Source organism: Nitrosomonas ureae (assembly GCF_900108305.1).
Classification (GTDB): domain Bacteria; phylum Pseudomonadota; class Gammaproteobacteria; order Burkholderiales; family Nitrosomonadaceae; genus Nitrosomonas; species Nitrosomonas ureae_B.
The window spans coordinates 1-57,671 of the sequence record NZ_FNUX01000013.1 but is presented as its reverse complement, the minus strand read 5'-3'; the positions used below and the strand labels follow the sequence as shown (position 1 = coordinate 57,671).

At 46.6% G+C, this 57,671-nt stretch carries 45 protein-coding genes and 1 pseudogene (1 of these 46 running past the window's edge); 21 read left to right on the top strand and 25 right to left on the bottom strand.

Annotation, left to right across the window (positions count from 1 at the left end; translation table 11 throughout):
• Positions 1-169: the 3' portion of a methyl-accepting chemotaxis protein gene (locus C4S39_RS08730; RefSeq protein WP_103966637.1), read on the top strand. Its footprint begins 1,550 nt before the window's first position; only the last 169 of its 1,719 coding nucleotides appear in the window; its start codon lies off the left edge, out of view; its stop codon occupies positions 167-169.
• Between the two features lie 459 nt (positions 170-628).
• Here C4S39_RS08730 and C4S39_RS08725 read toward each other — a convergent pair whose 3' ends face one another.
• The 6 genes from C4S39_RS08725 to C4S39_RS08700 form a co-directional block, all read right to left on the bottom strand.
• The gene (locus C4S39_RS08725; protein WP_103966636.1) at positions 629-1,597 is read right to left on the bottom strand and encodes a septal ring lytic transglycosylase RlpA family protein; all 969 of its coding nucleotides are present in this window, start codon (positions 1,595-1,597) and stop codon (positions 629-631) included.
• Positions 1,594-2,694, bottom strand: a complete 1,101-nt coding sequence (gene rodA / locus C4S39_RS08720; RefSeq protein ID WP_103966635.1) for a rod shape-determining protein RodA — start codon at positions 2,692-2,694, stop codon at positions 1,594-1,596. The genes C4S39_RS08725 and rodA overlap by 4 nt, the downstream gene beginning before the upstream one ends.
• A 48-nt stretch (positions 2,695-2,742) precedes the next feature.
• Positions 2,743-4,656, bottom strand: a complete 1,914-nt coding sequence (gene mrdA / locus C4S39_RS08715; protein WP_103966634.1) for a penicillin-binding protein 2 — start codon at positions 4,654-4,656, stop codon at positions 2,743-2,745.
• The gene (gene mreD, locus C4S39_RS08710) at positions 4,653-5,144 is read right to left on the bottom strand and encodes a rod shape-determining protein MreD (protein WP_258039365.1); all 492 of its coding nucleotides are present in this window, start codon (positions 5,142-5,144) and stop codon (positions 4,653-4,655) included. Before mreD ends, mrdA begins: the two co-directional genes overlap by 4 nt.
• 40 nt (positions 5,145-5,184) lie before the next feature.
• On the bottom strand, positions 5,185-6,075 hold the full coding sequence (mreC, locus tag C4S39_RS08705) for a rod shape-determining protein MreC (RefSeq protein ID WP_103966632.1): 891 nt from the start codon (positions 6,073-6,075) through the stop codon (positions 5,185-5,187).
• 75 nt (positions 6,076-6,150) lie between these two features.
• Entirely contained in the window at positions 6,151-7,209 is a 1,059-nt protein-coding gene (locus C4S39_RS08700; protein ID WP_103966631.1) for a rod shape-determining protein, read from the bottom strand.
• Positions 7,210-7,339: 130 nt separating this feature from the next.
• Between C4S39_RS08700 and gatC the strand changes: the two genes are divergently transcribed.
• The 3 genes from gatC to gatB all read left to right on the top strand — a co-directional run bounded on the left by gatC (position 7,340) and on the right by gatB (position 10,652).
• Positions 7,340-7,627 carry an Asp-tRNA(Asn)/Glu-tRNA(Gln) amidotransferase subunit GatC gene (gene gatC, locus C4S39_RS08695; protein WP_103966630.1) on the top strand — a complete coding sequence of 96 codons (288 nt, stop codon included), beginning with the start codon at positions 7,340-7,342 and terminating at the stop codon, positions 7,625-7,627.
• A 91-nt stretch (positions 7,628-7,718) separates the two neighbouring features.
• The gene (gatA, locus tag C4S39_RS08690; protein ID WP_103966629.1) at positions 7,719-9,167 is read left to right on the top strand and encodes an Asp-tRNA(Asn)/Glu-tRNA(Gln) amidotransferase subunit GatA; all 1,449 of its coding nucleotides are present in this window, start codon (positions 7,719-7,721) and stop codon (positions 9,165-9,167) included.
• A 45-nt stretch (positions 9,168-9,212) separates the two neighbouring features.
• Entirely contained in the window at positions 9,213-10,652 is a 1,440-nt protein-coding gene (gene gatB / locus C4S39_RS08685) for an Asp-tRNA(Asn)/Glu-tRNA(Gln) amidotransferase subunit GatB (protein WP_103966628.1), read from the top strand.
• A 65-nt stretch (positions 10,653-10,717) separates the two neighbouring features.
• Here the strand turns inward: gatB and C4S39_RS08680 are convergent, their stop codons facing one another.
• Complete coding sequence (locus C4S39_RS08680) at positions 10,718-11,089, bottom strand: thiol-disulfide oxidoreductase DCC family protein (protein WP_103966627.1); 372 nt, start codon at positions 11,087-11,089, stop codon at positions 10,718-10,720.
• 475 nt (positions 11,090-11,564) lie between these two features.
• On the opposite strand from C4S39_RS08680, the gene C4S39_RS08675 reads away from it, so the two are divergent.
• The gene (locus tag C4S39_RS08675; protein WP_219817935.1) at positions 11,565-20,219 is read left to right on the top strand and encodes a GH36-type glycosyl hydrolase domain-containing protein; all 8,655 of its coding nucleotides are present in this window, start codon (positions 11,565-11,567) and stop codon (positions 20,217-20,219) included.
• A 140-nt stretch (positions 20,220-20,359) separates the two neighbouring features.
• Here the strand turns inward: C4S39_RS08675 and C4S39_RS08670 are convergent, their stop codons facing one another.
• The 3 genes from C4S39_RS08670 to C4S39_RS08660 all read right to left on the bottom strand — a co-directional run bounded on the left by C4S39_RS08670 (position 20,360) and on the right by C4S39_RS08660 (position 25,114).
• Positions 20,360-23,095 carry a multicopper oxidase domain-containing protein gene (locus tag C4S39_RS08670; RefSeq protein WP_103966665.1) on the bottom strand — a complete coding sequence of 912 codons (2,736 nt, stop codon included), beginning with the start codon at positions 23,093-23,095 and terminating at the stop codon, positions 20,360-20,362.
• Between the two features lie 50 nt (positions 23,096-23,145).
• Positions 23,146-24,150, bottom strand: a complete 1,005-nt coding sequence (locus tag C4S39_RS08665) for a multicopper oxidase domain-containing protein (protein WP_103966626.1) — start codon at positions 24,148-24,150, stop codon at positions 23,146-23,148.
• Between the two features lie 220 nt (positions 24,151-24,370).
• Entirely contained in the window at positions 24,371-25,114 is a 744-nt protein-coding gene (locus C4S39_RS08660; protein WP_103966625.1) for a response regulator, read from the bottom strand.
• A gap of 443 nt (positions 25,115-25,557) precedes the next feature.
• Here C4S39_RS08660 and C4S39_RS08655 point away from each other — a divergent pair, with 443 nt between their 5' ends.
• Positions 25,558-26,388, top strand: a complete 831-nt coding sequence (locus tag C4S39_RS08655) for an inositol monophosphatase family protein (protein WP_103966624.1) — start codon at positions 25,558-25,560, stop codon at positions 26,386-26,388.
• Positions 26,389-26,569: 181 nt separating this feature from the next.
• Complete coding sequence (locus C4S39_RS08650) at positions 26,570-27,853, top strand: dicarboxylate/amino acid:cation symporter (RefSeq protein WP_258039362.1); 1,284 nt, start codon at positions 26,570-26,572, stop codon at positions 27,851-27,853.
• Between the two features lie 95 nt (positions 27,854-27,948).
• Here C4S39_RS08650 and C4S39_RS08645 read toward each other — a convergent pair whose 3' ends face one another.
• Genes C4S39_RS08645 through C4S39_RS08610 form a run of 8 tightly spaced genes read right to left on the bottom strand, consistent with a single transcriptional unit; the run spans position 27,949 to position 35,171 of the window.
• Entirely contained in the window at positions 27,949-28,149 is a 201-nt protein-coding gene (locus C4S39_RS08645; RefSeq protein ID WP_103966622.1) for a YbdD/YjiX family protein, read from the bottom strand.
• Between the two features lie 18 nt (positions 28,150-28,167).
• Positions 28,168-30,240, bottom strand: coding sequence for a carbon starvation CstA family protein (locus tag C4S39_RS08640; protein WP_103966621.1), 2,073 nt, complete (start codon positions 30,238-30,240; stop codon positions 28,168-28,170).
• 54 nt (positions 30,241-30,294) lie between these two features.
• Positions 30,295-30,921 carry an SMC-Scp complex subunit ScpB gene (scpB, locus tag C4S39_RS08635; RefSeq protein WP_103966620.1) on the bottom strand — a complete coding sequence of 209 codons (627 nt, stop codon included), beginning with the start codon at positions 30,919-30,921 and terminating at the stop codon, positions 30,295-30,297.
• Positions 30,887-31,705 carry a segregation and condensation protein A gene (locus tag C4S39_RS08630; RefSeq protein WP_103966619.1) on the bottom strand — a complete coding sequence of 273 codons (819 nt, stop codon included), beginning with the start codon at positions 31,703-31,705 and terminating at the stop codon, positions 30,887-30,889. Before C4S39_RS08630 ends, scpB begins: the two co-directional genes overlap by 35 nt.
• Before the next feature lie 37 nt (positions 31,706-31,742).
• On the bottom strand, positions 31,743-32,945 hold the full coding sequence (locus tag C4S39_RS08625) for a tryptophan--tRNA ligase (RefSeq protein ID WP_103966618.1): 1,203 nt from the start codon (positions 32,943-32,945) through the stop codon (positions 31,743-31,745).
• Between the two features lie 26 nt (positions 32,946-32,971).
• Positions 32,972-33,637: a site-2 protease family protein gene (locus tag C4S39_RS08620; protein WP_103966617.1), complete on the bottom strand. Its 666-nt coding sequence runs from the start codon at positions 33,635-33,637 to the stop codon at positions 32,972-32,974.
• Entirely contained in the window at positions 33,630-34,262 is a 633-nt protein-coding gene (locus tag C4S39_RS08615) for an L-threonylcarbamoyladenylate synthase (RefSeq protein WP_103966616.1), read from the bottom strand. The genes C4S39_RS08620 and C4S39_RS08615 overlap by 8 nt, the downstream gene beginning before the upstream one ends.
• A gap of 18 nt (positions 34,263-34,280) precedes the next feature.
• Positions 34,281-35,171 (bottom strand): 3',5'-nucleoside bisphosphate phosphatase, encoded by an 891-nt coding sequence (locus C4S39_RS08610; RefSeq protein ID WP_103966615.1) that lies wholly within the window; start codon positions 35,169-35,171, stop codon positions 34,281-34,283.
• Between the two features lie 126 nt (positions 35,172-35,297).
• On the opposite strand from C4S39_RS08610, the gene C4S39_RS08605 reads away from it, so the two are divergent.
• Both C4S39_RS08605 and C4S39_RS08600 read left to right on the top strand, forming a co-directional pair.
• Complete coding sequence (locus C4S39_RS08605) at positions 35,298-36,521, top strand: NnrS family protein (protein ID WP_103966614.1); 1,224 nt, start codon at positions 35,298-35,300, stop codon at positions 36,519-36,521.
• Positions 36,522-36,616: 95 nt separating this feature from the next.
• Positions 36,617-37,489 carry a hypothetical protein gene (locus tag C4S39_RS08600; protein ID WP_103966613.1) on the top strand — a complete coding sequence of 291 codons (873 nt, stop codon included), beginning with the start codon at positions 36,617-36,619 and terminating at the stop codon, positions 37,487-37,489.
• Between the two features lie 36 nt (positions 37,490-37,525).
• Here the strand turns inward: C4S39_RS08600 and C4S39_RS08595 are convergent, their stop codons facing one another.
• The 4 genes from C4S39_RS08595 to C4S39_RS08580 form a co-directional block, all read right to left on the bottom strand.
• Positions 37,526-37,810, bottom strand: a complete 285-nt coding sequence (locus tag C4S39_RS08595; protein ID WP_103966612.1) for a type II toxin-antitoxin system RelE/ParE family toxin — start codon at positions 37,808-37,810, stop codon at positions 37,526-37,528.
• Complete coding sequence (locus tag C4S39_RS08590; RefSeq protein WP_103966611.1) at positions 37,807-38,055, bottom strand: prevent-host-death protein; 249 nt, start codon at positions 38,053-38,055, stop codon at positions 37,807-37,809. Before C4S39_RS08590 ends, C4S39_RS08595 begins: the two co-directional genes overlap by 4 nt.
• Before the next feature lie 234 nt (positions 38,056-38,289).
• A complete protein-coding gene (locus C4S39_RS08585; protein WP_103966610.1) occupies positions 38,290-39,432 on the bottom strand; it encodes an acyltransferase family protein in 1,143 nt (380 codons plus the stop codon).
• Positions 39,433-39,485: 53 nt separating this feature from the next.
• Entirely contained in the window at positions 39,486-40,022 is a 537-nt protein-coding gene (locus tag C4S39_RS08580; RefSeq protein WP_103966609.1) for a hypothetical protein, read from the bottom strand.
• 407 nt (positions 40,023-40,429) lie between these two features.
• Here C4S39_RS08580 and C4S39_RS08575 point away from each other — a divergent pair, with 407 nt between their 5' ends.
• From C4S39_RS08575 to C4S39_RS08565, 3 genes are all read left to right on the top strand, one after another.
• Positions 40,430-41,647 carry a pyridoxal-phosphate-dependent aminotransferase family protein gene (locus tag C4S39_RS08575; protein ID WP_103966608.1) on the top strand — a complete coding sequence of 406 codons (1,218 nt, stop codon included), beginning with the start codon at positions 40,430-40,432 and terminating at the stop codon, positions 41,645-41,647.
• Positions 41,648-41,738: 91 nt separating this feature from the next.
• Complete coding sequence (locus C4S39_RS08570; protein WP_103966607.1) at positions 41,739-42,734, top strand: MraY family glycosyltransferase; 996 nt, start codon at positions 41,739-41,741, stop codon at positions 42,732-42,734.
• 5 nt (positions 42,735-42,739) lie between these two features.
• Positions 42,740-44,629, top strand: coding sequence for a polysaccharide biosynthesis protein (locus C4S39_RS08565; RefSeq protein WP_103966606.1), 1,890 nt, complete (start codon positions 42,740-42,742; stop codon positions 44,627-44,629).
• A gap of 47 nt (positions 44,630-44,676) precedes the next feature.
• Here C4S39_RS08565 and C4S39_RS08560 read toward each other — a convergent pair whose 3' ends face one another.
• Positions 44,677-46,389, bottom strand: coding sequence for an ABC transporter transmembrane domain-containing protein (locus C4S39_RS08560; RefSeq protein WP_103966605.1), 1,713 nt, complete (start codon positions 46,387-46,389; stop codon positions 44,677-44,679).
• Between the two features lie 150 nt (positions 46,390-46,539).
• Between C4S39_RS08560 and rfbA the strand changes: the two genes are divergently transcribed.
• The 9 genes from rfbA to C4S39_RS08515 all read left to right on the top strand — a co-directional run bounded on the left by rfbA (position 46,540) and on the right by C4S39_RS08515 (position 55,877).
• Positions 46,540-47,472: a glucose-1-phosphate thymidylyltransferase RfbA gene (gene rfbA, locus C4S39_RS08555; protein ID WP_103966604.1), complete on the top strand. Its 933-nt coding sequence runs from the start codon at positions 46,540-46,542 to the stop codon at positions 47,470-47,472.
• A 16-nt stretch (positions 47,473-47,488) separates the two neighbouring features.
• Positions 47,489-48,034, top strand: coding sequence for a dTDP-4-dehydrorhamnose 3,5-epimerase (rfbC, locus tag C4S39_RS08550; RefSeq protein WP_103966664.1), 546 nt, complete (start codon positions 47,489-47,491; stop codon positions 48,032-48,034).
• A 50-nt stretch (positions 48,035-48,084) separates the two neighbouring features.
• Positions 48,085-49,434 (top strand): DNA repair protein RadA, encoded by a 1,350-nt coding sequence (gene radA / locus C4S39_RS08545; protein ID WP_103966603.1) that lies wholly within the window; start codon positions 48,085-48,087, stop codon positions 49,432-49,434.
• 183 nt (positions 49,435-49,617) lie between these two features.
• On the top strand, positions 49,618-50,370 hold the full coding sequence (locus tag C4S39_RS08540; protein ID WP_103966663.1) for an alkaline phytoceramidase: 753 nt from the start codon (positions 49,618-49,620) through the stop codon (positions 50,368-50,370).
• A gap of 497 nt (positions 50,371-50,867) precedes the next feature.
• Positions 50,868-52,697, top strand: a complete 1,830-nt coding sequence (locus C4S39_RS08535) for a fatty acyl-AMP ligase (protein WP_103966662.1) — start codon at positions 50,868-50,870, stop codon at positions 52,695-52,697.
• Between the two features lie 5 nt (positions 52,698-52,702).
• Positions 52,703-53,617, top strand: a complete 915-nt coding sequence (locus C4S39_RS08530) for an NAD-dependent epimerase/dehydratase family protein (RefSeq protein ID WP_103966602.1) — start codon at positions 52,703-52,705, stop codon at positions 53,615-53,617.
• Between the two features lie 30 nt (positions 53,618-53,647).
• Positions 53,648-53,905, top strand: coding sequence for an acyl carrier protein (locus C4S39_RS08525; protein ID WP_103966601.1), 258 nt, complete (start codon positions 53,648-53,650; stop codon positions 53,903-53,905).
• The gene (spt, locus tag C4S39_RS08520) at positions 53,905-55,098 is read left to right on the top strand and encodes a serine palmitoyltransferase (protein WP_103966600.1); all 1,194 of its coding nucleotides are present in this window, start codon (positions 53,905-53,907) and stop codon (positions 55,096-55,098) included. Before C4S39_RS08525 ends, spt begins: the two co-directional genes overlap by 1 nt.
• 128 nt (positions 55,099-55,226) lie before the next feature.
• Entirely contained in the window at positions 55,227-55,877 is a 651-nt protein-coding gene (locus C4S39_RS08515; protein WP_103966599.1) for a hypothetical protein, read from the top strand.
• A gap of 137 nt (positions 55,878-56,014) precedes the next feature.
• Here the strand turns inward: C4S39_RS08515 and C4S39_RS08510 are convergent, their stop codons facing one another.
• Together C4S39_RS08510 and C4S39_RS08505 are read right to left on the bottom strand one after the other, a co-directional pair.
• Positions 56,015-57,412 carry a PhoH family protein gene (locus tag C4S39_RS08510; protein WP_258039361.1) on the bottom strand — a complete coding sequence of 466 codons (1,398 nt, stop codon included), beginning with the start codon at positions 57,410-57,412 and terminating at the stop codon, positions 56,015-56,017.
• Positions 57,409-57,571, bottom strand: a pseudogene (locus C4S39_RS08505) (IS3 family transposase); the annotation flags it as partial. The gene C4S39_RS08510 and the pseudogene C4S39_RS08505, both read right to left, overlap by 4 nt.
• Positions 57,572-57,671 lie beyond the last annotated feature (100 nt).

Below are 57,671 nucleotides of genomic sequence, written 5' to 3'. Positions count from 1 at the left end.
CCATGCGCAGGGTATGCCAATTAAAAGAAGTAATCGTACTGCATCAATCGCCAAGTTGCCGAATCGAGGCTCTGCGAAGAAGGTGGCGGTTAAATCCAACGATGATTCCGCATCAACTCAGCCTCGCAAAGTGGCGTCTGGTGGTGGGGATGATTGGGAAGAGTTTTAGTGCAACTCATTGCACTAACATAAATTCAGCCGCTACGGCTGAGTAGCCGTACTAAAAGAATCTGGATATGGCGCCACTCAGTAATTGAGTGGCGCTTTTTTATTCAATCTGAGAACACAATATCGTACTCTCTTTCAAATTAAAATTTTGCTTGGCAATTACACCATCACTGTATTTTAAATTTGTGAGCGGGATTTAACCATATCGCTATTGGAATGTGGCAAAAGTCACAGTCATAGTTTGGATATAAGGGTAAATTCCTTCTCTGTTTTCATCTTCAAAAATACTCAGTAGGTATACACTTAAAATCAGTTATCGCAATATTGAAACCGGATGTAAAAATGTATCGATACCTGTACTGAGGAAGATGTTTTGCATCCGAATGTTGATTGCGATGGATGATTTTATGACGAGGCCCTTTAATCCCTATTGCTTGCAATAGGGATTTTTTTATCCGTTTTAGTCATTTACCAAGACAGGTGTTATTGCAAGCTGTTGACCAATCGTATTGGCTGCCAGCCTGGCAACGGTTGTACCCGGATAAGGGCCAACATGTATTTTGTATAATCCCTTATTCTTGGTAATACTCACGGTATCTTTGAGTGCTGGAAGTCTCTTATGTATTTGAGAAAGAAAATTCTGCGCATTATCTGATGAGCCGAATGCAGCCAGCTGCAAATAGACCATGCTCATTTCTGTATTACTATCGGCAACAGGCAGCGAGAGAGATGATTGAGAAGCTGTCAGTACATCTTGTGCACCATTCGGTATGATGCTCTCAACTTCAACCTGGCCGCTACCACCAGCTAATATTCCCAATTTATATGCAGCAGTATAAGAAAGATCGATAATACGGTCAGAAAGAAATGGACCGCGATCATTCAAACGCACAATCACCGACTTGCCACTCTCCAGATTGGTGACACGGGCATAGCTAGGCAGCGGCAATGTGGGGTGAGCTGCCGTCATTGCATACATGTCATAAACCTCTCCCACGGCTGTATTGTTGCCATGATAGCGACGTCCATACCATGAAGCAACTCCACGTTTCCTATAAGGCTCCAGGTTGGTCATGGGTTTAAAATGTTTTCCTAATGCGACATAAGGCTGCATATTGGCTGCACGCAATGGTTCAGCCTTAGGCACGGCATCCGGAACGAGATGCAGATTGGGTGGAGGATTATCTTCCGGACCATCGTCCAAATAGTATCCGCCTCCCCGTCTGGTGATTCCACCTGTGCTAATACCAGATAATTTGGTTGCGGTTGTTTCTTTCTGTCCTTGTGCACTGTTACTGCTATATTGTGGCGTACTGTTGCATGCGGCCAATAATCCAAGAATTAATACCAGCACCAATCCAAAAATTGATCGGAACAGTACAGAAAAATATTTATACATCTTAAAAAGTGAAGGATCAGGATTTGTCATGTTTTTACTAGTTTAGGATGTGTCTGAATACTCATTAAAATACCAAAGCCTAGCAGCATCGTGACCATGGATGTGCCTCCATAACTCATCAGTGGAAGCGGCACACCTACAATCGGAAGGAGACCGCTTACCATTCCCATATTAACAAATATATAAGTGCAAAAAGTCAGTGTAATCGATCCTGAGATCAAACGCGTAAACTGTGTTGATGCATTTGCCGTAATTGCTATACACCGCCCGATTACCAGCAGATACAGTAATAATAATACAGTATTTCCAATTAGCCCAAATTCTTCTGAAAAAACAGCAAAAATAAAGTCGGTGCTTTGCTCTGGCAAAAAATCCAACTGAGTTTGCGTACCATTTTGCCATCCTTTGCCTACGATTCCGCCGGAACCGATTGCAATGGAAGATTGAATGGTATGATAGCCGGCCCCCAAAGGGTCTTGCGTTGGATCAAGCAATGTCATGATGCGTTGTCGTTGATAATCGTGCATCACCGACCAAAGTATCGGCAAGCTTGCGGCCGCAGCCGTCACTAATCCGACAATAATGCGCCAAGACAATCCGGCTAGAAACAGAACATAAAAACCGCTGGCAGCAATTAACAAGGCGGTTCCCAAATCCGGTTGTCGCAAGATCAATAGAACAGGCAACAATAATAATATCGTTGCGCCTAAATAATCTCTCAAACGTAAAGTAATTTCATGCTTATCAAAATACCACGCCATCATCAACGGTAGCGCGATTTTCATTAGTTCGGATGGCTGGATTCGAGTAATACCGATGCTAAGCCAGCGCCTGGCGCCATTGTTTATTTCACCGAACAATGCAACGCCGATAAGTAAAATCAACCCCAACATGTACATCGGTAATGCCAAGCGCATTATTTGTTGCAGGGGAATATTTGCAATCAGCCACATGATTACCAGCGCTATCAATATATTGATCACTTGATTGCTGACTCTGGTTATATTTCCGCCGGTAGCGCTATACAACACAATCAGTCCTATCGTCATCAGTATGAGGATTCCCGCCAACAGAAAGTTATCTATATAGCGCGTAAGGTAGTACCAAATTTTTCTGATTTCAATCATGCATCATGTATGCTGGCTGATAATTAATTGTATATTGATTGATTCTTCTCAGAGATGATCGTGCACGTGATTTCTGATCGGATCAATCAGATGCGCAAGATCTGTTTCAGGTAATTTACCCAATAAAAAATAATCAAATACTTGTCTTGCAATAGGCGCTGCTGTTGAGCCACCGGTGCCCGTATTTTCGACTAAAATTGCCAAAGCAATCATGGGGTTTTCTGCTGGTGCGTAGGCGATAAACATTGCATGGTCGCGATGACGCTCATTGATCAGTTTTTCATTGTAGCGTTCTCCCTGTTTAATACCGACAACTTGTGATGTGCCGGTTTTGCCAGCAAAAGTATAGTCCGCATTAGCGCCTGCTTTTGCAGCCGTTCCTCCAGGGCGGGTAACATCTACAAGCGCACTTTTAACAACCTCAAGATTTTTAGGCTTAAGATTTAAACTATAAAGCAGTTTTGCGGAAACATCTTCAACTTCCCCGGTTTGACTGTTCTGAATTTGTTTAACCAAACGGGGTAAATAGGCTTTACCATCATTTGCGATGATCATCGTGGCAAAAGCGAGCTGAAGGGGTGTCGTCAAATTGTATCCCTGTCCAATGGAAACTGAAATAGTATCTCCGGCATACCATTTTTGTTTATGTTGTCTCATTTTCCAGGCGGAAGATGGCAATAACCCGGATACCTCTCCTTCAATGTCAATACCAGTTTTCCTTCCTAATCCAAATTGACTGATAAAATTGTGGATATTGTCTATTCCGAGATCGTTGGCAAGACTGTAGTAATAGGTATCGCAAGAAACAACTAACGATTTGTGCAAATCGACTCTGCCATGTCCACCTGGTTTCCAGTCCCGGTAGCGTCGACTAACGCCAGGCAGGGAAAAATATCCGGGATCACTCATGCTGTATTCGGCGGTGCGTTTTCCCAGCTCAAGTGCGGCAAGCGCCATAAAGGGCTTAAAGGTTGATCCTGGAGGATACACACCTCGCAGTGCCCGGTTATTGAGAGGGCGATCGATTGAATTGTTAAGCAAATTCCAGTTTTCCTGATCAATTCCGCCGATAAAAAGATTATTGTCGTAACCCGGTTTGCTGACGAAAGCAAGGACTTCCCCATTATTGGGATCCAAAGCAACCAGTGCACCACGGCGATCACCGAATGCCATTTCAGCAACTTCCTGCAGGCCAAGATCTAACGTAAGAATTAAATTATTGCCGGGCGTGGGCGGTGTTCGTGACAAAACTCGAATGGAACGGCCCGCTGCGTCTGTTTCTACTTCTTCAAATCCTGTAATGCCATGTAATTGTTTTTCATAACTCTGCTCAATACCAATTTTGCCAATGTGATGAGAGCCGCGATAATTATGAAGTTCGCCATTACTTTCCAGTTGCTCGAGATCTTTATCATTGATACGACTGATATAGCCAACAACATGTGAAACCATCTCCTTCTCGGGATATTGACGGTATACCTGGGCCTTGATTTCGATACCAGGAAAACGGTAGCGATTTGCTGCAAAAGTTGCAATCTCAACCTCTGTTAAACGATGCCTGATAGGTAGGCTTTTGAATCGCTTGCTCTCTTTTAGCAATTTTTTGAACCGCTGACGATCAGTCGGTGTGATTTCAATGATCGCCGCCAATTCATTCAGTGTCGTTTCAAGATCCTGAATTTTACTGGGCACAATTTCCAACGTATAGGCTGAATAATTTTGTGCCAGTATCCTTCCATTTCGATCAGAAATCAACCCACGATAGGGAACCAGTGGCGCAATGGAGATACGATTCGCTTCCGCCAGCGTATGATAGTGTTCCTGCTGAGCAACCTGCAAGAAATAGAAGCGTGCATAAAGCAACAGGAACAGAGCAAGAACAAAGCCTGTGCTGATAGTAAGACGCATACGGAATTTGCGCAGCTCAACCGGATGATTTCTTAGTTCTACGTGTTGTTTCATAACGCATTAGAGTCTGGTTTTGGCCTTAATAGCAGGGTTATCAGGAAGGAGGCCGGCACCCATAGCAAGGCACCTGTGACAGTAGCAAGAAAATATCTCCAGCCAGGCAGTGCTGATCCGTTCGATAATGCTATCAGAATGATGACTATTTGCATTATGAGCAAGAAAAAGCCAATTTGGGGTGCTTGTTTTAGCAAACTGAATAATCGTAAACGCCGGCCAAAAATTAGCGTCAGATAAAAAATGACGCAATAGGCCAAAGCATGTTGTCCCAGTATTCCGGCATTGCCAACATCTACCATCAATCCCATGCCAAATGCCACGCTCATGCTCAATTTGTACGGATGATTGACATTCCAGTAGGTTATTGCCAGCGCTACAAAATCAGGGCGCGAGATTAAAAGATCACCTTGCAATGGCAGAAAATTGAGTATGAGCCCGATTATCAGACTTATGGCAATAGACCAATTACTGGCAGGCACATACATATCCTGCCTCAAGTAGTTTTCTTTAATTGAATTATTTTCTTTAATTCGTTCCGGATCCAATTGTTGACATCTCTTGGGAATCATTAGATTCTGTTTGCGCCAAAGACAGAACTAAAACTTGCCGATTCCGATCCACACCAGCGATCGGCGTACTGGTAACAAGCGCAAAATCACCCATGGGGTCCTGCTCGATCTTGAGCACGGTTGCAACAGGAATCCCCGGAGGATACACTCCTCCAATTCCTGAGGTAACTAATAAATCATCTTGCTGAATATCCGTATTTACCGATAAATAACGCAATTCCAGTTCATTGTTTTTGCCAGTTCCGGATATGACAGATCGCAGACCATTGCGCACAACCTGGATCGGAACCGCGTGATCTTTATCTGTCAGGAGCGTTACTTCAGACGACAAGGGATATAACCGGGTAATTTGTCCGATGATACCCTTATCATCAATCACCGCCTGACCCAACTCAATATCGTGATAACTACCCTTATTCAGGGTGATTTTATGATTAAACGGATCACGCGGAGTATACTGAATTTCAGCTAATACCACTTTTGTTTTGGTAGTGGTTTCGATTTCCTGTATTGCACCTAACAATCGGCGTAAGTGCGTATTTTCAGCTTCCAGCGCGGCCAGTCTCAGCAACTGTTCACGACGCTCCAGATAAAGCTGTCTCAATTTGATATTCTCTTCGAGCAAATTGAAACTGGTAATAATTTTTTCAACTTGATCATAGATATCCGCAGGAGCATAAGCCATTCTTTGTAACGGAAATATAATCACGCCAATGGCTTGGCGCAGCTGAGGAAAATATTTGAAATGCGTATCTTCTGCAATCAGCAAGCAGGATAGCATCGCAAATATAAACAATCGTGCAAGCGGGCCCGGACCATGCCTGAAAAACTGTGGTGCTGTTTCCATTACGTTCCGTCTTCAAGAGAAAGACTTAATTTTGTACTAGAAAGAAAATAAAAGTAAATAATAACTAGGCACGAATTAGTCGCGAGCAAAAATGCCAATGGATCGATCCATATTCTCCAACGCGATTCCGGCTCCCCGTACTACGCAGGTCAGCGGATCATCGGCAACAATGACCGATAAACCGGTTTCTTCCATTAATAATCGATCAACATCACGCAGCAAAGCTCCCCCCCCGGTCATCACCATGCCTTTATCAGCAATATCCGCACCCAATTCCGGCGGAGTATGTTCCAAGGCCGATTTAACTGCACTGACAATACTATTGATCGGTTCAGACAGCGCTTCCAGAATTTCATTGCTGGAAATTGTGAAGCTACGCGGTATTCCTTCCGCAAGATTGCGGCCTTTTACTTCAATTTCCCTTACTTCGGAGCCGGGAAACGCTGAGCCGATTTCTTTCTTAATGATTTCCGCAGTAACTTCACCGATCAGCATGCCATAATTGCGACGAATATAATTGATGATGGCTTCATCAAATTTATCTCCTCCAACACGTACAGAATTGGAATAGACGATACCGCCCAGAGAAATAACGCCTACTTCTGTAGTGCCGCCGCCGATGTCAACCACCATCGAACCAGTCGGAGATTCCACTGGAAGGTCGGCTCCCAATGCAGCCGCCATCGGTTCCTCGATCAGCTCAACCTTGCGTGCGCCAGCGCCATAAGCTGCTTCACGAATAGCCCGACGTTCCACCTGCGTGGAACCATAGGGGACACAAATAACAATACGCGGATTGGCGGAAAATAGGCGTGGCGGATTCACTTTGCGGATAAACATCTTGAGCATTTGCTCCGTCACGGTAAAATCTGCAATCACACCATCTTTCATAGGACGGATTGCGGTAATGTTACCCGGAGTGCGTCCCAGCATTTGCTTGGCTGCGAGACCCACCTGCTGGATCATTTTTTTGCCGTTGGCTCCACTTTCTTCGCGAATAGCCACTACTGAGGGTTCATCCAGTACAATACCTTGGCCATGGACATATATCAGCGTATTGGCTGTGCCCAAATCAATCGCCATATCTGTTGAGAAGTAGCTTCCAAGAATACTGTTGTTCAAGAAATTAAACATAGTGGCAATATCCAATATTAGTAATTATGCTGAGAGCGAATAATAAATAAAACCATCAAAAAATAATACGCCAGTTAAACTGCGGCATGATACCCTAATACTTCTTTGAATATAAGGTTACCTATTTAAAATGACTTTATCTGTTAGTGATGTAAAACGGATTGCTGATCTTGCCTATATCGAGATTAGCGATAACGAGGCTAAAGAGGCTTTGGGTCAGTTATCCGGTATTTTTGATCTGATAGAAACCATGCAAGCAGTGGATACTTCAACAGTTGAACCCATGTCTCATGCGCAAAATGTCCTGCAACGCCTCCGCGACGATGAGGTCACTGAAACTGATCAGCACGAATTATATCAATCGATCGCACCACAAGTCGAAGCCGATCTCTATCTGGTTCCACAAGTCATTGAATAGGCACGTAGTGGGGATGAGTTCAGAGAATTTCATAGAACCATAAGAACAGCCATTATACGCAACAATTTATTTTTCCTTAATCAGTAAATCCATGTTTAATGCCAGTCTTAAACAACTCTCAACCCAGCTTGCCGAAAAAAAATTTTCCAGCACTGAACTAACCACCCAATTCTTGCAGCGCATTAAACAACTCAATCCTGAATACAACGCTTTTATTACGGTCAACGAAGAAATGAGCCTTGCGCAGGCAAAGGCGGCAGACAAAATGATTGCCGCGGGGCAGGCCGGTCCATTAACCGGAATTCCAATTGCGCAGAAAGATATTTTTTGCGCCAAAGGCTGGCTGACTACATGCGGCTCAAGAATGCTGTCAAATTTTATTTCACCGTATGATGCCGGCGTCATTGAACGTTTCAATCAGGCTGGCGCGATCAATATCGGTAAAACCAACATGGATGAGTTCGCCATGGGATCAAGCAATGAAACATCCTATTATGGCATGGTAAAAAACCCCTGGGATATTGCGGCGGTGCCCGGCGGCAGCTCAGGCGGCGCGGCGTGCGCCGTTGCGGCCCGGTTAGCACCCGCGGCAACCGGTACCGATACGGGTGGTTCGATCCGTCAGCCTGCCGCATTATGCGGTATCTCCGGAATTAAACCGACCTACGGACTGGTATCGCGCTATGGCATGATTGCCTTTGCCTCTAGTTTGGATCAGGGTGGGCCGATGGCTAAATCAGCCGAAGATCTGGCGTTATTGCTGAATGTCATGACCGGGTTCGATCCGCGTGATTCCACCAGCCTGCAGCGCGATGCAGAGAATTACTCACAGGATTTGCAGAAACCTTTGGCCGGTTTGCGCATTGGCCTGCCGAAGGAATATTTTGCCGAGGGTATGAGCCAGGATGTCGCAAACGCGATCGAAAAAACATTAATTGAGTATCGTAAATTGGGTGCGCAGACTGTCGAAGTTTCATTACCCAATGCACCATTGTCGATTCCGGTTTATTATGTATTGGCGCCTGCAGAAGCATCGAGCAATTTATCCCGTTTCGATGGGGTACGCTACGGTTACCGTGCCTCATCGTACAGCGATCTGGCGGACATGTACCGCAAAACGCGTGCACAAGGTTTTGGCGCGGAAGTGAAGCGACGAATTCTCATCGGTACCTATGTGCTGTCGCATGGCTATTACGATGCCTACTATATCAAGGCACAGAAATTGCGCCGCCTGATCGCACAGGATTTTATTGCAGCCTACAAACAATGCGATATCATTATGGGGCCTACCGCTCCTACCGTCGCATTTAATCTGGGAGAAAAAAGCGGCGATCCGATCCAAATGTATTTATCGGATATCTATACCAGTGCGGCAAACCTGACCGGAATGCCGGCGATGTCGATCCCGATCGGTTTTGGTGACAAAAACCGGCCCATCGGCTTACACATCATGGGTAATTATTTTAAGGAAGCGCAAATGCTTAATATTGCACATCAATATCAATTGGTGACAGACTGGCATTTGAAGTCGCCTGTTTAAAGCTATCGTTCATTCATGGAATCAGTCATCTAGCCGGAAATCATCATGCAGTGGGAAATCGTCATCGGTCTGGAAGTGCATGCTCAACTTTCGACGCAATCTAAAATCTTTTCGGGCGCATCCACCGCTTATGGCGCGCCGCCGAATACCCAGGCGTGCGTCATCGATTTGGCATTGCCCGGTGTTTTGCCGGTACTCAACAAGGGCGCGGTTGAGCGGGCAATCAGATTTGGCTTGTCAGTGGGTGCCAAAATCAATTCGCCATCCATTTTCGCGCGCAAAAATTATTTTTATCCTGATTTACCGAAAGGTTATCAAATCAGTCAATACGAATTACCGGTGGTGCAAGGTGGCAGCATTCAGATTCAGATGGATGGCGCAGACAAAAACATTCGCCTGACTCGCGCGCATCTGGAGGAGGATGCCGGAAAGTCGCTGCATGAGGACTTTCATGGCATGAGCGGGATTGATCTGAATCGGGCCGGCACACCGTTGCTGGAAATTGTTTCTGAGCCGGATATGCGCAGCAGTGCGGAAGCCGTAGCCTACGCGAAAACACTTCATGCTCTGGTGCGTTGGATCGGCATTTGCGATGGAAATATGCAGGAAGGTTCTTTCCGTTGCGATGCCAATGTTTCGGTACGTCCACGCGGTACGGAAAAACTTGGCACGCGTTGTGAAATCAAGAATCTGAATTCATTTCGTTTTCTTGAGAAAGCGATCGATTATGAAGCCAGAAGGCAAATTGAAATCCTGGAAGACGGCGGCGCCATTCGGCAGGAAACCCGTCTGTACGATGCCAGCAAAGATGAAACGCGAACCATGCGCACCAAGGAAGATGCCAACGATTACCGGTATTTTCCCGATCCAGATTTATTGCCGCTCGAAATTCCTGCAAGCTGGATTGATCAGGTGCGATCAGCCTTACCGGAATTGCCACAAGTGCGACGGGATCGTTATATGTCCGAGTTTGCGCTATCTGCTTATGATGCCTCCGTCTTAACCAGTTCGCGTGAAACCGCGGATTATTTCGAGTCAACTATCAGGCAATTGCCTGCGCAGGAAAAATTGTGTGCCAACTGGATCATGGGCGAGATCAGCGGACAATTGAACAAAGAAGGGCTTGAAATCAGCGCATGCCCAATTACCCCTTCCCAACTTGCTACGCTGCTGAAGCGCATCAGTGATGGCACCATTTCCGGTAAGGCTGCTAAGACGGTATTTGAAAGCATGTGGAATGGTGAGCTGGAGAAGAATGTCGATGCCATTATTGCCGCTAAGGGGCTGAAACAGATTTCCGACGATAGCGCCATTGAGAAACTGGTCGATCAAGTGCTGGCTGCTAATGCGCAGCAAGTCACAGACTATCGCAACGGCAAAGAAAAAGCCTTCAACTCACTGGTCGGTCAGATCATGAAAGCAACGCATGGGAAAGCCAATCCGGCACAGGTGAATGTTATTCTGAAAAAGAAACTGGAGGGATAGCGGTTGATATTTGAATATCAATTTAAGCCTGGTCACCAGGCTCAGATCCAATAAGGCACTATAAGCTACCAATGTTTTTTTACTTTATTCCAGCGATAAAGTGCAGCTGCGAATAAATTATAGCCTAAGCTGCATACCTGCCTGACAATCGGCATTCCAAACACGCTCGCCTTCCAGCGCTCATGCGCAGATGTTCGCCAGATTGCCAGAAAGGCATCGAAACCGATATGAAGATTGCCTGATTCATCAATAACATGCAGGCGCTCACGAACAAACTCAATATCCGAGCTGACTTCGGAAACAAGCGCGCGATGCGTGTGAATGTCATTCCATTGCATTTCACAACAACTTTCTTTGCCCATCTGAGCTTCAATTCCAGCTTTGCATACCGGACAGGCTGAGTTGTAATACACTTTTATTTTTGGTTGACTTGTCATAGTGATTTTTCACGATAAATAGCGAGAAGAATGGGAATCTTCCTTTGTGCACATCATTAAACCTCCGATGGTGGTGTGCTGTTAAAAATGACGGCAGGCCTTTAACGGATTACCGAATATATAGAAATCTTCTATAACCGGCAGCGTAACAGAAAAGATTGGGCTATCTATCGCCAGCACAATTTTCGCAGCGATATTATTCAAATCTACACGGCACTTAAACCAATGCTTCATTTTTGACAGCACAACTCAAATCTGCTATTGCTGATATTCATACTTATATTGGTTGCTATAACACTCAGTGTATTCATGCAACCATATGATGATATAACACCGGTAGAATTTTAAAAACGAGCGAATGAAGTATCCGGTTCTGTTTGACCCAACAAGCATGCATTAATTTTTGGCAATCAAAGGTTATAAAACCGGTGTGACCTTGATTACCATAAATTCGAACCAGGAGAATGTTATCAATATGAAAGAGTTCGGATTTTCAGCCCGTACACGAAATATACTTCGTGACGCCCATGATACGGAATTACTATGCTCCGAGTTGTTCAGCATTGAGCAATTAAAGCGTCATGGGATCATGTTGGCCGGACGATACAAGATCAATCCCAACCCTGGACCCGACCGGTTATTACCACGATTAGCGGACAATGAGCGGGTTATTTCTGCGGCGTATGACATTGTAACTGTGGCAATTGCACCGGGACAACGAATCATTTCCGCAGAGGCTTGGTTGCTGGATAATTTTTATCTGATCGAGCAGCAGATCAATCAAGCGCGTCGACATTTACCACGCGGGTACAGCCGTCAGTTGCCGCGGTTGGCGAATAGCTCGTCAGCTGGTTTCCCGCGCATCTATGACCTAGCATTGCAACTCATCTCCCACATGGATGGCCGTATCGATAAGGAAAACGCTACTCAGTTTGTCGCTGCCTACCAGACTGTTGAACCGCTCAAGCTAGGTGAGTTATGGGCATTTCCGATCATGTTGCAATTGGCGCTATTAGAAAATATTCGCCGGGTTGCGCTACGTATTGCCCGTCGACGCGAAGAGCTCAATGCAGCTATCAGTTGGGCGGATCGTATGCTCGCGACCGCAGAAAAGGAGCCAAAACAACTGATTCAGTTGCTGGCTGAGTTTGCAAATGCCGACGTGCCTCTGACCGCACCGTTTGTGGAGGAGTTTTATGCTCGACTCCAGGCTCAAGGGCCAGCAATGGCATTTGTTCAAACCTGGGTCGAGCAAAAATTGTTAGAACAAGGGATAACGGCAACTCAATTGTCAGAAGTGGCTGGTCGAACGGCAGCAGCCAATCAGATTTCCATTGCCAACAGTATTGGTAGTCTGCGTTTTATTGGTACCATGAATTGGAGAAATTATGTCGAATCGCTCAGCGTTGTCGAGGAAACATTACGTGAAGATCCTGCGGGGATGCATATTTTCCAGGATTTCGCCACTCGCGACCGCTATCGGCATGTCATTGAGGATGTGGCGAGAAGCAGTTCGCGCAGTGAATTGGCGGTGGCACGTGAAGTCATTGCATTGGCGCAGGATGCTGCAGAGCAAGGGGGTATCCAGAACCGTGCAGCGCATGTTGGATATTATCTGATTGATCGCGGTCGGCCAGTATTGGAACGCAAAGTCGATTTCCAATTGCCGTGGAAGTTACGCATCAGTCGTGCGAGCCAGCCTCTTAACTTGCTTCTGTATCTTGGTCCGATCTTGTTGCTGACCATTTTGGCAGCATCGGTCGCACTTTTTGCATTCGACGATCTTGGGCCACGAGACTGGCGCTATTGGTTTTTTGCGCTTACTGGCACCATTGGCGCTTCGGCACTGGCAGTTCCACTAGTAAATTTGTTCGTGATGCTTGTTTTGCCCCCACGCCCGTTGCCACGGTTGGATTTTTCCAACGGTATCCCCGCGGTTCACCGCACTATGGTGGTCGTTCCCACCTTGCTGAGCACACCGCAGGACGTTGATGATCTGCTCGAGGCACTGGAGATCCGCTACCTCGGTAATCGTGATTCCAATCTGTTCTTTGCTCTGCTGACGGATTTCCGTGATGCTGCGCAACGCACGCAGCCGGAGGATGACGCGTTACTGGCTTATGCCCGTACTGCCGTACAGGCACTCAATGCCACTTACCAAGATGACCGCCCGTGCATTTTCTATTTATTTCATCGACCACGGGTATGGAATCCACACGAACAAGTGTGGATGGGGTATGAACGCAAGCGCGGCAAATTGGAACAATTCAATGCGTTGCTGCGCGGCGGCGAAAGAAGCACATTCTCGGATATTGTCGGAGAGACCTCCATTCTCGCATCAATCCAGTATGTCATCACTTTGGATACCGATACGCAGCTTCCCCGCGATGCAGCACGTTCCTTGATCGGCAGCATGGCCCATCCGCTCAATCGCCCGGTATACGATGCTGACCAAGGGCGTATCGTCGAAGGCTACGCGATCCTGCAGCCGCGTGTTTCGATTAGCCTGACCAGCGCAAACCAGTCGTATTTTACAAAATTATTCGCGGGCGAGTCGGGCATTGATCCTTATTCGCGTGAAATATCCGATGTCTACCAGGATATTTTTGGCGAAGGATCATTCATCGGTAAAGGTATTTACGATGTAGATGCCTTTCGGCAGGCCATTGATGGACGTTTTCCCGAGAATCTTATTCTCAGTCATGATTTGCTGGAAAGCGGCTATGCGCGTTGCGCACTGGTGACTGATGTCGATCTCATTGAAGAGCATCCGGCCAGTTATGCCATAGAGGCTAGTCGGCGACACCGTTGGATACGAGGCGATTGGCAGCTTGCAGGTTGGTTGCTTCCGCATGTTCCCGGACCTTCTGCTCCTAATAAATCGAAAGCAGAACGGCAACCAAACCCGCTTACCGCATTGTTAGTATGGAAAATATTTGACAATCTTCGACGCAGCCTCGTATCGCCATCGCTACTGGCATTATTGGCAGGAGGATGGCTGTTCGGTCCTGGTCCCGCATGGTTTTGGACCCTGTTGATCGCTGGCGTGGTGCTCTTGCCTGTCTTGCTGGGAAGCGTCATCGAATTGATCCGTAAACCGCAGGAGCGTGACTGGCTGGTACACTTGAGCTTGACCAGCAAGTTAGCCGGCCGCCCCATCGCACTTGCTTTGCTGACGTTGATTTTATTACCCTATGATACGTTGATCAGCTTAAGTGCGATTGTGCGCTCGGGTCTGCGTATGTTATTTACGCGACGTAGCCTGATGCTGTGGCATTTACCTTCCTATACGCGCCGCAATGCATGCCACACACTGGCTGATTTTGTGAAAGAAATGTGGATTTCACCTGTTTCGGCAGTCGTATTAGGATTGTTATTGTGGAGCAATCAAGCAACAGAAATGTTCTTCTATGCGCCCATCTTGTTAGCCTGGTTGTTGTCACCTGTCGTGGGCTGGTGGATCAGCAAACCGCTGATATCTCCGGTACCTCAGCTGACGCTGGATCAGCGCGTGTTCCTGCGTACAGCGGCTCGACGTACGTGGCGCTATTTCGCTCAGTTTGTCGGTCCACAGGAAAATTGGTTGCCCCCCGACAATTTTCAGGAATATCCAGCTCAAGTCATTGCCACACGGACATCGCCCACGAATATCGGCATGGCATTGTTAGCCGATCTGGCCGCGTATGATTTTGGTTACATTTCCGCGGGGGAATTTTTACGTCGCATTCAGAACACATTGGAAACAATGGAAAAGTTGGAACGTTATCTGGGCCATTTTTATAACTGGTATGACACGCGAACACTGAAACCATTACATCCTCGATATATTTCTTCAGTGGATAGTGGAAATCTAGCCGGCAGTCTGCTCACTTTATTAGCAGGATTGGCTGAGTTGAAAGATCAACCGATCCTGTCAGCTAATACAGTCCAAGGGTTGCAAGATACTTTGCGAGTGCTTGCCGAGCACGTACCCGCCTTACCCGCTTCGGATCTGGCACAGAAAATCAAAGTTCTTGAAGAAAAGCTGAACAGGCTTGCATTGAACGAATCTGTACAAAATCTGACGATCATCGATAACTTACTGAACGAGATGCAGCGTATTGGCGAGGAAATGATGGCTTGTCTGCCCACAGATATCGATATCGACGGCGAATTGTATTGCTGGGCACAGGCATTTATTAAGCAAATCAGAGACTTTCAAGAGGATCTAAGATACCTGGTACTCGAACTACAACACTTCAAGAATATTCCGACGCTAGCTGAATTGGCAAAAGGCACCACGGGCACGGAGACGATTATGCCAGCTAGAGCGTCTAAAGGTGCGCTGGAGCGAATTAAAATGATCAATGCCTTGGCGGATCGCTGTCGCCAACTTGCGATAATGGATTTTGAATTTCTCTATGATGCAGCGCGTGATTTGCTGGCTATCGGTTACGACGTGAGTGAACGGCGGCGCGATCAATCCTGCTATGATCTGCTGGCATCCGAAGCGCGCCTGGCCAGTTTTCTACTCATCGCTCAGGGGCAGATCCCGCAAAAACATTGGTTTGCGCTTGGCCGACTACTGACTAGTCACGGTGGAGAAATCAGCCTGATCTCCTGGAGTGGTTCGATGTTCGAATACCTCATGCCGTGCTTGATCATGCCGAATTACGAAAACACCTTATTGGAACAAACTTGCAAAGCCGCGGTGTTGCGCCAGATCGAATACGGTCGGCAACGTGAGGTACCTTGGGGCATTTCTGAATCCTGCTATAACGCTACAGATATACAACAAATCTATCAATATCGGGCATTTGGTGTACCGGGACTCGGTTTCAAACGAGGATTGGGAGATGATCTGGTCATCGCACCTTATGCCAGTGCGCTGGCATTGATGGTGATGCCGCACGAAGCATGCCGCAATTTGCAGACACTGGCCGCCAATGGTTTGCTCGGTGCTTATGGGTTCTATGAGGCAGTCGATTACACGCCATCGCGTGTGCCGCGCGGCAAGTCCAGCGCTATTGTACGTACCTTCATGGCACATCACCAAGGCATGAGTTTGTTGGCCTTTGAGCAGCTATTGCTTAACCATCCGATGCAGCGCCGTTTTATGTCGGACCCGCTGATTCAAACGACAAAATTGTTGCTGCAGGAGCGTATACCGAAGAAAGGGGCAACATTGCACCCGCATGCAGCGGAAGTAAATGCCGCTGCGCGCCCAGCGACCGCAGAATCGGACACAATTATGCGTGTATTCACCGATTCGAACACACCGATACCGGAAGTCCATTTGTTATCCAATGGCCAGTATCATGTTATGGCGACAAATGCCGGTGGCGGCTACAGTCGATGGCGTGATCTGGCTGTCACCCGCTGGCGCGAAGATGCCACCTCTGATGGCTGGGGCACCTTCATTTACTTGCATGATCGTGATTCGGGGCATTACTGGTCCACCGCCTATCAGCCGACTCTGCGCAAAGCCGATCATTATGAGGCGATTTTCGTGCAAGCTCGGGCGGAATACCGTCGCCGCGATCAGTCGATTGAAACGCACACTGAGATCAGCGTTTCACCTGAAGACAATGTCGAGATTCGCCGTGTCACGCTTACTAACCAGTCACTTCGTATCCGCCATATCGAAGTAACGAGTTATGCTGAAGTGGTGTTGGCACCGCTGAATTCTGACTTGGCTCATCGAGCTTTCAGCAATCTGTTTGTACAAACGGAAATTGTCCGCGACCGGCAGGCGATCCTCTGCACACGACGGCGTCGCACACCGGAAGAACAGATACCATGGATGTTCCATCTAATGGCGGCTCCAGGTGCGATAATTGATGAACCATCTTTTGAAACCGACCGTGCCCGGTTTATCGGACGGGGACGAACACCGGCCAATCCGGTGGTGTTGGATGCCGCTGATCACGTGCCAGCGTTGTCGAACACGGACGGCTCGGTGCTCGATCCGATCGTGGCAATCCGCCGCACCATTACTTTATTGCCAGACGAATCGGCCACGGTGCACATTATTTCCGGTGTCGCAAGTACGCGTGAAGCGGCCTTGGGATTGTTGGAGAATTATTGTGATCGGCACTTCGTGGAACGCGCTTTTGAAATGGCATGGTTTCAGAGCCAGGAAGTGCTGCGTCATCTTAATATCACCGAAGCCGATGCTCAGATTTACGGTCGCCTTGCCAGCTCCGTTATTTACAGCAATGCTTTGCGACGTACGGCTCCCAGTATCATTGCGCGCAATCAACTAGGCCAATCCGGGCTTTGGCGTTTTGCCATCTCGGGTGATTTACCAATTGTACTGATACGAATCGGAAATCTGAATCGAATAGATCTGGTGAAGCAAGCGCTACAAGCGCATGCCTATTGGCGAATGAAGGGGTTGAGTGCTGATCTGGTGATTATGAACGAGGATTTCTCAGGCTATCGGGCAGTTTTGCACGATCAGATCATTGGATTGATTAATGCAGGGGCTGACGCGCAAATAATCGACAAGCCAGGGGGTGTCTTTGTGCGACGGACTGAAGAACTTTCCGAAGATGAGAGAGTCTTGCTTCAAACAGTCGCTCGCATCGTGTTTAGCGATACAGCTGAAACATTGATCGAGCCATTGGAACGCCGCATATCATCTGAACGGATTTCTGATCGCCTGGAACCCCGGTTGCTGCCGATTTTTGAAGAAATCAGCCCATTGGCAGCGCGCGAACGGATTTTCTACAACGGTTTGGGAGGATTTACGCCCGACGGGCGCGAGTATGTCATTACTCTGGAACCAGGTAAAAGTACGCCTGCGCCGTGGGTCAATGTAATCGCCAGTCCGTATATCGGTACGGTTGTCAGCGAGTGCGGCAGTGCGTATACCTGGGTGGAAAATGCGCACGAATTCCGATTGACCACTTGGCACAATGATCCCCTGAGCGATAGCAGTGGCGAGATGTTCTACATCCGTGATGATGACACAGGAATTTTCTGGTCACCAACGCCATTGCCAGCCAGCGGTCAATCCGGATATGTATGTCGTCATGGGTTTGGATACAGCGTGTTCGAACATTACCAGACCGATATCTCTTCTGAACTGTATACCTATGTTGCCATGGACGCACCAGTGAAATTCGCGATAATCAAACTGCACAACCATTCCAACCGCACAAGGCGATTGTCGTTGACCGGCTATTGGGAGTTGGTACTCGGTGAATGGCGTCACGCCAATCTGATGCACATTGTGACTGAGACGGATCCGCACAGTGGGGCACTGTTTGCTCGAAATGCTTATGGCCGCGAATACGCCAAGCGAGTCGTCTTTGCGAAAGTGAGCGAAAGAGAACGTTCAGTAACTGGGAATCGCACCGAGTTCATTGGTCGCAATGGCTCGCTGACCAGTCCAGCGTCGATGCGCCGCAAGCGTTTGTCGGGAAAGACCGGAGCAGGCTTCGATCCGTGCGCAGCGATCCAGACCCAAATCGAGCTGGCTGAAGGGCAAGAACGCGAAATCGTGTTTATATTCGGCGCAGCTCACAATACCGACGAAGCGCAGCACTTTATTCAGCAATATGGCGGACTATCGGGTGCTCGGCAGGCATTGGAGGCGGTATGGGGATATTGGAATCATGCACTAGGCGCGGTGCATGTGGAAACACCAGATCCTGCTTTGGATGTTTTGACCAATGGCTGGCTTATCTATCAAACATTGTCTTGCAGACTCTGGGGTCGTAGCGGATATTACCAATCTGGGGGTGCCTACGGTTTTCGTGATCAATTACAGGATACCATGGCATTGATCCATGCGACGCCATGGCTCGCCCGTGAGCAATTAATCCGTTGTGCCGAGCGACAATTTCTTCAAGGTGACGTGCAGCACTGGTGGCATCCACCCAACGGACAAGGCGTGCGTACTCATTTCTCCGATGATTATCTATGGTTACCGTATGCAACTTGCCGCTATGTATTGGCGACTGGTGATACCGGCGTGCTTGATGAGTCGGTCTACTTCCTGGAAGGCCGCGAGTTATATCCAGAAGAAGAAGCCTACTACGACCAGCCACAACGTTCTGCAGAATCTGCAAGCCTCTATGAACATTGCGTGCGTGCCATCAAATATGGTTTACGATTCGGCGAGCATCAATTACCATTGATGGGGTGTGGTGATTGGAATGATGGCATGAATCTTGTCGGGCGTGATGGCAAGGGCGAGAGCGTTTGGCTGGCATGGTTCTTATACTCCAATCTTCAGTTGTTTGCTGATTTGGCGCGAGGCCGGGGCGATGAAGCTTTTGCCGATAGTTGCACCGAACACGCGAAACAATTACAAGAACATATCGAGGCCAATGCATGGGATGGTGACTGGTATCGACGAGCTTATTTTGACGATGGTACGCCTTTGGGTTCGTCCAGTAACGATGAGTGTCAGATTGATTCGATCAGTCAAAGCTGGGCAGTTATTTCCGGGGGCGGAGATCCTGTGCGTGCACGCCAAGCCATGGTTGCGGTAGACAACCGCCTGATACGGCGCGATACGCAGTTAATTCAATTGTTTGATCCACCCTTCGACAAATCGGAACTTGAGCCCGGATATATCAAGGGTTATGTACCTGGAATCCGTGAAAATGGCGGCCAATATACCCATGCTGCGATTTGGTCTGCGATGGCATTTGCCATGCTAGGTGACCGGGAACGTACCTGGGAATTGTTTTCCATGCTCAATCCTGTCAATCACGGTCGAACACTTGCCGAGATTGAACGGTACAAAGTCGAGCCGTACGTCATGTGTGCGGATATATACGGCGTAGCACCCCACGTAGGGCGAGGCGGCTGGACTTGGTATACCGGTGCGGCAGGATGGATGTACCGATTGTCCGTGGAAACACTACTGGGCCTGCAATTGGAAGTAAATCATCTGCGCATAACACCGTGCACTCCGGTTCATTGGCAGTCGTATATCATACACTACCGTTTTCACGAGACTTTCTATCACATCACTGTCAGATGCAACGATGAAAGACCAAGCCCGGAGATTCATGTAACGGTCGACGGTATCTTGGTGAATAGTCTAGATAAGGATGAAACAGGTCGGCCACAATGCGTGATTTCCCTTGTAAATGATCACCAGGAACATCACCTTGAGGTGAACATAAGATAAGAGGCGCTGAACAATTGTCTGTGCAATACTGCGTCAGGCGGTGCTCGAAAATTCGCCTATCACCCTAGGATAGGTCTCATTTGCCTTTGCTCCGCCTGCCTTGCATCTCATCTTGCTCGCCAAATTATTCAGCGTTTTTTTTAGTCTCCGATTGGATTTTGCTGTGCAGTTGTCAGACCTTCTTTCCAATGCGCAGGAAGGTTCTGCACCCAGCCATTATAAACATTCGGCACAGCCAGAACTCCTTGGCCGCCGAATCCTGGTAAACCGCTGACCATATCATCCTTGGCAGTACTATGCGTATCCACCAATGAAATATAGCCGGCAATAGCCGCATCGGATATCTCGCCATCACCATTCGGATCGATATCAACTACTGTGAGTCTGTTACCAAACTTGGTAGTGACATAGGCATAGTATCCCCCGCCTTCCTTAGCGCCAAAATTTGCACCGTGGCAGCCCGGATCGCAAGGCAGCGATTTGACGATTTTGTCAGTGGCCGTATCAATGATAACGATTTGTCCGCCCATTGAAGCTATAACTACAGCTTTACCATCCGGCGATACCGGCGATTGGATCGGTAGAATACCGATTGCCTCTACACCATTATCATCCTTATCTACTATGCTGCCAGTCAAAGGATCGTAGTCTTTGATGAGCTCGATCGTCTTCAACAGCGTGCCAGTACTACCATCCAATACACTCAGCGTATGATGCAGCAAGTTTGCAGCATAAATTTTGCTGGAATCCGGCATCATGCCAATGGCAATCGGATGAGCGCCTGGTGCATTATTTCCGGTTGGTGTACGGGCTTCTATACCGCCATTGGTCCCATAAATGCCGATGTCGTGGGTATTGATATTAGGCGTCACAATTTTGGAGCCATCGGCGCTGATCCAGTGACCGTGCGGATTTGCAGAAATATGACCATGCGCTTGTGTTGGCATCATCTTTTCAACCTTTGTCTTTCCTGCGGGGATCATATATATGCCATTCTCGCCATTGATCGCAATCGTAATATTATCGTTAGTCGGTAATGTCATCACGTGGGAAGGTGAATATCCCACTGTAATATTTTTGAGCAATTTGCCGCTTTCACGATCAATCATCGAAAGTTTGTTATCAAACCATTGGGTTTGATAAATCACCGACTGATCCCGGTTTGACCACATGTTATGCGGATTATTGTTGTTGATCTGCGGCAGCGCAACTTTGCGTTTAACAGTCCAATTGGCCGTATCAACCACAGTGGTAGTGCCAGGCTTATACTTACCGGCAGTTTTTTCAAATTGCGTATTAACCCATACTTCACCAACGCCACGCTTCTGCGGTACCGTTCCCGCAGAAAGCGCTTCGTTTACGTTAAGCAGAGCTGATAAATTCACAACCCCTCCCGAAGTAATCAGCGGTAAGTTAGGATATTTTACATTCCACTGGCCGGATGAATAATCTTGCCAATTGTCAGGTGCTGTGGCGATGAAGAATGTTTTCAGCAGCCGTACCGCCAGATCGCTGCTGGTAGGCAGGTTTTTAATGCCTGTGACCAAATCAATAGTGTGATTGCTTTGCGGATTGCCTAAATCCAGTCCATCATTAGTGCTTGGATCGTCTACGATTACTGCAGCAAACATGAAAGGATGCACTTTACAGGTAAATACATACAACCCGGGTGTATGCAAGGTGACGAACCCGCCGCCGCGATAAGCGCTGGTTTGATCGAAAGGCATATGCTGCGCGCCGGTTGGCCACAACAGCGAACTGATGGTATGCACGCCATTGGTATCGGACATGATAAAGTTGACGCTACTGCCCGGATAAATCACTTCCAGGGATCTGGTTTTAATGTCCGCACCTTGAAGCGGAGAGCCTGCGGCGCTCGGTTTGCTCAGTTCGACAATGGCATCGCCGCGCGCACTTCTGAACCAGCTGGCCGGCTCATCGCTGACTTCAAAAGTGACTACGCCAGGTTCATTCGGTTTTGTACCCAGTAATATGTTGCCGTATGGCGATGCGCCGACAACGCTGGCACCATCTCCACCAACAGGATCCACGATGAAGCTGCCATGCATGCCTGCTTCCATGTGCGCAATCAGGTGACAGTGATATTGCCAGTTTCCTGGACCAACACCGGTTCCGGCTTTGACGGTAAAGGAGTGAGTATCGATTCCTTCTTCGAGCAATTTGGTATCAATCACTTCGCTGGTGCCTGTTTTTAGCCACCGATGCGCATGTAAGTGAAAGGTATGCCCGGGTCCGATCGATAAGATGTGGAAACGTACGATATCATTCTCAACGGCACCAGGATTGGGATTGGCCCAAAGTGGCTTTTGTTGTGCACCACTCGGAATAATTTCGGTTCCCCAGAAGGTTGAGCCTACCATAAATAGCACGAAGTGCTTATCGATATCATTTGCTTTGACAGGAATTGTGCTGCCGTCTCCATCGACATAACTGTCTATCGGCCCGTGTGCTTTATCGACAATGATGGCACCAAACAAACCCAGCAATTCCTTGCCATTGCTATCGCCATGATAAACGAAGCTGCCTGCTTTGTTAGCCTTGATCCTGTAACTTTCAGTTTTTCCAGGATTAATTTTTCTCGATCCTGATTGGGCAAGGCCAGGTACCTTAAATCCGACTTTGATGCTGGTGTTATTTGTCAATGACACATGAACTGTATCACCTTCCTTTACGAACAGAGCCGGTCCAGGTATGACGGCCTGGTTGCCTGCCATTGCGTATCCGACTTGTCCGTTAGGCAATGTTTCAGCTGTCAATGTAACGTTATGCGTTGTTGCAGCTAGAGCAAACGGTGAAATTAAGAGCGTGATTACAGCAAAAACAATTATAGTTACTGATTCTCTCAGGCTAAGCATATCTTTAATCCTCATTTTCTATCCTTATATTTAGTTGCCTAACACTTTGCTTACTGGACTAGAAATTTTCCTTCCATGCCCAGAAGCCTGTTGGAAAAATTATTGTCTTGATAACGCGTGCTATTTTTTGCAGTAACACTGAAAACATGTTTTTCCAGCGGGCCGATTGCAACTTGATTGATACGATTAGCGGTTCCGGGGTCGACCCATTGATAGCCTTTCAACTCAAAGGTATGAATATCAGTGCCTAAAGCGATTAAATGAAATCTGACGTTGGAATTTTTTGTCGCGACCAATGTTGGATTGACGCCATGATTTGATTGAATCTTGCTAACGCCATTGATCTCCATGCCCCAGAAAGCATCATCGCCTAAATAAAGCACATATTCCTTGTCATAGCTGGGAACGCCGACCGGATTGACGATGATTGCTCCAAAAAGCCCCTTATGTTCCGCGCCGTTGTGGGTTTCAAAATTATGGTCGTGATAGGGCCAGGTACCCGCAGTTCCAGGCGCAACATTCCATTGGTATTCATAGATGACATAGGTTTCTTCAAGCCCGGCGCCTGCACCCTCATCAAAGTTTTTATTAATTACCTTAAGGGTTCCATCGCTGAGAATATCGTAATGAACGCCGTGCACATGAATGCTGACCTGCTTGCTGATTCCGGGGACAGGAATATCGTTGCCGGAAATGGCATTCTCGATGGAGATCTTAACTTTGTCTCCTTCGGTTAACTCAATGGTGGGGCCGGGGATGGTGGCCTCTGAGCTATAACGCGATGTAATATCCAGTCCATCAATTCTATGGCTTAACATTTTGTAAGCCAGCAACTTGTTACCGAAGCCATCATCCTGAGTTTCTTCCGCGGTCAATTGAATAATATGCTCGGCGGCGAAACTCTCAGAGATCGGAGCCAAAGCTGATAATGACAAAGTAAGCGCGAGCGCCACGGCAGCTCGTTTTATCAATGATTTTTGCGGCACGCCCGGGGTGGCATCAGAGTTTTCTATGAGCCTCGTATCGCACTTGGCCCGATCGGACTTAAATAACATTTTAAAGGTCTCCTTAATGTAAAAAGCGTATATCCAGTGAAGTTGCGGCGGTAATGTATTCCGGCAAATTAATGCCGGTTTTTGTTTGTAATTCATGGTTCACTCGGAATTTAAGATTTAGCAGGCTGATTGCAAAAAGGAAAACGCAATCTTAGCTGGGGGAGGATTGTATCAAATCCATTTTCTTCTAAATAGAAGGCATTTGTCCTTAAAAATTGGACTAAATTTGGCTATCTTTTGGGCTAAATGTCCCGACTCGCTGGGATTCTGTAAAATAATTATATAAAGGGGCTTTGAGGCATAGTTCAATTTGTTTTTTGACGCCAGTTTTTCTATAAATAACAGATAATTGGTTCCGTACGGTCTTTTCTGTCACAAATAGTTGTGCGCTTATCTCTTTAGCAGACAAACCCTTACACGCGAGATGGGCAATGTGACGTTCGCTATCGCTTAATCTGGGCTGCTGGGATGTTGAAGTATCAGCCTGTGGTTCGATTTCTGTGGCTGAATCAGAATCAGAACCAAACTGCGATTGCCATAGCAGTTTGGTGATATTGCGATCAAACCAGACATGACCCGTATGAATTGCAATGATCGCTTTTAGTAAAAGATCTGTTGAGCCGTTTTTGCTGATCACGCCCACCGCACCGGACCGGAATGTTTGTAGATGAGTTTGTTCACTATTGTGATTAGAAAAAGCCAGTATTTTGCTGCGCGGGGAAGTCCGCAGCAATTGGATAATATGCTTCACATAATCATTGTTATTGCCGCTCAGGAGTAAATCCATCAGGATGATGTCCGGCTTATGTTGTTCGGTCAAATTAAACAGATCATCGAGTTGGCTGGTTTCTGCAACCAGGCGAATATTGGTGTGATTATCAAATAATGAGCGCAATCCCAAACGTACAAGCTCAAAGCTTTCAGCGACCAGAATGCGTATATCTGAATGAGATTGCTCAATCATGCTTTTTATTGTTTATAAACTGCAACAGGCTCAGTTGAATGAGCAGTATTTTCGGCCTGAATAATTTTTGAGCATAGCGCGATTACATATTGAATGAATACATAATAGCTATCTTTATTATTGTAAAATTGTAACAGATACGCCTAAGGTTAAATAGATGGCATTTGTCCCAAAGCGTGCGGTAATATTTTGTGATCTACTGACAGAATAGGTTGATCCTGCGGAATTCTTGAAGTACTTATAAGGTACGGGTTCTGGGCCATAAATCAATGCCTCTTCTCATTAACACAGATGGGACCAGCGGCAATGATCAACGATCAATACAATCAGAGATGTTAACCATATTGGCTATTGCAATTCCTTCATTTCAATAATGACAGCGGGTAAGCGCGATTCATATTAAAATCACTGTCTTTTCTTTCGTTAAATTCTGAATCAAAATCATGCATCCAATGTTGACTATTGCAGTGAAAGCTGCACGCCGCGCCGGTAATATTATTAATAAGGCTTCCCAGAATCTGGATTTGCTTACTGTATCAAAAAAATCACACAGCGATTATGTCAGTGAAGTGGACGGCGCAGCTGAAGAGGCCATTATCAAGGTCTTGCTCGCAGCTTATCCCGATCATGCGATTCTGGCGGAAGAAAGCGGGCGCCAGGGTGATCATAAGCATTCGGACTATCAATGGATTATCGACCCGCTGGACGGCACGACCAATTTTCTGCATGGTTTCCCAAAGTATTCGGTTTCCATCGGATTGAGGCATAAAGGTGCTCTGACGCATGCAGTGGTTTACGATCCTAATAACAATGAATTGTTTACCGCGAGCCGAGGGGGAGGGGCTTTTTTAAATGATCGCCGGATTCGTGTCAGCAAACGCACCAAGCTTGAAGAGTGTTTGATCGGCACCGGCTTGCCATTCCGCGACCTGACACACATTGACGCTTACTTTGCCATGCTGAGAGATATCGTGCCACGCATCACGGGAATTCGGCGGCCGGGTTCCGCCGCGCTGGATCTGGCTTATGTCGCGGCGGGGCGTTATGATGGTTTCTGGGAGATGGGGCTGGCGCCATGGGATATGGCCGCCGGTTGCCTGCTCATTACTGAAGCAGGTGGATTGGTGGGCGATCTGGAAGGCAATGGGACGCACTTGGAGAGTGGGCAAATTATTGCCGGAAATCCCAAGGTTTTCGCGCAATTGCTTCAGGTGATTGCGCCTCATCTCACACCTGAGCTGATCGAAGTGCAACGCTCGGCCAAGTCAATTTAGCTTTAGGTCTATGATGGATCTGCATGCGGTTCTATGCGGTTCTATGCGGTTCTAGTTTGATCGCCGGATGCCCAGTCATTCTTTGTGTCAGGCGTTATTGATTGTCTAGCCGCATGCTTTCCAGCTGATCAGACACTGATTTAATAGCGGGCTGCGCTTGTCTTTCCGATGGTTCATGAATATGACTACAAAAATAATTATTTGGATGATTGCCGGCTTATTGCTGGGTAGTTTGATTAATACCTTTGCCGATGACGTCGCGTTCATTCAGGATTATTTTGTACATGGCTTGTTTCATGTGGTGGGCGTAATTTTCATTAATTTATTGAAAATGCTGGTTGTTCCATTAGTAACCTTTTCATTGATTGGTGGTGTTTGCGGTATTGGCGACGTTAAAAAACTGGGCCGGGTGGGTATCAAGGCTTTTTGCCTTTTTCTGTTCACTACTGCACTCGCCATTCTGTTGGCTCTTCTTGTTTCTGTCACTATAGACCCCGGTAAAAATTTTAAGCTGATTCCAGGCGCTCAGACGGAATTTGTAGCACCTGAGCCACCAGCCATAACACAAGTCCTTATTGATCTTGTTCCCAGTAATCCGGTAGCAGCCTTTGCAGAAGGTGACATGCTGCAAATCATTTTTTTTACTATTCTGTTTGCAATTTGCTTGCTGATGCTCGGTGAGCGCGGACGCACTTTAATTGATGGCGCTGAAAAAATGAATGACGTCATGATGCAGATGGTGAATGTTGTCATGTCTATTGCACCCTATGGGGTATTTGCATTAATGGCGAAGAATTTTGCGCTACAAGGAATTGATTTGATTCTGCCAATGATCGGTTATTTTGGGATCGTTATTTTGGTGCTGATTTGTCATGTAACCGTTACGCTTATGGCGTTATTGAAATTTCTCGGGCGAGTCAATCCAATACAGTTTCTTAAGAAAATGCGTACGGCCCAGATTTTTGCATTTAGTACATCCAGCTCCGGAGCGACCATACCCATCACGCTCAGAACGGTTGAAAAGCGTATGGGCGTGGATAATTCGACGGCCTCATTTGTTGTGCCTTTGGGTGCAACCATCAACATGGATGGCACAGCCATCATGCAAAGCGTTGCAACGGTGTTCATTGCCAATATTTATGGTATTGAGCTGAGCTTGACGGATTATCTGACAATCATCGGCATGTTGGTGCTGGCGTCTATCGGTACTGCGGGCGTGCCTGGCGCCGGGCTCATTATGCTGGCCATGGTTCTCAATCAGGTGGGATTGCCGGTTGAAGGCATTGCGTTGATCATGGGTGTGGATCGTTTTCTGGACATGATGCGCACTGCGGCCAATATCACGGGAGATGCCGTCGTTGCTGTGATTGTTGCGCGTAGTGAAGGCAATATATCAATGGAAACTTTTAATGATCCCGATGCCGGAGCAGTGAATCCCATAGAACTGCCTCATGTTAAGCAGTGAAACAGGCGCGGGTACTGTGCAACGAAGTGATTCGCTCGTGCAGCCAATTAATCAGCGCTTCCCTAAGACGCTATAATTTCATGATTAAAGGCCATCTAGCAGCAGCGATTGACTCTTCCCTTACTTCCATAACGAGCTTCCTGACGCTCGCGAAAAAATTCCGCGTGAGACATGATGGATCGGTCAGGGTGTGCATTTTTCATGTGTTCAACATACGTGCTGTATTCGGGCACGCCGACCATCAATCGCATGCTTTGTGAAATCCGGTGTATGGTTTGAGTAATTTGTCTGAACATGATCTTGTTCTCCAATCATTATTTTTCTGATACCGCGTGCGCGGGCAAGAGCTCGAAAGGCGCCTCTTGGGTGGTGGGGTGGCGAATGATGCGCGCCTGCAATACAGTTCTGGTTCCGAATATCAGCATGCTGATGAGTACTGTCATAAACAATCCGGCCAGTGTCGCATTCACATAATCGTTAAAAATTACCTGTTGCATCTGTTCCAGCGATTTGGCAGGCGCCAGCACGACACCTTCCATAATCGCATCCTGATATTTGCTGGCATGCGCCAGGAAGCCGATACGCGGGTTGACGTCAAAGATCTTTTGCCAGGCGGCAGTTAATGTACAAACACTGACCCATGTCAGCGGAACAATCGTAATCCAGGCATAACGATCTTGTTTCATTTTGAACAGGACGCTGGTGCATAAAATTAATGCAATACCAGCCAGCATTTGATTGGCGATACCAAATAATGGCCATAAGGTATTGATTCCCCCTAATGGATCGATGACACCCTGATAAAGAAAATATCCCCAGCCTGCTACGCAAAGCCCCGTTGCAGTCAGGTTGGCAACCAGCGAATCGGTGCGTTTCATGACAGGAATGAACGATCCCAGCAAATCTTGCAACATAAAGCGCCCCGCACGGGTTCCGGCGTCAACCGCAGTTAAAATGAAAAGCGCTTCAAACAAAATCGCGAAGTGATACCAAAAAGCCATCATGACGGTACCTCCGACAACTTCAGATAAAATCTGCGCCATGCCGACTGCCAACGTAGGTGCGCCGCCAGTTCGCGAGATAATACTGTGTTCTCCGACATTCTGTGCGGTTTGAGTGATCATCTCCGGGGTAACATAAAATCCCCATTGGGCGATGGTTTGTGCAGCGGATTCCGCGGTGGTGCCAATAATTGCCGCGGGGCTGTTCATGGCAAAATACACCCCGGGTTCCAGGGTGGCGGCGGCGACCAACGCCATAATGGCGACAAAGGATTCCATCAGCATGGCGCCATAACCGATGAAACGTGCATCAGTTTCCGATTGAATCATCTTGGGCGTAGTGCCGGAGGCTATCAATGAATGAAAGCCGGAAATTGCACCGCACGCGATGGTAATAAATAAAAAGGGAAAAAGACTACCCGACCAAACAGGTCCGGAGCCATCGATAAACTGCGTCAGTGCTGGCATTTTCAGTTCTGGTGAAATAAAAATAACACCCACGGCTAATCCCACAATGGTACCGATCTTAAGGAAAGTCGATAGATAATCGCGCGGAGCCAGTAGCAGCCAGACGGGTAAAACTGCGGCAATAAAGCCATATGCAATCAATGACCAGGTCAACTGTTCGCCTGTTAACGTAAAGAAATCCGCTAATACAGGATCTTCCTGTACATATTGACCCACAACAATGGATAGCATCAGCAGGACAAAACCAATGAGAGAAACTTCGCCAATCGCGCAAGGACGAAGGTAACGTGTATAAATCCCCATAAACAGAGCAATGGGGATGGTAGCGGCCACGGTAAAGGTTCCCCACGGTGACTCGGCCAGGGCTTTAACCACGATCAGCGACAATACCGCCAACAAGATCAGCATAATAAAGAAGGTGCCGAACATTGCGATCATACCGGGCAGTTGTCCGAGTTCCGCCTTAATCAAATCACCCAGCGACCGGCCATTGCGCCGCGTTGATACGAACAGCACAATAAAATCCTGGACTGCACCGGCAAATACGACGCCGGCTAGCAGCCATAACATGCCCGGCAAATAACCCATTTGCATTGCCAGGATTGGACCAACCAATGGCCCCGCTCCCGCAATTGCAGCAAAATGATGCCCAAATAACACATATTTGTTGGTCGGTACATGATCCAGGCCATCATTGTGCTTATAGGCCGGCGTCATGCGCCTGGCATCCAGTTTCAATACGCGATTTGCTATGAACAGACTATAAAAACGAAAAGCGATGATATAAACACAAACCGCCGCAATGACGATCCAAATCGCGCCGATCGATTCACCGCGGTTGAGTGCAATGACGCCGAATGCAAAGGCTCCGGTAAGGGAAAGCATTAACCAGCCAAGTTTCGATATTAAGTTATTCATTTATTTTGTGGAGTTGATTAAAGAGAGAGGGTTGTCAAATTTTACCTGACTGAACTAATCGTGTGCTTCAGGGATTTCAAAAGGCAAATCCTGGTTCTTTGCGCTGGAATCAATTAAGGATCGCATTTCTTCCAGTGGCGGCAATTCTTCCAGTGAACGAAGGTTCAAGTCGTCCAGGAAGTGCTGCGTGGTGGCAAACAGCGCGGGTTTTCCGGGTACGTTACGGTGTCCGACAGCCTCTATCCAGCCGCGCGTCATGAGTGTTTTAAGTACCGAACTGGAAACGCTAACGCCGCGAATTTCTTCGATATCACCGCGAGTAACCGGCTGGCGGTAAGTAATGATGGCAAGCGTTTCCAGAGCCGCGCGTGAATAGCGTGGTGCTTTAGGTGGCGTCAATCGTTCCAGATACGGCTGTATGTCCGCTTTGGTCTGGAAACGCCAGCCGCTGGCGACAGAGACTAATTCCACGCTGCTATCAAGCCATTTTTCGCGAATTTCTTCCAGTAATTTCGATAGTACGGTAGCGTTTAATTCCAGATTGAATAATTTACGCAATTCACTGATGGGTAGGGGTTCCGAAGTTGTCAGCAAGGCAGCTTCCAGAACCCGCTTGACTTTTTCCGGACTCAGCGGATCCGGTGTATCAAGCTGATTGAGCGGCATCAATGGAGCGGACATAAATGACTCCGGCATCATGCGATTGAGAAACTTCCAGCAACAATTCCTTGACCAATTCCAAAACAGCCAGGAAGGTAACAATGACTTCTGCAACGGTAGCCGTGGGGCTGAATAATTCGTAAAATTCCACTTGATCGCACCCACGCAAGTCACGCAGTACCTGGCTCATATAAGCTCTGACTGAAAGCGTTTCGCGTTTGATTTGATGGGGATGATGGATTCTGGCTCGCGTTAGAATGGCCATCCAGGCGTTCCGCAGATCATCCGTGTTGATACCGGGCAACTGAACCGCAGCCGGCGGTTGGTCAATCCTTATCTGAATCACGTTGAAGTCACGCCCAGCCTGCGGCAATTCATTGATTCGAGTTGCGGCATGCTTCATTTGCTCGTATTCAAGCAAGCGCCGTACTAGCTCAGCGCGCGGATCATGCTCTTGTTCCGTTTCTATTTTCGGGTTGGGTAACAGCATGCGCGACTTGATTTCAATCAACAGAGCGGTCATCAGCAAATATTCGGCTGCCAGCTCCAGTTGGTCCACGCGCATCATTTCAACATAGGCCATATATTGCTGCGTCAACTCCGCCATCGGAATATCCAGAATATTCAGATTATGCTTGCGAATCAGATACAGAAGTAAATCCAGAGGGCCTTGAAAGGTATCCAGAAAGACTTCCAATGCATCGGGCGGAATATACAAATCCTGTGGAATTTCCAGCAGCGGCTCACCGCAGATTCTGGCGATCGGCTGTAATTCAATGGATTCGATTGCCGAGTTGTCGTTCATTGATCAATAAGACCGGTCTCGCTTACGCGTCTTAACCTTATGAATAACTGAGCCCCATTGCTGCGCGCACGTCGCGCATGGTGTCTTCCGCCAGCTTGTTGGCTTTTTCACAACCGTCCGCAATGATGTTGCGTACCAGAGTCGGATCTTCTTCGTATTTTCTGATGCGTTCCAGCATGGGTTCCTGTTCAGCCAGAATTTTGTCTATCACGGGTGTTTTGCAATCCAGGCAGCCAATCTCCGCATGCTTGCAGCCATGTTGTACCCATTCCCGTGTGGTTTCGTCGGAATAGACAAGATGGAGTTGCCACACCGGGCAACGGGCGGGATCACCCGGATCGATGCGCCGTACCCGCGCCGGATCGGTTGGCATGGTGCGGATTTTTTTACGGATGTTTTCCGGATCTTCGCGCAAGCTAATGGTGTTGTGATACGACTTTGACATTTTTTGACCATCCAGCCCCGGCATTCTGGAAGCCTCCGTTAATAATGTTGCCGGTTCCGATAGAATCATTTTGCCGCCGCCTTCGAGATAGCCGAATAACCGTTCACGATCACCCAGGCTCAGATTCTGTTGCTCGTTCAATATTGATCTGGCTTCTTCCAGCGCATGCTCATCGCCCTGTTCCTGATACAGCGTACGCAATTCGGTATATAGCTTGGATTTTTTCGAGCCCAGTTTTTTAATGGCTTGTTTCGCTTTTTCTTCAAAGCCGGGTTCTTTGCCGTAGATGTGATTAAAGCGACGGGAAATTTCGCGCGTAAATTCCAGATGCGGCGCTTGATCCTCTCCGACGGGAACCAGATTGGCGCGATAAATCAGGATATCCGCGCTTTGCAACAACGGATAGCCCAGAAAACCGAAGGTGCTGAGATCTTTCTCGGATAATTTTTCCTGTTGATCTTTATAGGTGGGCACGCGTTCCAGCCAGCCAAGCGGTGTCATCATCGATAGTAACAAATACAGCTCGGCGTGAGCAGGCACTTTGGATTGAATGAATAAGATTGCCTGCGATGGATCAACGCCTGCCGCCAGCCAATCCACCACCATATCCCAGACATTCTGTTCGATGATTTCAGGTGAATCGTAATGGGTCGTCAAGGCATGCCAGTCGGCGACGAAGAACAGACATTCGTATTGCTGCTGCAGCTTTACCCAGTTTTTCAAAACGCCATGATAATGTCCCAAATGCAGGCTGCCGGTGGGGCGCATACCTGACAAAACGCGATCAGCAAACATGTTGATTTTCCAAATGTAAAACGTTATTAAATATAGAGTCCAAAAATTGATACGATCATGACTTTAGCCCATGTGATCATGGGCCCGATCACGGCGCCCAGCACACCGCTGAATAGCAATACCAGCAGTATCATAAAACCATAGGGTTCAATCCGCGAAAACTGGTAAGCCAATCGATGCGGCAACAAGCTTACCGCCATGCGGCCTCCATCCAAAGGCGGCAGCGGCAACAGATTGAGTACCATCAGGATAACATTGATTTCAATTCCTGCAATTCCCATCAACGCCAGGGGTTTGGCAAAACTGCTATCTGGCGAGGCAATGGCGAGCTTGATCATCAAGGCCCAGAAGAATGCCATCAGCAAATTGGCGCCAGGTCCGGCGGCGGCTACCCAGAGCATATCGCGCTTGGGTCGGCGCAGGTTGGAAAAGTTAACCGGCACCGGTTTGGCCCAGCCGAATAGAAAACCTGCGCCGATCGTCAATTTGCTCAAAACAAATAATGACAGCGGAACCAGAATGGTACCTACAGGATCGATATGCCGTATCGGGTTGAGGCTGATGCGTCCTTCGTTGTATGCGGTAAAGTCACCGAAATGCCTGGCGATATAACCATGCGCGGCTTCGTGCAGGGTGATGGCAAAAATAACGGGAAGCGCATAAATGGCGATACCTTGGATAATTTCATCCATGTTCGATTCCAAATGGATCGAGACTGCCTTTTCCCTGGCGCACCAGCGCGGGCACATCAGTGGTCAAATCAATCACCGTGGTCATGTCTATGCCGCATGAACCGGCATCCATGACCAATTCGACCTGATGTTCCAGCCGCTCGCGGATTTCTTCGGCATCATTCAACGGATATTCGTCTTCAGGCAAAATCAGTGTTGAGCTTAGCAAGGGTTCGCCGAGTTCTTCCAATAGCGCCAACACCACCGGATGATCGGGAATGCGCAGGCCGATGGTATTGCGTTTCGGATGCTGCATCCGCCGCGGCACTTCCCGCGTGGCCTGTAAAATGAACGTGTAACTGCCCGGTGTCGTAGCCTTAAGCAGCCGGTACTGGCTGTTATCCACTTTGGCGTAGGCGGAGATTTCCGTCAGATTGCGGCAGACCAGCGTGAAATGATGGCGCTCATCCACTTGCCGGATGGTGCGGATACGCGTCATCGCATCTTTATCGCCCAGATGGCAGCCTAACGCATAACAGGAATCCGTCGGGTATACGATAATTCCGCCTTTCTGGACAATAGCAACGGCTTGTTTGATCAGACGTGCATGCGGAGTGTCCGCGTGAATTGAGAAGAATTGAGCCACAGTAAAACGGTATCAGGGTTAGGTTAAAGTAATCAATGGGCTGTTCAATGTGCGCTCGCGCCCGGTTGCCATGTTGTTTTTCCAATGGTGCCAGACCGGGGTGCAGCCGTGCGGAAATTCCGGCAACTGTCCCAGATCGAAATAGCTCTCGCCGGGACCATGAAAATCCGAGCCGCACGAAGCCAGCAGATTCCTGTTTTTTGCATGATGCGCGAAATGCTGCATTTGCTCAGGCGTGTGACTCGATGTGACCACTTCAAGTGCCGATCCGCCCAGCGCGCAGAATTCATCGAGCAGATCACTCAAGACATTCTTACCCAAATCATAGCGCGCAGGATGCGCGATCACCGCCTGGCCGCCACTGCCGCAAATCCAGCTCACTGCATCGCTGAGCGTGGCCCATTCGTGCGCAGTATAGCCCGGCTTGCCTTTTACCAGATATTTCTTAAACACGGATTTTACGTCTTTGGCATAACCTTGCTCAACCAGGAAGCGGGCAAAATGCGTGCGCCCGATCAAGCGCCGTTCGCCGACATGCGCATACGCGCCTGCCAGACTATCGGGAATACCGGCTTTTTCCAGCTCCAGCGCGATATTTTCGGCGCGTTGCGCGCGCCCCGCGCGAATATCCGCCAAGCCTCCGACGAGCGGTGCATAGGCCGGATCAATATCCAATCCGACGATATGCAAAGTACGGCCGCGCCAGCTCACGGAGATTTCCACACCGTTTATAAATGTGATACTTTTAGCTTCGGCCATCCGCCGCGCTTCCGCTAACCCGGTAATATCATCGTGATCGGTTAGCGCCAGTATTTCGACGCCGCGCATGGCGGCACGCTCAACCAGTTGAACCGGTGGTAAAACGCCATCAGAAATGTTGGAATGACAATGCAGATCAATATTAAGCATGAGGCAATTCGTAGCAACGCAGGACATGCATGATAGCAAATTACCGCATTGAAGAGAAATAATTGCGTTGGATAATGAAAGAGATAGTTAGAACCCTGAAAGAAAAATGTTTTACAAGGAACCCAAATGAATAGACTGCTGGCAATTCGTGACCATCTTTCCGCTGCGCCGCATCGCAGCTTGTTTTTGGCGGGCGCGTTGCAAGGCGTGCTGACCGTGCTGTGGTGGGTGATTGACCTGACCGGGCGTTATGGCGTTGCCGGATCGATGACCCACTGGAGCATCGCCCCGACCTGGGCGCATGCGTTTCTGATGGTCTATGGCTTTTTCCCGTTTTTTATTTTAGGTTTTTTGTTTACCACGTATCCTAACTGGATGAACGGCGATAAAGTGAAACCGCGCGAATATGTCGCCACCTGCGCATTGATGGTGGCGGGCGTGGTGTTGTTTTATGCTGGCTTGTTGACGCACAAAGCGATCATCATCCTCGGCATCGAGCTGATGCTGATCGGGTGGAGCGTTGCGGTCTATGTGCTATATCGAATTCTGTTGAACACACCGGCTCAGGACAAACGTCATGCCAGGGTCACCAGCATTGCGTTGCTGATGGGCTGGCTGGGCGTGGCGGCGTATCTGCTTTGGCTGGTGACGGAAGATCCGGTCATGCTTGACTTTGCGCGTCATGCCGGAATCTGGTTCTTTTTGCTGCCGATTGTGCTGACCGTTTCGCATCGCATGATCCCGTTTTTCTCCAGCCGCGTGCTGGACAACTATGAAATGGTGCGGCCCTTCTGGATGCTGTGGCTGATGCTCGCCTGCAGTGCGGCGCACGGCAGCCTGCAATGGCTGGAATTATCCGCTTACCTGTGGATCGCCGACTTGCCATTGGCGGGATGCGCGCTTTATCTGTCGTACCGCTGGGGATTTCTGCGCAGTTTTAGTGTGAGCTTGCTGGCGGTATTGCACTTTTCTTTTGCCTGGCTGGGTGTCGCCATGTTGCTGTATGGTTTGCAAAGCCTGGTGTATTTCGCCTCCGGCAACCTCATTCTGGGTCTCGCCCCATTGCATGCGCTGGGCATCGGTTTCTTTGCCAGCATGATCCTGGCGATGGCTTCACGTGTCACCATCGGCCATTCCGGCCGTCCGCTGGAACTGGATCGGTTAACCTGGGTGTTGTTTCTGGGATTCCAGGCAACCACCGTGCTGCGGATTCTGGCCGATCTCGTACCCGCGATAGCGCCGTTGCTCTATGTCGTGGCCGGACTCGTTTGGCTCGTTTGCTTCGGATTGTGGGCGATTAAGTATGCACCGATTTACTGGCGGCAACGGGTGGATGGGAAGCCGGGGTAAGATGGATTAGAAACTCAATTCATTCCCGAGCACGAAAGCGAAGTTTCAACATTAGTTGGCGTTTATAGATATCAACCAGAAGAGGGAGATGTACTTTGGATTCAACTTTTCAACACGAACAGGAATCGAAATCAAAAGGTGCGTCAGTGTGGAAACGGATAAAGAATATGCTTTTATTTTTATCGTTTCTGGGATTGGTGTCACTAAACATTGCCACACTCGTCAGCGACAGCTTGCACGCTGCTGCTTTTAATGTTTTGAGATCAGCTTTAGTGCCATTAGGATCAGGGCTTACTGAAAAGATTTTGCGTTCAGCTCCGGTAGTAAAGAGGAAGCATGATGTAGAAGTTGCGATACAGGAGCAGAGGGATAAGTATATGGAATTGGAGAAAAAATATGAGAGATTGAAAGGGAGTCATACCAAACTGAATACGAATCATAAAAAATTAGAAGCATCTCATACAGAGATTTCGAAAAAGCACAATATGCTGGAAATTAAGTCTGCCAGAAAAGCAGAAGCTGTTCAAAAAGCATCAAGGCGCATGGCTAATCGAACAGTTGTAGGCGCAAGGAGAAATATTGCATCGCTTCCAGGTGAATCAATTCCACTAATTGGTACAGCGCTAATAGTTGGAATAACTGCATGGGATATTTACGATTCTTGTGAAAACTTAAAAGACCTAAACGAATTGAATGATGTGTTTCAACATCAGCGTGAAGATCAAACTCAGGTCTGCAGTATAAAAGTACCTACAAAAGAATGGGTGACGGCTAAAGCAAGAGAGAATTGGCGAGAAGCTTATGAGGCCGCAGCAAATGAAATAAATAAAGCTGCAAAATTTACACAAAGTCATACAGAACGAATTGAAGTAACAGTTCCGAAAACACCGCCAATAATGACATGGGAAGAAATCGAAGAGCGCTATGATGACTTTGTTAAGTTGATTGAAGATTGGTTCATGAGATAAATGCGATAGGGTGTGTCAAATTTGAAGTGGAATATTCTACCTCGCTTGATACACATCATCATGACTCCCGACATTAATCAAAATAATTTCTTTTTCAGTGATCAGAATTTCCAGCGTAATGCGGTAACTGAGATTGATCGATATCGAATGCAGAGCTGACAATTTGCCTTTGAGCGGGTGAATTCTCAAGGAAGGGTGATAAGGGTTGTGAGCCAGTAATTCTAAAGTTTTGCGATACGGCTCTTTTAATTCCGGGTGTTTTTGTGCAAAGCGTCTGGCGCGTTTCTTATAACTGTCGGTAAAGACGATCGTGTGGCTCATTTAGAAAATACGTCATCGACATGCTGATCGACAGTATCCTTGCTGAATTGACCGGATGCCATATCCTGCCGTGCCTGGTAAAGCGCGGCTTCCAGCTCCATCTCACGCAGATAGTGATATTGCTCGATTTTCATTACGACAAAGCATTCCTTGCCGCGCAGGGTAATGATGTCTTCTGTTTTATCCGCAAGACTTTCTTCCAGACAGGCAATCCCTTTGGTTTTTAGATCGTTGGCTGTAATCATGATGAATTAGAATCGTATGGTTAATCGCTTTTCTGACTATACGATTCAGAGCGTGGTGTGTCAATTGTATTCAGGGTATCCAGATTAAAAGCAAAATGGTATCTGGCTTACAGCGAAAGACTCTTGTTCTTGTAAGAACACTTCACCGTCGCCGGGTGGATCGATCAGGCCCAAATACGATGGAAGAAACAAAGAATCGGATGGCGAGGCTGGGTGTTAATTATGCCGCAGCTTCTAATTTAACCTGATCGATTTCAGAATTGCACCGATTTTCGAGCATGCTTGATCACTTTTTCCATGCTGAATCCAGTTTTTCTCAATCAGGTGATAGGTAATGGATGCGAGTATCAGGGTACATGCCAAGGTTGCGACAAGAAAAACCATGCCGGCGTTAATATTCAGGTTCTTTAGACTCAGGATGATGGGTAGGTGCCATAGATAGATGCCATAACTGATTTTACCCAGATAATCGATAATTCCGGAAAACCACCCAAGTGCCGTATTCGGCAGTGCAATCAGAAAGACTATCAGCGCTGCTGCGCTTAAGCCAGTCAGGATCCTGAAAAAGCCCACATAATACACAGAGCCCCAGTAATTAGGCGTCATCCATAAAAGCTTGATCATGATGAAGCCTGCGCTGATAGCAGCCAGCGCTTTGATTCCTAAGCTAACCCAATCATTACGATTGCCATTAGCCAGAACCCATTTGCATGCGGCAATGCCAAATCCGAACACATCCAGAGAACCGGACAATTGGGCTGTTGCAAACCATAGCTTATGGGCGCCTGCGGAATGGAGAATGTAAAACGCCGCAATCTTCCATATACAGGCGATGGCGCTAAACACTAATAAAATTTTTAGTGGCGAAGCTCGTTTAATCCAATTCCAGAAAATAAGAATAAAGAGATAAAATTGCATTTCCACGCCAATGGACCAATTTACGCCATTGATTGCCCCTTGCGTACTGGGAAAAAAATTATGGAAGAACAAAAGGTGCGAAATAAATTGAAAGAAGATATTGGATACAGGGGTAAATAAAATCTGTGGCTGAATGAGGAAAACAAAAATGATGCAGGTGAAGAAATATAACGGCGCTATTCTAAAGAAGCGATGAGAAGCGTAGACTGATTTCCATGCGGCTCCATAAGATTTTTCCAGTGAGAACGCACTAAAATAAATGACAAATCCACTGATTACAAAAAACAAATCAACACCCAGCCATCCGGTTCGCCACCATAAATTGAGTCCTGTCACTGGAAAAGAAGACCAGCTCGTATGTTCAATGACGTGATAAACAACGACACTAATCGCTGCAAATGCACGCAACTTGTCCAGATTTGAGAAGCGGATAGTAGAATCCAAACGTAAGTCACTCATGAATTTTCGGTTTATGTTACCGGTTGGTTAACAAACCAAACACAAATCTGGAATTAGAAGCAATGATCAATTTCTTCCACTTTGTATAAGCGCTGGGATAGCGAAGCGTTTGGATCCGGTGCATAGGCGGCCGGTGGATAATCGCTCAGCAGGTTTTGATTGCTGCGGATTTCGATTTCGGATTGGGTGTGCTGCGGATTGCTGGCATCTTTGATGATCATGATCCAATTTCCATTGCCATGGGTGATCGTTTCATTGATTTTCCCGGAGTACTTCGGGTCATGAATCTCGGTAATGTAATATGTTTTTGCGGCTTCATCGTGCATTTGCGGATATCCGTGGACTTGCAGCGATTCATGATAGATAAAGTATGTGGTGATATCACGCCAGGTATGACGGCGCCATTTCGGCAGGTGAAATCCATCATCGCTTTCCAGGCATTCCACAATTTTCAGATAATTTTTATCGCTGCTGCGGTTATAAATCACTTTCTGACTAAGCAATTCTTCCCGCGCGGGCGCTGTCATGCAAGCGGGTAACAAAAACGCGCATAACAGAAACATCAATCGTTTTTTTGCAGAAAAGCGCATAGTAGTTTTTAACCGATTCTATAGTTCCCGATGCGTTGAGAAGGGTAAGTGGACGAGAAAATTGAATGGTATCAGATACTATTTTGTATTGTACACATGAACGAAAGATTTAACTTTCAATCCATGCTCGACTGTCTTTTTGAGTTGGCATTTCTTGTTTTTGTTTTACTTACGGAAGAGCGCGGAGGTGCGGTTTTCTGCATACCTTGTTCAGGGAAGGTTGAAAGGAGTTCTGTGCACTCTGCGGACAATAACTAGATGTTTCATATCGTTATGAAAAATTCCTGGCTTATCCATAAGGATAATTTATTGAGCATACCTTGGTTTATAGTAAACTCTCGTTTCACTTGTTAAAATTAATTTTTTACAAAAATAAATCAGACTCTATTATTTACTTAGGATTGTTCATGAATACCGAAGATTTTCGTCCCGAAAAAGAAGTTAAAGTTTTTTATCCACCGCAGCGGGTTTTAATGGGACCCGGGCCATCGGATACGCATCCGCGTGTGTTGAATGCCATGGCGCGCCCGACTTTGGGGCACCTCGATCCCGTTTTTACCGAAATGATGGAAGAAATCAAGAGCCTGATGCGCTATGCCTTCCAAACCAAGAATCGCATGACTTTCCCGGTTTCGGGGCCCGGATCGGTGGGCATGGAGATGTGTTTTGTCAATATGATCGAGCCGGGTGATAAGGTAATCGTCTGCAGCAACGGAGTTTTTGGCGGTCGTATGGTCGAGAACGTTGAGCGTCATGGTGGCGTTGCCGTCACGGTCAATGACAAGTGGGGAGAACCGGTCGATCCACAGAAAGTTGAAGATGCGTTGAAAAAAAATCCCGATACCAGGATTATTGCGTTTGTGCATGCTGAAACCTCAACCGGCGCTTCATCGGATGCCAAAACGCTGTGCGAGGTCGCACGAAAGCATGATTGCATGACCATTGTCGATACGGTTACATCGCTGGGTGGAACGCCGATCAAGGTTGACGAGTGGGGAATTGATGCGATCTATTCCGGTAGCCAGAAGTGTTTATCCTGCCCTCCCGGTTTGTCGCCGGTAAGTTTTTCCGAACGTGTGACCGACCTGGTTAAGAATCGCAAGACCAAGGTGCATAGCTGGTTCATGGACATCAGCCTGCTGTTGAATTACTGGGGATCGGCTGCGCGTACTTATCATCATACCGCGCCGACCAATGCATTGTATGCATTACATGAGTCCCTGCTGATGCTGGCGGAAGAAGGTCTGGAACATTCCTGGGCGCGTCATCGTTATAATTATGAAGCATTAAAAGACGGTTTTGCGACATTGGGTATGAATTATGTGGTTGCAGAGCCCTATCGCCTGCCGCAATTGAATTCCGTTTTTGTGCCGGCCGGTGTCGATGAAAAAGAGGTGCGTCGCCGTCTGTTGGCTGAATATAGCCTTGAAATTGGCGCCGGATTGGGTGATTTTGCCGGAAAAGTGTGGCGTTTTGGATTGATGGGTACATCCTGCCGGGTGGATAACGTGATTTTCTGCCTGAATGCGCTGGAAACCATTTTATCCGATATGGGATTGAAAGTAGAGCGCGGTGCGGCTGCAGCTGCAGCACATAAGAGATATGCCACAAATCCTATGTTCTAAGACTATATCAGTTAGTTGCAAAAGGACAATTTGAAGCCACTTTCTTGTCGTATGCGATGGGGAAGTGGTTCATTTTTTGTAATCCGGTAATATGGTTTTGGATTTTTCTTTATCGATAGCCGTGACAGTGCCGCTATTATCGTTTTTGTTATCATTCTTCTCCATTTTATGGTTGATTAAGATAAAAGCGGACTGGGTTCTGGATCAACCCAATGAACGTTCGCTTCATTTGACACCCGTTTCACGCATTGGTGGTTTGGGTTTGTTTTTCGGAGTGATCGTATCCTGGTTGTGTTTCTCGGTTGCGATACCTGATTCGATATTGATGGGTATAGGGTTGTTGATGGTAATATCATTGGCCGATGATGTGCGGCGAGTTCCGGTGTGGTGTCGATTGATGGTTCACGCAGCGGTTGCCATTAGCTTTTCCATTGCATTTTTATCGGATGCGTATGGTTGGGGGCTTGTGATTTTCGCGGCTATGACGGTTATCTGGATGTCGAATCTTTATAATTTCATGGATGGCTCTGATGGCCTGGCGGGCGGAATGACGGTGATTGGGTTCGGAATCTACGGTTGGCTTGCATATGCGGCAGGCAATAATGATTTTGCTGCGATAAATTTTTCCCTGGCTGCGGCGGCGCTGGCTTTTCTAATACATAATTTTCATCCGGCGCGTATTTTTATGGGAGATGTGGGATCGATCCCGCTTGGATATCTGGCGGTGGTGATAGGCGTGTTGGGATGGCTTGATCATCTGTGGTCACTGTGGGTGCCGGTACTCATTTTCTCGCCTTTTATCGCGGATGCAACCGTAACACTGATGAAGCGATTATTTCAAGGAAAAAGAATCTGGCAGGCGCATCGTGAGCACTATTATCAGCGTATGGTACAAAGCGGCCTGGGTCATCGGGGTACTGCGCTCGTAGCTTATGGGTTGATGCTGGCAACAGGCGCAAGTGCGGTATGGGTCAATGCGCAAGATGTCGTGTTGCAGATCCGGATTGTGGCGGTTTGGGGATGTGCATATCTGGTATTAATGATTATTTCTGATCGGAGTCAGAAGACTCCCCCCGGTCGAGGATAAGGGATATGTTTGCCAACCGATACGGGATTCGTACTTTTATCGCTTTTACTCATGACTTTATTGCCGTCGCGGTAGCTTGGTGGCTGGCTTATCTATGCCGTTTCAATTTTGAAATCCCGGAAGTGTCAGTCATATTTTTATTGCAGACATTGCCCTGGATCGTGCTGATCCAAGGCGGGGCTTTTTTGTGGTTTGGGCTTTATCGGGGGTTGTGGCGCTATGCCAGTTTGCCGGATTTAAAAAGAATCGTTGTTGCGGTGGCTGTGGGTTCGGTAGCGGTAACCTTGATGTTGTGGCTATTTGGTCTGTTGCGGAATGTGCCCGGTGCGGTAATCATGCTGGCTCCATTGTTATTGCTGTTGATCATGGGTGGCAGCCGCTTGATATATCGCGCATGGAAAGAACGCCGCCTGTACAGTCTGGAAAGTTATGAAGCGAAGCTGGTATTGATTCTGGGCGCTGGCAGCACGGCTGTGAATCTGGTGAAAGCTTTAACCGGAAGCCGTGAGTGGCATGTGGTAGGCATGCTGGATGATGATCCCAGAAAATTAGGCACGCGTTTGCAAGGCGTGCGTGTGCGCGGAACAATCAGAGAATTGCCGCAATGGGTGCAGAAACTGAATGTCGGGCATGTGATTATCGCCATACCATCCGTTTCTCGGCGAATACACCGTCAGGCTTTGGAAATGTGTTCGGAAATCGGTGTGAAAGCGATGACAGTGCCATCCTATGCTGATCTGATCAGCGGCAAGACGACAGTGTCACAAATTCGTGAAATCCAGCTGGATGATTTGCTGGGTAGAGCACCTGTGGTTTTGGATGACGATGGTTTGCATGATTTGCTGACGGGGAAGGTGATTCTGGTGACAGGGGCCGGCGGTTCGATTGGTTCGGAGTTATGTCGCCAGCTCGTCTCATATGAACCAAAGCGTATTGTTTTCGTTGAGTTAAGTGAGTTTTCGCTCTACACCATTCAGGAAGAGTTTTTGGCGCGTTATCCAGCGATGAATATGTCGTTTGTAATTGGCGATATCAAGGATCGCGCCCGGATGACACAATTATTTACGCAATTTCATCCTACCGCGGTTTTTCATGCGGCTGCGTACAAGCATGTGCCGCTGATGGAGCAAGAAAATGCATGCCAGGCTATTTTAAATAATGTGCTGGGTACTTATGTGCTGGCCCAGGTAGCGATTAATTTTGCGGTAGATAAATTTGTTTTGATTTCCACCGACAAGGCGGTTAATCCAGTGAGCGTCATGGGCGCCAGCAAGCGTTTGGCAGAAATGGTTTGCCAGGCTTTACAACAATCAATTTCAAAGCATGTCAATGCTGATCGAGATCACCCAGCGCGTCAAACCTGTTTTGTAATGGTGCGGTTTGGCAATGTGCTGGGCAGTACCGGCAGTGTCATTCCAAAATTCCGTGAACAGATTGCCAAAGGCGGTCCGATTACCATCACCCATCCAGACATGACGCGTTACTTCATGTCCATTCCGGAAGCTGCGCAACTGGTTTTACAAGCCGGGCTGATGGGTGGTACGCAAGGCGGCGGTGAAATTTTTGTGCTGGATATGGGGGATCCCGTCAGAATCGTTGATCTGGCCAATGATCTGATCCATTTATCCGGTTTGGCGGAAGGTGATATTCGTATTGAATTTACGGGATTGCGCCCGGGTGAAAAGATACATGAGGAATTGCTGGCGACGAGTGAGAGTACGCTTCCGACACCCCATCAGAAATTACGTATTGCGCAGGCATGTCAGGTTGATGAACAGTGGTTGTCGGAGTTGGCGGCCTGGTTGGATAAAGTGACCGTACTAAGCGATCAGGAAGTCCGTGTTGAGCTGATTAAGTGGGTGCCCGAATACACTCATAAGGAAGTGGGGCTTTGAGTGGTTAAAGATTTCTATTCGCCATAAAGATTTCTGAAAGATGGATGTTAATGATTGATAGTCCGGTTTTCTTGCCTTAACTGAGAATGGTTCATGGTTTTCAAGTTTTCTGTAATGCATCCATTTTCCAGAACTACAATTCGATCAATCTTTTTTAATTGTGGAACTTGTTGATTAAAAATCAATGTAGTGCGATTTTGTATCAATTTTTCTAAAGCGGAGAGCAGATCTGCGGAATCAGGTTCTTGTGCTGCAAATACTTCATCCAGAATTAATAGGGGAGCATTTTTTAGAAATGCCCGTGCGATGGCGAGTTGAATCAATTGTTTTTTGCTGATTTCGTTGCCATTCTGGTTAATTCGAGTTTGTAAGCCTTCAGGCATTCGACGAATAAATTCCATAGCATGGGAAGCATGTGCGGCAGCAGTGATTTTTGCTTCATTGGCGCAACGCATTGCGCCGTAGGCAATGTTGCCGGCAATTCTTTCGTCGAGTAGGAAGGGATCGGCAGATACCAGGGAAATATTTCTATATATCTGATTTGTAGATACTTTATCGATCTGATATTCATCCAGCAATATTCTTCCGTAAGAAGGCTGCCGCAAACGGAGTATCAAATCAATGAGTACATTCTTTTCAGTTTCCGTATAACCCTTAATAACGATGACTTCTGATGGCTTAATCGTTAAGTTTATATGGCTCAGAATGGGTTTGGTTTGGGTCGGGTCACTCAGGCGTATTTGCTCAAATACCAGTTTGCCGCGGATCTGCTGAATACTGAGCGTGCCTATATCCTGTTCGGGAGCGAGATCCAGAAACGAAAAAATAGCTTCTATCATTTCCCGGTCATGTTCAAGTTGTCTGGGAATGCCTGCGATACGCCGAAGCGGGAGAATAAGGAGTAATGCAATGGCTATCAGTGCACCTGCTTCGGATAGGTTCAGCGCATCATTCATAGCCTGTAATGCCATAATGTAAGTAACAGCGATAAGCATCAATGCAGTGATTAACTGACGTGAAGGGATAACTACGGCTTCGATTTTTGCGGATTGCGTTTCAGTGTGAAGCAGCGTTTCTGAAATTCTTCCAAGACGTTGGCTTTCGTCGGCTTGTCCGCCATCCAGCCTGATTTTCCGGTAATGCCTGATTGACTGCGTAATATGCCCGATCAAATCTCTCAAAGTTAATGAGTTACGTTGATTGGTTTTATTGAAATAACTGCGAATCATTTCGTGCACTAATATGATGAATGGTGTTACCAGTACTAATAGCAGCGAGAATTCCTGATTAAGGTATAGCGCGCAGATCAATAATCCAATGATAGAAAGACAATCTTGCCCCAACTGGGCAATGTGACGAACTGTGGTTTGAGTGATTCTGCTGATGTGAGATACCAATGTGTCGATTTGATTATCGTGGTTAAGATGAGCGTAATAATTCACCGGCAGCGACACAAGTTTGTGAAAAAAATCCATGCGCAAATCAGTTTCCAGTTTGCCGCTGATCGTGCTGACATAGTAAATACTGATGTAACCAAAAATCCAACGTACGACAAATAATGCAATGATTGTCAATGATGCCTGTTGTGTCAACGATAAATCCTTCAGAACAAATACGTTTACTAGCATTTGTTCAATCAGTATGGGTAGATAAGCCATACTTGCTGCCAAGCCCAGCATGGCAAATAATATGCACAAAAGTGGTTTCCCATAGGGTGCAAGTTTTTTAAGCAAACGAAGGTAGAGTTGCGGCAGGGTCATAAGTGTAATTCTACATCAACATGCAGTGATTATTGCGTCGTGTAATTTGCTGGAATATGAGCCGGATATAGTACAATCGCTGTTCTTTCTAGTGAATGGGCCCGGATGGAAACGAGCTTTAACAGGTTTGTGAACATCACGAGGTTATGAATGCCAATATTATATACTTCTGATAAAACAAGATATTTTCCAGGTGCGGTTGTTCCTCGACGCAAGGGTATCGTGCTTGCGGGTGGTTCCGGGACGCGGCTTTATCCTGTCACGCAGACGGTATCCAAGCAATTGTTGCCGGTGTTCGATAAGCCCATGATTTATTACCCGCTTAGTACGTTGATGCTGGCGGGTATTCAAGAGATTCTGGTAATTTCGACGCCGCGAGATGTGGTCAATTATCAACAATTGTTGCGTGATGGAAATCAATGGGGATTGAGTATCAGTTATGCTGAACAACCTTCACCCGATGGCCTGGCGCAAGCCTTTCTGATTGGCGAATCATTCATAGGTAACGATTGTTCAGCATTGGTATTGGGCGATAACATTTTTTATGGACATGATTTTCATGACTTGTTGTTGAGCGCGATGCTGCGTACTAGTGGGGCCAGTGTTTTTGCCTATCACGTGCATGATCCGGATCGATATGGTGTGGTTGAGTTTGATGCTACTGGCAAGGTGTTGAATTTGGAGGAAAAGCCTCGGAACCCCAAATCGAATTATGCGGTAACAGGACTCTATTTTTATGATCAGCACGTGGTTGATTACGCTAAAAGCCTGAAACCTTCCAACCGCAACGAGCTGGAAATTACTGACTTGAATCGTATTTATCTTGAACATTCCGCGCTTAACGTTGAAATCATGCGGCGCGGTTATGCTTGGCTGGATACCGGTACGCATGAATCCTTGCTCGACGCCAGTCAATTTGTTGCGACGATCGAACGCCGGCAGGGATTGAAAATTGCTTGTCCGGAGGAAATCGCATTTCTGCGTGGTTGGATTAGTGCGGCACAACTGGAGGCGCTGGCAACACCACTGGCAAAAAATGGATATGGTCAGTACTTGTTACATGTATTGAAACGTGAATTTTGATTTAGGTATATATCGGATGAAATCGACCCCACTTGCAATTCCGGATGTTCTGCTGATCGAACCCAAAGTTTTCGGCGATGAACGCGGATTTTTCTATGAGAGCTTTAATCAACGTAGTTTTGAATCAGTGATTGGAAGATCAGTGCAATTTGTGCAAAGCAATCATTCGCGCTCTGCGCGCAATGTTTTGCGTGGCTTGCATTATCAGATCAAACAGGCGCAAGGGAAACTTGCGCGCGTGGTAGCAGGAGAGGTATTTGATATAGCTGTAGATATTCGTCGCTCTTCACCGACTTTTGGAAAATGGGTGGGCGGAATACTGAGCGCCGAGAACAAAAATCAATTATGGATTCCGCCTGGCTTCGCGCATGGTTTCGTTGTGCTGTCCGATTACGCCGAGTTTTTGTATAACACGACTGATTACTGGGCACCCGAGCACGAGCGTTGTATTGTTTGGAACGATCCAACGCTGGCCATTGACTGGCCGATTATCGGATCGCCGGTACTATCCGGAAAAGATGCATGCGGGGCAACGTTCGATAAGGCAGAAGTCTATGATTAGCTTGCAATTTTCGGTAGCAGATGCAAGCATTATCGAATTGCTCTGAATTAATGGCCAAACAAAAAAACGTTTATTCTTGCATTGAGTGTGGCGGGCAAACCCTGAAATGGCAAGGTCAATGTCCGCATTGCCAGGCATGGAACACTTTGATAGAAACGCTGGCAGAGAAAGCTGTGTCGCGTTTCAGTCCAGTATCGGAAATCGGTCAGGTACAAAACTTAAGCACTATCGAGGCGCGAGAAGAAGCGCGCTGCCCGACCGGCATTGAAGAGCTTGATCGTGTGCTGGGCGGTGGATTGGTGCATGGCGGTGTGGTGTTGCTGGGTGGGGATCCGGGGATCGGTAAATCAACCTTGTTGCTGCAAGCATTATCTTTTATGTCGGCGCAGCATTCAGTATTGTACATAAGCGGTGAGGAATCCGCGCAGCAAGTGGCGCTGCGTGCTAAACGATTGGCGTTGAATGTGCAGTCCGTCGAGTTGTATGCAGAAATTCAATTAGAGAAAATCCAGGCTGTTCTGGCAGAACATAAACCGTCGGTGGCGGTAATCGATTCGATTCAAACTATCTATTCCGAGGTGTTGCAATCAGCACCTGGATCGGTTGCGCAAGTGCGTGAATGTGCAGCGCAATTAACGCGCTTGGCTAAATCGAGTGGTACCAGCATTATTTTAGTCGGCCATGTTACCAAAGAGGGTGCGTTGGCCGGTCCGCGCGTGCTGGAGCATATGGTCGACACTGTGTTGTATTTTGAAGGTGATATGCATTCCAGTTTTCGCATGGTTCGCGCATTCAAGAATCGTTTTGGCGCGGTTAATGAATTAGGTGTTTTTGCGATGAGCGAGAAAGGGTTGCGTGAAGTGAAGAATCCATCGGCATTGTTTCTTTCGCATCATGACAAGCAAGTGCCGGGGTCATGCATTATGGTTACGCAAGAAGGCACGCGTCCGTTGTTGGTGGAAATTCAGGCTTTGGTCGATGAAGCACGCTCGCCCAATCCGCGACGACTTTGTGTCGGATTAGAACAAAACAGGCTGGCGATGCTATTGGCGGTATTGCATCGACATGCAGGCATTCCTTGCTATGATCAGGATGTTTTTGTCAATGCTGTGGGGGGTGTAAAAATTACTGAACCAGGCGCAGATCTTGCAGTTATGCTGGCTGTGGTTTCATCTCTAAGAAATAAACCGATAGCGGAAAAAATGATTGTGATCGGTGAGATTGGTTTGGCTGGAGAAATACGTCCGGTGCAACGAGGGCAGGAGCGACTTAAAGAGGCCGCGAAACTTGGCTTTAAGCAAGCCATTATTCCATTGGCCAATAAACCCAAGCAGGCCATTGCAGGTATCAACATCATTGCTGTCAGCCGAATCGGAGAAGCTGTTGGACAGATGTATTGAAATACTTCATAGGTCAACTGTTATCGACCTCTGCTAGCCTTGAGCCATACGAATATAAAGGCAATTCGGGTCGGTTTTTACAAATAGTGATAGCGCAGATAATTTCTTTCTAGTTCAGTTTGATAAGGAATTCAGAATAGTGCCGGATCTGATTGGATGAACTTGCAGCGACAGCTTTGGATAATGAGTGGACTATCAGTGATAGTCATCATTACGGCAGCGTTGTTGCCGCCTATTCCGCAGTCTGTTGAATATCATCACTTCGCAGATCGGCGTGATCTCTTTGGCATTCCTAATTTCAGCGATGTAATATCCAACTTGGGCTTTTTGTTCAGTGGAGGCGCTGGTTTAATGTTCCTGTGGCGAGTTCAGCGAATGCCAGCGCAAACTACGTTTCATCATGATAAAGAAGGCCTGCCATACTGGGTGTTGTTTTTCAGCATAACCATGGTCGCATTTGGTTCCATTTACTATCACTGGGCGCCGGACATCCATCGTTTGTTGTGGGATAGAATACCTATTGCCGTAGCCATAGCTGCGTTGTTGTCCGCAACGTTGACCGAGCGCGTGAGTGCAACTATAGGTCTAAGGATGCTACCGTTATTGGTAATTTTGGCAGTATTGAGTGTGTTGTATTGGTATTGGACCGAACGACAGGGCAGTGGTAATCTGAATTTTTATATCGTGATGCAGTTTTACCTGATTCTGTTGATTGTCTGGGTCAGCCTGCGTTTTCCATCGCGCTACAGCCGTGGTGGCGATATCTATCAGGTCATTGGGTTGTACGCGTTTGCGAAGGTAGCGGAGCTATTGGATCGATCAATTTTTGTTTGGGCGGATGGCTGGGTTAGTGGACATACGTTAAAACACCTGATTGCTGCATATGCTGCTTATCGAATTGTACTGATATTACAAAAAAGAGTGTTGTTAGAATGATGTGTCGGATTGACAGTGTATATATCAGCTGCAGATTGAGGTGAAATAAATGAATATTACAAATCTTGATATTCAATTCTGGAAAACATCCGGATTTAATTTTATGTGCAGTTTTGTGATGCATCGGAATCCATCGGTACAGGAAAACTTAATCCAAATAAAAAGACAATAAGAAAGAAAAAATCGATCAAAGAGAGTAGATGCAGAAAGTGGTTTGATCAGAGTTTTTACAGTGTCATTTAAATGAATGTTGTTTTGATGCAACACCCATCTAATATTGCCTTGACAGGAAAAAGCACCTTATATAAGCTGCCTAGTGGTCAAATATGACACACTTATATTTGTTAAGCAATGTCAGCGGTAAGCGTTTGAATGAAAATTTTCCAGCCAGAAAAAATGCATTATTTAAAATTGAATAATAAAAATTGGCACGCTCAACCAGAATTTCTTGCAAAAATGAGCAAGATGACAAGTACAATTACTTCGAGGGGAAGATCTTGAGTTCGACAATAATCAAGTTGAACGCTCCGCTAACGCAAGCGCAAGCGTTTGATTTTCAGCCTTCAAGCGAATTGCATCTAACACCGACACCGACACTCAATACGCTCACTCAGCAGTTAGCTGGCTTTGGTACGCTAACAAGTGCTTTGGAATATGCAGCGAAGGGAGTTACGGGGTATAACTTTTATGACGCAAAGGGAAATGTTCGTTCGGTTCTGCCATACAAGACACTTAGGCAGAATGCTCGTATTTTAGCTAGGCGTTTATTCGGTTTTGATTTGCCCCGGGGTAGCCGGGTAGCGATCATTGCTGATACCTCTCCGGAATTTGTTGAGTTGTTTTTTGCATGCCGCTATGCTGGGCTAGTTCCATTTGCAATGCCGATTCCGGTTAATCTCGGAAGTCATGCGATATATGTTCAACAATTGAGGGGCATGCTCGAAAGTAGTCAGGCGAGTATTGCTCTGGCTAATATTGATTACATTAATTTTCTTGAAGAAGCTGTAACAGGCGCAACCGGCATTCGCTGGACAGGGACGCCAGGAAAATTAAATGAGCTTCCTATGCATGATGCAGAATTGCAACCTAATCATCCAGATGAAACTGCGTATTTGCAATTTACATCAGGTAGTACGCGCACGCCACGAGGTGTAGTTATAACCGAACGAGCCTTGATGTGTAATTTACAGGGTATCGTGCGTAACGGTTTGGAAATAAAGCCCGATGACCGTTCTGCATCGTGGTTGCCTTTTTACCATGATATGGGGTTGGTTGGGCTTGTTCTGGCCCCGATGGTTACGCAGATTTCAGTCGATTATTTAGCAACTAGGGATTTTGCAATTCGTCCATTGCAGTGGTTGCGGTTAATTAGCCGGAATCGCTGTACGGTCGCATTCAGCCAGCCATTTGGCCTTAAGCTATGTACGCTTCGTGTGCGGGAATCTGATCTAAAAGAATTGGATTTGAGTTGCTGGCGAGCAGCTGGTATCGGCGCGGAAATGATTCGTCCCGAAACTTTAAGAAACTTTGCTGAAAAATTTGCGTCAGCCGGCTTTGATGAGAATGCCTTTTTGCCATGTTATGGTCTTGCAGAATCAACGCTTGCTGTTACATTTTCAAAAATCAATACAGGATGTAATAGTCTGCAAGTAGATAGTAAAACGCTGATTGATAAAAAAATGGCAGTGAGGTTACAAGCTAATGGTCGAAAACAAAATGAATTTGTAAATTGCGGACGTCCATTGCCAGGGCATATTGTTAAAATAGTTGGCGAAGATGGCCATCAATTATCCGAGATGATGGTTGGGAGTGTTCTGGTACAGGGTGATAGCGTAATGACTGGTTATTATAATAATCCAGAAGAGACGAACAAGGCGCTTAAGCTTGGAAATTGGCTGGATACCGGTGATATCGGTTTTCTGTTTGAAGGTGATTTGTTTATAACCGGACGTCGTACCGATGTGATTATAGTTAATGGTCGCAATATTCGAGCGCAAGATATCGAAGAGTTGGCCGAACAACAACCGGAAGTCAGGTCGCGCGAGGCATCTGCCTTTGGAATTAATGATGAAGATGGTACAACGACTATTGTGCTGGTGATTGAATGCAGACTTACCTCTCCAACAGATCGTCAGTCACTGACGACCAGGTTGCAGCAGCTTGTTTATATGGCATTTGGAGTCAATTGTGTTGTTGAGCTTGTACCGCCACATACCTTGCCAAGAACCTCATCTGGTAAACTCTCGCGTTTTGCGGCTAGACAGGGGTATATTCAAAGAACTCAACTAGTTGATCAATTATCTTTTGTAGAGTCGGGCGACAGATAAAAGATATGCAGAAATTAGTAGCTGTAACAGGTGCTACTGGTTTTATTGGCAGCGTACTAGTTCAAAGACTCATTCAAGATGGATGGATAGTTCGTGCACTTACTCGGACTATCCGTTTCTCAAATACTGAATTAATTCAGTGGATCCAAGGTGACTTAGAAGATTTAAATGCATTGCATCGTCTAGTTGATGGTGTAGCATGTGTAATTCATTGTGCTGCAACAGTGAAAGGAAGCTCTTTCCAAGAATTTGAACGTACCAATATTGCAGGCACAGAAAATATCCTGCGTATCCTGGTAAAACAAAAGTCTTTTCCTCGCGTCCTACTTATTTCTTCCTTGGCGGCACGCCAACCAGAGTTATCCTGGTACGCTCAAAGTAAATATTTATCAGAGCAGAAACTTATCGAACTCTCAAGTCAGCTGCAATGGACAATTTTTCGTCCCACAGCTGTTTATGGTCCGGGTGATAAAGAAATGAAGCCGCTTTTTCAATCTATACACCGCGGATTGTTTCCGGTTGTTGGAAAAATGCAGAATAGATTTGGATTAATACATGTGTATGATTTGGTTGCAGCTATTCAAGCCTGGTTAAATTCCGAGAAACCGATTAATGGAATCTTTGAACTCGATGATGGTACACCTGATGGATATAGTTATCAGAGCCTTAAAGTCATGGCACAGCAAGTATGGAAACGTCCAGTACATTGTATTGTGATCCCGAATCTGCTTATCCGCTGTATTGCACTGATTAATCTATGGTTTGCCCGCCTCTTTCGATACTCACCTATGCTGACTCCGGGAAAGGTTAATGAATTACAGCATGAAGATTGGGTATGCAATAATATCCCTTTGATTAATGCGCTACCTGAGTGGCATCCGAGAATTCGTTTACAAGATGTATTATCTGAAGTAATCTAATTTCAAAATTAACTGTATCAAAATAACCCTATGACTGAAAGTAATTATGATGAGATCATGAAGTTGCTTTGTGACCGTCTAAGCGATTTAACCAATGCGGACATATTGATTACCCCGGAAACAAACCTGATCAGTCAATTATCGATTGATTCCATCAAGCTGCTCAATCTGATTATGGAAATTGAAGATGCTTTTGATATTTCAATTCCTATCAATGCGTTGACAGATGTTCAAACAGTTCGTGAATTAGTTGATTTGGTACATAAAATTAAAACGACATCATCATAATGAATTTACTTGAAAAACTAGATGCTGCTGCGGCTGCAAGAAAGGCACTTTTGCCTGATGGCGTGGGTGCTTTTGGTATTCCAATCGAAGAGGTTTTTTCGGCTACTGAGGCCCGAATTGGGGATCGTCGCGTACTTTTGATGGGAACCAATAATTACTTGGGCCTAACTTTTGCTCCGGAATGTATTCGTGCGGCGCACGATGCGATTGATAAAGAAGGAACGGGTACCACGGGTTCACGAATGGCGAATGGCAGTTATTTTGGTCATCGAGCATTAGAGAGAGAATTTGCTGATTTTTATCAATGTAGCTCGGGCATTATTTTTACAACGGGCTATCAAGCGAACTTAGGCGTTATTTCTGGTCTGGTTGGTTCCGGTGATACGGTTCTGATTGATGGCGACTCTCACGCAAGTATTTACGATGGTTGTATTCTCAGCGGTGCGAATATCATCCGTTTCAAACATAATGACATGGCCGACATGGAGAAACGATTGCGTCGCCTGGGTGATAATGTTGAAACTACGCTCATTATTGCTGAAGGGATATATAGCATGCTTGGTGATCAGGCGCCGTTGGCCGATATCGTGCAATTGAAGAATAAATATGGTGGCATATTGCTACTTGACGAGGCTCACTCGCTCGGTGTACTAGGTAAAACGGGTCAAGGTCTTGTTGAAGAAACGGGATTGTTAAATGAGGTTGATTTTATTACAGGAACTTTCAGCAAGAGCTTATGCAGTATTGGCGGATTTTGCGTAAGTAATCATCCGCAGCTAGAACAATTAAGGTATGTTAGTCATCCTTATATTTTTACTGCATCGCCATCGCCGGCAACAATTGCTTCAACCCGGGCAGCCCTGGAGCTGCTTAGAAAAGGAAGTCATTTGCGTGACAAATTATGGAGCAATTGCCAACAACTCTATTCGCAGCTTAAAGAAGCGGGTTATAAGCTAGGGCCGGATCCTGGGCCGGTCATTGCTGCCATTGTTGAAACGCCACAACAGGCGCTCCTACTCTGGCAACAATTACTCGAACATAATATTTATGTAAATCTAATTTTGCCGCCGGCAGCGCCCGAAGGTAAATCACTTGTGCGTTGCAGCGTAAATGCTGTACATACAATGGAGCAAATCAAATATGTAGGCGATACTTTTGCCAAGTTATATAACCTGATAAACGTTCAAACATGAATTGCTTTCTATTGATTCATTGATGTATCTGTCATTCTCAGGCAATAAAGAAAAAGTTATGAACGAAGTCTTGTCACATGGAATATGTAGTGGGCCGGACATACTTAACTCATACACGAGATCTTACGATGAAAATAATGCAGGGATTAGTAATAATATTATTTTCCGTTCTTTTGCAAAGTAATGTTCTGGCAACCAGTATTGTGTACGATGGATTTACCTGCCTGAATGCAGTTGATTCCAATGATCCAACCCCCAGTATTACGCCGGCTCAAAGTAAGTTTGAGGTTATAGAAAATGTCGGGGAAGGGATATATCGTTTAAGTCTGACAGGCGGTATCCCTCGTTTTGTTAATAACAATCAAAACGTGTGTATCGATAGTGCAACGGCGATTGGATACGCGGGAATTCCTGCGGTTGATGGTTTGCCTCGACCACTGATATCCATCGATGCCACAGCCTATTTCAACGGTCAGGAATTAATGATTGTGATCAGCTCAATGTATACCGACTTGAGCGCGAGAGGGACTCCATTTCTACCTTTTACTACAAGCGCTGTATTTGCACTTACAAACACCCTCATCATGGGATTTAATCCTGATTTATCTTCGTTTAGTTTGAAGAAAGTATTCCGCAATCGTGGATTTACACAGACCAGTGAGTCAAGAAATTTAATAGCGCCGTTTCAAGAGACCGTTTTGCCATCTTTTAATGAGACGGCACGGGATACCCCAAGGATACTTACTCCGGTATCCAATATAGATTTCTTGCTGCAGTAAACAGTTGCGCACATTACTGGGCTGCAAGGTTATTGTATCCGGTGTGCAGATAACGCTGATCGGATAATACAATCATCATATTGATGCTGTTCAGGAATTACGCTTTTATGTGTTGTGGTGAGTAACAACTTCCGGCTTTATAGCAGCTGATTAGCCAAATTCGCAAGGTTTGAGCGCTCGCCTTTTTCCAGTCGCACATGCGCATAAATATCGTGATGCCTGATTTTATCGATCAGATAGGATAGCCCATTACTCTGAGAATCGAGATAGGGAGTATCTATTTGATAAATATCACCGGTAAATACAATTTTAGTGTTTTCACCTGCGCGCGTGATGATCGTTTTTACTTCGTGAGGCGTGAGATTCTGTGCTTCATCCACAATAAAAAAAACATTGGAGATACTGCGTCCGCGGATGTAAGCAAGAGGAGTGATCTTCAGTTTTTCTTGATCAACGGCATCCGTAATCTGCTTATATTCCTTATCTTTCTCAGTAAACAAACTTTTAATGAATTTAAGGTTATCCCACAGTGGTTCCATATAGGGATTAAGCTTTGAGACGATATCGCCCGGCAAGAAACCAATGTCTTTATTGCTTAAAGGCACAATTGGACGCGCCAAGTATATTTGCTTGAAATGTCTTTTCTGGTCAAGTGCACCGGCGAGTGCAAGCAGGGTTTTTCCTGTTCCGGCAACACCCTGCAGGGTGACAAGTTTGACATTCGGATTGGTAATCGCATGTAAAGCAAATACTTGCTCGGCATTTCTGGGTGTAATCCGGAAGGCGGATTCTTTTTCAATACGCTCGATTCGTTGTGATAAAGGATTATAAAATACCAAAACAGAAGTCCGGTTGCTCTTTAGAATAAAATAATGATTGGGTATGGGATCGTGTATGCCGATATCGGCGGGCATGCAAAAATTCTGGGTATAAATGCTGTCGATAATTCCTTTCGTCAATCCCTCGATTACTGTTTTGCCTGTATACAAAGATTCAAGATCTTTGATTTTTCCAGTTTCAAAATCTTCCGCCGGAATATTCAGGGATTTTGCCTTGAGCCGCAGGTTGATATCTTTGGATACCAAGACTATTTTTCTTCCCGGATATTCTTCGTTCAGTGAAATTACTGTATTTAGAATACGATGGTCGGCTGTGTTTTCTCCAAATACCTTGGTAGCATCCAGTCCGATGGCCTTTCCCTGCATGCATACTTTGAAATGACCATGATTGGATTGATCAATGGGAATCCAGTTTTGCAACGAATGGTTTGCCGACAATTTATCCATAATTCGTATGAATTCCCGGGCTTCAAAATTCTTGATGTCATTGCCTTTCTTAAAATGATCAAGCTCTTCCACTACGGTAATCGGAATGGCCACATCATTTTCTTCAAAACTGTAAATTGCACTGTGGTTATATAAGATAACCGAAGTATCAAGGACAAATATTTTCTTCTTTTCCTTTGCTGGCATAAAAAATTGAATTGTTAAGTGAATCGGCCCCGGTTCTTCCGGAGACTGTTTGGTTTGAGTCAAGCTGCATCAGCCAGCCCCGTTAATTGACGATAATATGCCATTTCAAATTCTACTGGTGGAATATTTCCGGTCGGCTCCAGTAACCGGCGATTTGTTAAACCAATCTACCCATTCCAAGGTAGCAAACTCCACTTCCTCGATATTGTGCCAAGGACTTTGAACCGCCCCGGGTTTATCGGAGACTCCATTTCTTGAGAGAATGGAGCTATGAATAAATCGATAAGATACTCACCTGAAATCCGTGAACGAGCAATTCGTA

Bases quoted from the DNA above. Each gene is read 5' to 3' on its own strand.
- C4S39_RS08725 (WP_103966636.1), bottom strand. From the start codon at position 1,597: ATGACAAATCCTGATCCTTCACTTTTTAAGATGTATAAATATTTTTCT.
- rodA (WP_103966635.1), bottom strand. From the start codon at position 2,694: ATGATTGAAATCAGAAAAATTTGGTACTACCTTACGCGCTATATAGAT.
- mrdA (WP_103966634.1), bottom strand. From the start codon at position 4,656: ATGAAACAACACGTAGAACTAAGAAATCATCCGGTTGAGCTGCGCAAA.
- mreD (WP_258039365.1), bottom strand. From the start codon at position 5,144: ATGTATGTGCCTGCCAGTAATTGGTCTATTGCCATAAGTCTGATAATC.
- mreC (WP_103966632.1), bottom strand. From the start codon at position 6,075: ATGGAAACAGCACCACAGTTTTTCAGGCATGGTCCGGGCCCGCTTGCA.
- C4S39_RS08700 (WP_103966631.1), bottom strand. From the start codon at position 7,209: ATGTTTAATTTCTTGAACAACAGTATTCTTGGAAGCTACTTCTCAACA.
- gatC (WP_103966630.1), top strand. From the start codon at position 7,340: ATGACTTTATCTGTTAGTGATGTAAAACGGATTGCTGATCTTGCCTAT.
- gatA (WP_103966629.1), top strand. From the start codon at position 7,719: ATGTTTAATGCCAGTCTTAAACAACTCTCAACCCAGCTTGCCGAAAAA.
- gatB (WP_103966628.1), top strand. From the start codon at position 9,213: ATGCAGTGGGAAATCGTCATCGGTCTGGAAGTGCATGCTCAACTTTCG.
- C4S39_RS08680 (WP_103966627.1), bottom strand. From the start codon at position 11,089: ATGACAAGTCAACCAAAAATAAAAGTGTATTACAACTCAGCCTGTCCG.
- C4S39_RS08675 (WP_219817935.1), top strand. From the start codon at position 11,565: ATGAAAGAGTTCGGATTTTCAGCCCGTACACGAAATATACTTCGTGAC.
- C4S39_RS08670 (WP_103966665.1), bottom strand. From the start codon at position 23,095: ATGCTTAGCCTGAGAGAATCAGTAACTATAATTGTTTTTGCTGTAATC.
- C4S39_RS08665 (WP_103966626.1), bottom strand. From the start codon at position 24,150: ATGTTATTTAAGTCCGATCGGGCCAAGTGCGATACGAGGCTCATAGAA.
- C4S39_RS08660 (WP_103966625.1), bottom strand. From the start codon at position 25,114: ATGATTGAGCAATCTCATTCAGATATACGCATTCTGGTCGCTGAAAGC.
- C4S39_RS08655 (WP_103966624.1), top strand. From the start codon at position 25,558: ATGCATCCAATGTTGACTATTGCAGTGAAAGCTGCACGCCGCGCCGGT.
- C4S39_RS08650 (WP_258039362.1), top strand. From the start codon at position 26,570: ATGACTACAAAAATAATTATTTGGATGATTGCCGGCTTATTGCTGGGT.
- C4S39_RS08645 (WP_103966622.1), bottom strand. From the start codon at position 28,149: ATGTTCAGACAAATTACTCAAACCATACACCGGATTTCACAAAGCATG.
- C4S39_RS08640 (WP_103966621.1), bottom strand. From the start codon at position 30,240: ATGAATAACTTAATATCGAAACTTGGCTGGTTAATGCTTTCCCTTACC.
- scpB (WP_103966620.1), bottom strand. From the start codon at position 30,921: ATGTCCGCTCCATTGATGCCGCTCAATCAGCTTGATACACCGGATCCG.
- C4S39_RS08630 (WP_103966619.1), bottom strand. From the start codon at position 31,705: ATGAACGACAACTCGGCAATCGAATCCATTGAATTACAGCCGATCGCC.
- C4S39_RS08625 (WP_103966618.1), bottom strand. From the start codon at position 32,945: ATGTTTGCTGATCGCGTTTTGTCAGGTATGCGCCCCACCGGCAGCCTG.
- C4S39_RS08620 (WP_103966617.1), bottom strand. From the start codon at position 33,637: ATGGATGAAATTATCCAAGGTATCGCCATTTATGCGCTTCCCGTTATT.
- C4S39_RS08610 (WP_103966615.1), bottom strand. From the start codon at position 35,171: ATGCTTAATATTGATCTGCATTGTCATTCCAACATTTCTGATGGCGTT.
- C4S39_RS08605 (WP_103966614.1), top strand. From the start codon at position 35,298: ATGAATAGACTGCTGGCAATTCGTGACCATCTTTCCGCTGCGCCGCAT.
- C4S39_RS08595 (WP_103966612.1), bottom strand. From the start codon at position 37,810: ATGAGCCACACGATCGTCTTTACCGACAGTTATAAGAAACGCGCCAGA.
- C4S39_RS08590 (WP_103966611.1), bottom strand. From the start codon at position 38,055: ATGATTACAGCCAACGATCTAAAAACCAAAGGGATTGCCTGTCTGGAA.
- C4S39_RS08585 (WP_103966610.1), bottom strand. From the start codon at position 39,432: ATGAGTGACTTACGTTTGGATTCTACTATCCGCTTCTCAAATCTGGAC.
- C4S39_RS08580 (WP_103966609.1), bottom strand. From the start codon at position 40,022: ATGCGCTTTTCTGCAAAAAAACGATTGATGTTTCTGTTATGCGCGTTT.
- C4S39_RS08575 (WP_103966608.1), top strand. From the start codon at position 40,430: ATGAATACCGAAGATTTTCGTCCCGAAAAAGAAGTTAAAGTTTTTTAT.
- C4S39_RS08570 (WP_103966607.1), top strand. From the start codon at position 41,739: ATGGTTTTGGATTTTTCTTTATCGATAGCCGTGACAGTGCCGCTATTA.
- C4S39_RS08565 (WP_103966606.1), top strand. From the start codon at position 42,740: ATGTTTGCCAACCGATACGGGATTCGTACTTTTATCGCTTTTACTCAT.
- C4S39_RS08560 (WP_103966605.1), bottom strand. From the start codon at position 46,389: ATGACCCTGCCGCAACTCTACCTTCGTTTGCTTAAAAAACTTGCACCC.
- rfbA (WP_103966604.1), top strand. From the start codon at position 46,540: ATGCCAATATTATATACTTCTGATAAAACAAGATATTTTCCAGGTGCG.
- rfbC (WP_103966664.1), top strand. From the start codon at position 47,489: ATGAAATCGACCCCACTTGCAATTCCGGATGTTCTGCTGATCGAACCC.
- radA (WP_103966603.1), top strand. From the start codon at position 48,085: ATGGCCAAACAAAAAAACGTTTATTCTTGCATTGAGTGTGGCGGGCAA.
- C4S39_RS08540 (WP_103966663.1), top strand. From the start codon at position 49,618: ATGAGTGGACTATCAGTGATAGTCATCATTACGGCAGCGTTGTTGCCG.
- C4S39_RS08530 (WP_103966602.1), top strand. From the start codon at position 52,703: ATGCAGAAATTAGTAGCTGTAACAGGTGCTACTGGTTTTATTGGCAGC.
- C4S39_RS08525 (WP_103966601.1), top strand. From the start codon at position 53,648: ATGACTGAAAGTAATTATGATGAGATCATGAAGTTGCTTTGTGACCGT.
- spt (WP_103966600.1), top strand. From the start codon at position 53,905: ATGAATTTACTTGAAAAACTAGATGCTGCTGCGGCTGCAAGAAAGGCA.
- C4S39_RS08515 (WP_103966599.1), top strand. From the start codon at position 55,227: ATGAAAATAATGCAGGGATTAGTAATAATATTATTTTCCGTTCTTTTG.